The following is a 57,671-nucleotide window of genomic DNA, read 5'->3' on the forward strand; positions in this document are numbered from 1 at the left end:
GCCCCAATTGAAAAGGCTTCAGCCACTCCAACCGAACCTACCGGCGCCAGCCGGTAGTCGTTCAGATCAAAATCTTGCTGGGTAGCTGGCTGTTATCGAATAACAGCCAGCTAACAGCCAGCTAACAGCCAGGTATCAGCCAGCATATCAGCCAGGAACAGCCAGCATAACAGCCAGCTGTGTCGGCTGAAAATCGTCCAACAAATCCAACGATGAGAAACAGCGCGGCGCGGGTGATGGATACCCGGGCCCGGCTGGACCTTGCCATGATGCGCGGGCCGGGTTGAATCGACAGTGCGAAACCTCAGGCGGAAGGCCAGCCGCACGCGGTCTTCCACAATTCCACCACGCCCTGCGTCCGTAACCCGCAGTCGTTCGTTTCAGCCCGCAGGAAATATCTTGCGAGGATGTCATGAAGAAGAACCTGCTGGTCGCGCTCTGCACTTTATCCGCCCTGCCGCTCGGCGCCTGTGCCGATGGTTACGGCTATGGCGGCGTCAGCGCCGGGATCCCCTATGCCTATAATGGCTATTACGACGATTTTTACGGCCCGGTCTATGACGGCTATTGGGGCGATGATGGTGGTTTCTATTATCGCAGCACTGCCCATGACAGGCGCTACCGCCGTGGCGACTCGGCGCATTTCAGCCATGGCGCACGGCCCGATGGCCATTTCCATGAGATGCGGGGCTCGATGACGCCGGAACGCGGCATGCGCACACCGCATTTCTCCCGTGGCGGGACGCCGGGTGAGCATCACCGGCATTGAGCGCGATGCCGGTCGTTACGCGCCGGCATGTTGTGAATGGCGAGGAAGACAGAGTGCGGTCCTTGGGTTGAGCAACCCCGCGCGGAACAGCCTGATGAAAGGTCTTGCCCGCCGAAATCGGCAGGGCACTGGTGAAGGTCGTTGGCGTCTTCCGGCGCCCCTGTATTTCATGACGTTGAACAGGGTCGTAAAAATAAAAAAAGGTTATGGATGCACTCCGGCTCGCCCCATTCCTAGCTGCCGATCGGCGGCGCCAGGGTCCCGAGCCATGCGACGAGCGCGAGGATCATCAACCCGAGCCCGGCTTCGATCGTGACGCTGCGCAGCAAGGCTGCCCGCGCGCTTCGCTCTTCGCCGCGAGCGATCACGGCGTCCAGGGCGGGGGTCAGGCGGAAGCGGTTGCGGGCGGCCATGACGAGCATGATCGCGAAAAGAGCGAGCTTGGCGATGAGGAGCTGTCCGTAGCGGCCGGTTGCGACCTGCCGGAGATGATCGGGACCGATCATGAACCAGGCGTTCAACATTCCGGTGATCACGATAGCCCCAACGAGCAGGGTGCCGACGAGCGCAAATCCGGCGAGCGCACGATGGGTCGCCCGCAGGTCGCTCTCGCGACTGTTCCGCCGCGCGACCAGGCACGCCAGGCCGCCCAGGGCGCCGAGCCAGGCGGCCGCCGCCAGCAGGTGGACGATGTCGGCGACAAGATGGACCATGCCTGCGATTCCTTCGCCCGCCACGGCGTGGCCGGACCAGGCGAGTGTCGCCAGCGCAATGCCGCCCAGGGCCGCGGCGGCGGCGAGGGCGGGCGCCGTGGCGCGCCGTGCGACTATTGCCAGCAGCAGCAGGGCGGCCAGCGCGGCCAGCCGGGCCAGCAGCGCTGATCCGGCCGCGGTCCGGGTGAGCAGCATCGTCCAGGTTGCCCGATCGATCTCGCCGATCGGCGTTCCGGTCATTGCCCCGGCCATGATCGCGAAGCCGGCAAGCGACAGGGCGAACCCCGCAGCGGCGAGAGCGAGGATCGCCGGGCGAAGCGGCAACAGGCGCCGCGCGTCGCTGCGCAGCGCATAGAGCGGGAAGAGCGGCAATCCGAACAGCAGCCCGAGATCGGCATAGAGCGCGAACCGGATACCGATGAGCGGCCAGCCCTCCATCGGCCTATTTGACCGTGAAGCTGAAGCTTCCCTCGACGCGGTGCGTGTCGGTCGAGACCGCATGCCATTTGACCGAGTAGCTGCCGGCGCGCAGCGCGCGGGGCAGGGCAGCGACGAGCGTCTTTCCGTCGGGCGCGAGCGATGTCTGGAAGCCGGCGACCTTCATCACCCCGTGATTGGCCATCCCGGGCATCGCCGTCATGGCCAGGTCAATTCCCGAAAGCGGCGCAAGCAGGCTTTCGTTGAAGCTCAGCCGGATCTGGCTCGGGCCGGCGACGACCGCCTTGTCCGCCGGGCTGGAGGACAGCAGCTTCGGGTGCGCGATTGCCGGCGCGGCGACGATCAGGCTGGCGACGATGGGAACGACAAGCATGTGTCGGAAGGCCATATCATTATCCTCAAGGGGGTTCGGATTGAAATACGCAGCCGCATCGGCCACCCCTCATCCTGTAGCGCAAAAATGAGGGATCGACGGCGCGCGCGCGTATCGGAAGACGGAAGATCGAGGAGAATTGCGCATGACCGACATTGACGGAGCGATCGAGCGGATGCGCGTTGCGTCGGTACATCCGGCGCTCGCCGACATCGAGGGTCCGCTGCTGGCTCGGCTGCGGGCACAACAAGCGACGGGCGCCGGGCTTTCGACCCGAAGCTTCGTCGCGGCGGGGCTGGCGGCATTGAGCCTGGGCATCGCCGGCTCGCTCGTCCCGGGCGCCCCGGCACAGGCTGCCGCGTCGCCCGCGCCCTTCGGTACGACGGCGCTCGCGCCATCGACGTTGCTCGGCGGCGGATGATGGGCTGGCGCAGACTCCTCATCATCGCCGCAATCGCGTTCCTCGCCGCGATGGCCGGCGTGTTCGTCGGCCGCTCGTTCGTCGCGCAGCCCAGGCCCCCCGGGGCCGAGCTCCACAGCCTTCTCCACGATCGCCTCGATCTCGACGCGCGGCAGCAGGCGGCGTTGGCCGAGCTCGAACGGCGCTTCGCGGTCCGCCGCCAGGCGCTCGAACTCGAGCTTCGCGCCGACAATGCCCGGCTTGCCGCCGCCATCGAGGCCGAGCATGGCTATGGCCCGCAAGTGCGCGAAGCGGTCGACCGGTCGCACGTGGCGATGGGCGAGCTCCAGAAGGAGACGCTCGCGCATGTCTTTGCGATGCGGCAGATTCTACGGCCCGACCAGACGGCGCGGTTCGACCAGGCGGTGGTGAAGGCGCTGACCACCGAAGCGCGGTGAGCAACGATTATGCCGAACTTTCCGACGGTGACCTTGCCGCGCTGAGCGTCGCCGGACGCCAGATCGCCTTCGCCGAGATCGTTCGCCGCCACCGCGAGCCGCTTTACCGGATCATCGTCGCCAACGTCGCCGACGCCGATGAGGCGCTCGACCTTGTCCAGGAGACCTTCGTCGCCGCCTATCGCGCGCTCCGTCGCTACGATGCCGTGCGACCGATGCGCGGCTGGCTGATCACGATCGCACTCAACAAATGCCGCGACTGGGCGCGGCGGCGCAAGGTCCGCCGGATCCTCTCCTTCGCGCTTCCCCTCGACGGCGCGGCCGAGGCAGTCGCCGAAGACCGGCCGCTTCACGATATCGAAGCGGCGGACCGTGAGGAACTCGTCCGGACGCGGCGCGCGATCGCCGCACTCCCGGCCACGCTGCGCGAGGTGCTTGTGCTGCGCGCGATCGACGGCCAGAGCCAGGCCGAGGCCGCCGCGACACTGGGCGTCACCGAAAAGGCGATCGAGACCAGGCTGCGTCGCGCGCGCGCCAAACTCGCCGAGCAGCTCGATCGCGATCCGCGCTGAAGACCCCTTGACCCTGACATGGTGTCAAACTCCATGTCGCGATTGCGGAATCATTCCGGGAGGGGTGTTTTCTTGAAATGCGTATCCAGATCGACGGCGATCGGGATTGCCGCGGAGGACCAGCGAATGAACTGTATCGACCGCCGCCAGCTGCTCCGCGGAGGAGCGACCGCCGCGGGCGGCATTGCGCTCTCGGCGTGGATGCCCGCCTGGGCGCAGCCGGTGTCGTCCGGCATCACCACCCCGATTCCCGTACTTTCGGGCGAGGACATCACGCTCAAGGTCGCGCACCAGATGGTGACGGTCGACGGCCGCGAGGCGCATGCGATCGGGATCAACGGCACGGTGCCGGCACCGTTGCTGCGGCTGAGAGAGGGACAGAACGTCCGGCTTCATGTCGTCAACGACCTCGACGAAGAGACCTCGCTCCACTGGCACGGTCTGATCGTCCCCTCGCAGATGGACGGCGTACCGGGCGTTTCCTTTCCCGGCATCAAGCCCAGATCGAGCTTCACCTACGCGTTCCCGGTCGTCCAGTCGGGCACTTACTGGTATCACAGCCATTCGGGGATGCAGGAGCAGATGGGGCAATATGGCCCCATCATCATCGACCCCGCCGGCGAGGACCCGGTGAAGGCCGATCGCGAGCATCTGATCGTGCTCTCCGACCATAGCCCGATCCATCCGCACGCGCTCTTCATGAAGCTGAAGCAGCAGGCGGGCTATTTCAATCGCCAGCAGCAGACGCTCGTCGGGCTGATCAAGGGCGAGGACCAGCCCCTCGCCGAGCGGCTGCGTTGGGGCGGGATGCGGATGGACCCGACCGACATCTCCGACGTGACCGGCTCGGTCTATACCTATGTCGTCAACGGCCATGGGCCCGCGGATAACTGGACCGCGTTGTTCAGGCCCGGCGAGCGCGTAAGGCTGCGCTTCGTCAACGCGGCCGGCATGACGATCTTCAACGTCCGCATCCCGGGGCTCAGGATGACGATGGTCCAGGCCGACGGGCAGAATATCCGTCCGGTCGAGGTCGACGAGTTCCAGATCAGCGTCGCCGAGACCTATGACGTGATCGTCACGCCCACCGACGACCGCGCCTATACGATCGTCGGCGAGGCCGTTGACCGTTCCGGCCTTGCGCGCGCCACCCTCGCGCCGCGCCCCGGCATGGTTGCCGACGTCCCGCCGCTGCGCAAACGGCCAGTCGCGACGATGAAGGACATGGGCATGGGCGACATGAACATGGCGAAGGGCGGGGCGTCCGGCGAGGCGGTGATCGATCTGAGCAAGCCCGAAAGCGCTGATCCGATGGCGGGCATGGATCATGGCGCCGGCGCGTCGCCGATGGTGAGCATGGGGATGCGCGACCCACGCAACGCACCCGGTCTGCCGCTCGGCCCCGGCGTCCAGACGATCGCGCCGATGCCGATGGATCGCACCGGCGAGCCCGGCCAGGGCCTCGACGATGTGGGGCACAAGGTGCTGGTCTATCGCGATCTCGTGGCGCTCGACCCAAATCCCGATCTGCGGGCGCCCGATCGCGAAATCCACGTCCACCTGACCGGCAATATGGAGCGTTACATGTGGTCGCTCGACGGCAAGACGCTGTCCGAGGCGAAGGAGCCCATCCCGATGCGCGCGGGCGAGCGGGTTCGCGTCACGCTGATCAACGACACGATGATGTCGCATCCGATCCATCTGCACGGCCATCTGTTCGAGCTGGTGACCGGGCACGGCGCCCATAGTCCGCGCAAGCATACGGTCAATGTCGCGCCCGGCGGCAAGGTGAGCTGGGATGTGACGGCGATCCCCGGCGACTGGGCATTCCACTGCCATATGTTCTTCCACATGCACGCCGGAATGATGCGCATCGTCCAGGTTCGGCCCGCCGCGGGAGAAGCGGCATGAAGGCCCTGCTGCTGATCGGCCTGGCGCCGCTGGTGCTGGCAACACCCGCCGCCGCGCAATCCCACCAGGACATGCCCGGCATGGCGATGCCCGAAAAGCCGACGCCGGCCGTCAAGCCCAAGGCCGGGCAGAAGGCCGCGACGCGGGCCGCGCCGCGCAGCACTGTCCGCCGGTCGCCATCGGCAGCGCGCGCCGAACCCCAGACCAGGCAGGACATGCCGGGGATGGCGATGCCGGCGCCCGCTCAATCGCCCGAAGCCAGCCGCGGCGAGGCGCCGCCGGCCATCCCGCCCGTGCCGGCCATGCCGGGCATGGACATGTCGGGCCCTCCGCAGGATTCGCATGCCGGCCACGCCATGGCCGATATGCCGGACATGCCCGGAGACACGCCGAAAAGCGGCACCGATCTTCCGCCCGGCAATGCACCGGCGCCGCCGATCCAGCGCAATCGCGCCGCCGACATTTTCTTCGGCAAGCAGGCGATGGACGAGGCCCAGGCCCGGCTGCTCGGCGAACATGGCGGGATGACCTACCACCAGCTGTTGTTCAACCTCGCCGAATATCAGGTCCGTGACGGCCATGACGGCTATCGCTGGGACGGCGCGTTCTGGATCGGCGGCGACATCAACCGGCTGACGCTGAAGAGCGAGGGCGAAGGGACGTTCCGCGAAGGCGTCGAGAGCGCCGAGATCCAGGCCCTCTACAGCCGTGCCGTTGGACCCTATTTCAACCTGCAGGCGGGTGTGCGCCACGACGTCCAGCCGTCTCCGACCCGGACCTATGCGACGATCGGGTTCGAGGGGCTCGCGCCCTATATGTTCGAGGTCGGGGGCGCCCTGTTCCTGTCGGACAAGGGCGATCTGCTCGGCCGGCTCGAAGGCTATTACGATCAGCGCATTACCCAGCGGATCATCCTCCAGCCGCGGGTCGAGCTGAACCTTTCCGCGCAGGATGTCCCCGAGACGCGCACCGGGTCGGGCCTGTCGACAGCCGAGCTCGGACTCAGGCTGCGCTATGAGGTCACGCGCCAGTTCGCGCCCTATGTCGGCCTGTCCTGGGACCGCAAGCTCGGCGACACCGCCCGCTATGCCCGGCTCGACGGCCATGACGTCGCAGCGACCAGTTTCGTCGGTGGCGTCCGATTCTGGTTCTGAGCGATCGCGCATGAGGGCGGGCCAGCTATCGGTGGCGAGGCCGGACGGAGCCCTCGTCGGCGGGGAGGCGATCAGCGCGGGGGGAAAGTGCCACCGCCTGGCTGCGGCATAACGGCAGATATTGCGGCTGCGCCGGGAAAAACGACATACGCCGCCGACCGGCCCGACTAGGATAAGCGATCCGCGGACCGGGATCCATCAATGATCGAAGGCAATACAGCCCGTAGAATTGTCGTGAAGGCCCATCGGTGGATCGGCCTGACGCTCGGGCTGCTCTGGGTGCTTCAGGGCCTGACGGGCGGATTTCTGGTATTCTATCGCGACCTCGACCGGCTCGCGGTCCCGGCGCCCAAAGCCGGACCGATGGCCTCGCTCGACGCGATTGTCCGCAGCGCCAAGGTCGCGACCGGCGATGCAGTGTTGACTCGCCTGTCCCTCACGGACAGCCATCGCGACCTGATCGAGGTGCTCTACAACGCCCCGGCGGGAGAGCAGCGCGCACTGGTCGTCGACGCATCGAGCGCGCGGGTGCTTCGCGCGACCGACGCGGCGCCGCGGACGCCCTTCAACGGCCAGGCCTGGCGCTGGATCTATGCTTTTCACCAGGGGCTGAATGCCGGCCGCCGAGGCGAGATATTGATCGGCCTGTCGGGCCTGATGCTGTTCGCGACCGTGCTCGGCGGACTCTGGCTCGGCTGGCCGCGGCGTCGGGCCTGGAAAGCGGCCTTTGCCGTCCGGCGCTGGCGCAAGCTCGAGCACCGGCTGTTTGGCTGGCACCGGGCGATCGGTCTCGCCGCCGGCTCGGCGCTGCTCGTGAGCGCTGTCACCGGCATCTACATGACATTTCCCGACCAGAGTCGCGCGCTGGCGGCCACCATCGTGCCCATGGGCGATGGATCGGCGAGGGGCGACGCTGGCCGATCGGCGATCAACGGCATCGGGAAAGCCGTCTCGCCTCAACAGGCGCTGAACCGCGCGCTCGAGACTTTTCCGCGGGCCCAATTCGTGCGGATCATGCTGCCCGGGCCGACGTCGCCCGATTATGTCGTTCGCCTTCGCCAGCCCGGGGAGACGCCTCCCTGGCTCGGGACGACCAGCGTTTCAGTCGATGCGGCGAGCGGGCGCATCCTCCGCGTCCATGATCCGCGCACGGCACCGCTGATCGAGCGAATTTTCGACGCCACGCTGTCGGTTCACAATGGAGAAGTCGCCGGACTTCCCGGCCGTATCCTGGTCATGCTGAGCGGGCTCGCGCTGGCAACGCTGTACGTGCTCGGTGTCCGGGCGTGGTGGGACGGGAAAAAGCGCAAAGCCGAACGCAACGCCAGGCGCGCGCAGCGATCGCCCTCGAGCGCTGCCTCGTCGGTGTAGACCCCGAAGAGACGATGCGGGTTCGGTCGCATCGTTCGATCCTCTTCCTCGCCGGCACCGGTTTATCGCGCCCCGGCTGCCCGCGGGCCATCAGGCAATGGCCGGCCCCGGCACCTCGCTTTTCGTGGGGATCGCGCGTCGCCGCAACACCATTCCGCAGAGCGCGGGCAGGATGAACAGCGTCAGGACCGTCGCGGTGACCAGGCCGCCGATCACCACGGTCGCCAGCGGCTTCTGGACCTCGGCGCCGGTGCCCGTCGCGATTGCCATCGGCACGAAGCCGAGCGAGGCGACGAGCGCGGTCATCAGCACGGGCCTGACGCGTTCCATCGCTCCTTCGATCACCGCGCGGTCGCTTTCCATCCCGTCCTCGATCCGCTTGCGGATCGCCGAGATCAGCACGAGTCCGTTCAGGACCGCGACGCCCGAGACCGCAATGAAACCGACCGCCGCCGAGATCGAGAAGGGAATGCCGCGCAGCGCCAGCGCGAACACGCCGCCGGCGAGCGCGAGCGGCACCGCGGTCAGAACGGTCGCGGTCAGCGTCGCGCTGCCGATCGCCATGTAGAGCGCGGCGGCGATCAGGATGAAACAGATCGGCACGATGACCGCCAGGCGCCTGGTCGCGGCCTGAAGATTCTGATACTGGCCGCCCCATTCGATATAGGAGCCGGGCGCGAGCTTCACCTGCCTGTCGATGCGGCCCCTGGCGTCGTCGACGAAGCTGCCGAGATCGCGGCCGACGACATTGGCTTCGACATAGATCCGGCGCTTGCCATTGTCGCGGCTGACCTCGTTCAGGCCCTGGGTGAAACGGAACTGGACCAGCTGACGCAGCGGCACCGACTGGCGTGCGCCCTCGGTGCCCGGCAGCATCACTGGCAGCGCGCCGAGTGTGTCGAGATTGTCGCGTTCGACCGCGGGAAGCCGCACGACGATGTCGAACCGCCGGTCGCCCTCAAAGATTTGTCCCGCCGTCCTGCCGCCGAGCGCGGCGGAGACGGTGTCAGCGACATCCTTCACGGTCAGGCCATAACGGGCGATCGCGGCACGATCGAAGGCGATGTCGAACGTCGGAAAGCCGCCGGTCTGGGCGACACGGACGTCGGAGGCACCGGGCACCTTGCGCAGCACTGCAGCAATGTCCCGGGCGCTGCCCGCCAGCTTGTCGAGATCCTCGCCATAGACCTTGACCGCGACGTCGCTGCGCACCCCGCCGATCAGCTCGTTGAAGCGCATCTCGATCGGCTGGGTGACATCATAGTTGTTGCCGACCAGCGGCGCCGTCTTCTCGCGGATGCGCTCGATCACCTGCGTCTTGGTGGTGACGCCCGCCGGCCACTCCTTTTTCGGCTTGAGGATGATGTAATTGTCCGACGCGTTTGGCGGCATCGGGTCGGCGGCAAGGCTTGCCGTGCCCGCCTTGGAATAGACCATCTTCACTTCGGGCAGGGTCATGACCGCGCGCTCGAGCGGCAGGTCGATCGCGACCGACTGGTCGATCGTGGTCGAAGGAATGCGGACCGAGGACAGGTTAAGATTCTGCTCGTCAAGCGTCGGCATGAATTCGCGACCGACAAAGGTGAAGGCGACGGATGCGAGCAGCAGCACGCCGAGGCCGGCACCGATGAAAGGCATCGGCCGCGCAACCGCGCGGCGCAGCCAGGGTTCGTAGCGATTCTTGGCCGCGACGACCAGCCGGACCTCCTTTTCGGAGACGTGCCTGGTCAGCAGCACCGCAATCATCGCGGGTATGAAGGTCAGCGACAGCACGAACGCAGAGGCCAACGCCAGCATGAGGGTGATGACCATCGGCGAGAACATCTTGCCCTCGACCCCCTGGAAGGTGAGGCAGGGGAGGAACACCAGGAAGATGACGGCCTGGCCGTAGATGGTCGGCCGCAGCATCTCCCTGGAGGAATCGATCACCTCTTCAAGGCGATCGCGCAAGGGGAGGGTGCTGCCCTGGCGGTGCTGCCGTTCCGCGAGCCTTCTCAGCGTATTCTCGACGATGATGACGGCGCCGTCGATGATCAGGCCGAAGTCGAGCGCGCCAAGGCTCATCAGATTGCCCGAAATGCCGAGCAGGTTCATGCCGATCGCGCTCATCAGCAGCGACAACGGAATGACCAGCGCGGCGATCAGGGCCGCCCGCCAGTTGCCGAGCAGGAAGAACAGGATCGCGACGACCAGAAGCGCGCCCTCGATCAGGTTCCTGGCGACCGTGTGGATCGTCGCCAGCACGAGTTGCGATCGATCGAGCGTGGGAACGATGGCAATTCCGGCGGGAAGCGTCTTCCGGATCTCGGCCAGCTTGTCGCCGACCCCTTGCGCGACAGTCCGGCTGTTCGCGCCGACCAGCATCAGCGCGCTGCCGACCACGGTCTCATAGCCGTCGCGGCTGGCCGCGCCCCGGCGCAATTCGCCGCCGATCTCCACTGTCGCAACCTGGCCGACCGTCACGGGTACGCCTTGCCGGGTGGCGATCACGGCGCGCGCGATCTCGTCGGCGGTGTGGATTCGCGCATCGGCGCGGACGAGATAGGCCTCGCCGGAGCGGCGGATATAGTCGGCGCCGACCGATAGGTTGGCGTCTTCGAGCGCCGTCGCGAGATCCGAATAGGAAATACCGTAGGCGGCGAGTTTCGCCGTGTCGGGCTGGACGACATATTCCTTCACATAGCCGCCGAGCGAATCGACATCGGCGACGCCGGGGACGGTGCGCAGCTGCGGGCGGACGATCCAGTCCTGCACGGTGCGCAGATAGGCGAGCTTGGCGACCTTGGTGGTGAGCAGGGCGCCTTCATCGGTCAGGAAGCTGCCGTCGCGCTGCCAGCCCGGCTTTCCGTCGCTGCGCGGCGCGCCCTTGCCGTCGGGAAAGCGATATTCGACGCTGTAGTGGAAGATCTCGCCCAGACCGGTCGAGACGGGACCCATCTGGGGCTGGACGCCATCGGGGAGGCTTGCGCGCGCCTGGTTCAGCCGCTCGGTGACCTGTTGACGCATGAAATACAGGTCGGCGCTCTCCTTGAAGACTGCGGTGACCTGGCTGAAGCCGTTGCGCGAGAAGGAACGCGTGCTCTCGACTCCGGCAAGGCCCGACAGCGCGGTCTCGATCGGATAGGTGACGCGCTTTTCGACCTCGAGCGGGCTCAAGGTCGGCACGATCGTATTGATCTGCACCTGCTTGTTGGTGATGTCGGGCGTCACGTCGATCGGCAGCAGATTGAGCTGCCATGCCCCGACGCCCGCAATGATGGCGGTCAGGAGCAGGATGAGCCAGCGCGACCGGACGGCACCGTCGAGGAGGCCGCCGATCATTCTTCTTCCTCGCCGGCGCTCTTGATCATGTCGGCCTTGACGAGAAAGGCATTGCGCGTCGCGACCCGCTCGCCGGCACGGATGCCCGAGACGATCTGCGCGATGCCCCCGCTCCGGGTGCCGACCAGCACCGGTCGCGCGACAAATCCGGTCGCGGTACGGACGAACAGCACGTCGCGGCCGTCGATATTCTGTACCGCATCCTCGGGAACGGTAAGGCTTACAGCGCTGCCGTCGCCGCGCACGCGGATCCTGACCTGGACGCCTTCACCGGCGATGAACTGACCGGCGCCCGTTGTCGGGATGAGGATGACGGTCGCTGCCTGGGTCGCGCCCGCGACGGTCGGCGTAACCGACCGGACCGTGGCATCGATCGGCGCTCCGCGGCCGCTGATGATCGTCGCCGTGTCGCCGGGCATGATGCGGCGTGCGTCGGCGGCGGGCACCGCCGCCTCGACCTGCACGGCGCCGGCATCGGCAATGCGGAACAGCTCCGCCTGAGGCTGGACGAACGCGCCGAGCATGGCGGCTCCAGCGGTGATTCTGCCTGAGATGGGCGCGACCACCACGACCGAGCGACCATTGCCGGCGACGCCGGCAGCGCGGGCAATGGCCGATGCGCGCTGCGCCTCTGCGTTGGCGACGGCAAGCGCTGACTGCGCTGCCTCCATGTCCTGCCGCGGTGTTACGCCCTGGCGATACAGTCCGGACTCGCGGGCATAAGTCTTGCGCGCAAGGTCGGCCTTCGCGGCGGCGACGCTGCGGTCGGCGGACATCGAGGCCGCGTCGAGGCTGTCGACCAGGGCCAGCACCTCGCCGGCGCGCACCGGATCGCCGAGCCGGTGATTGACGCGGGTGATGGTACCGGATGCCCTTGCCACTACCACCGCCTCGCCGGTCGGCGTGGACGTGACCGTCGCTGGCGCGGCGATCTCGGCGCTCGGCCCACCCGATCCGACAGGCTCGACGGCAATTCCGGCCGAAGCAAGATACGCGGCCGGTATCCTGACCTCCACCGGCCCGGTCTTGTCGGGGGCGGTGGCCGGTGCCGGGGCCGGCTTCGTGCCTGTGCCTACCACATAGGACGCGCCGAAACCGGCGAGCCCGGCTACGGCCGCGATTCCGATCATCATCGGCCAGTTGTTCGGCCGGGGGCTGTCGTCCATTCTCTCAGTCTCCAAACGCGATTTGACCGTCGGCCTGTGCAAGCGCGGCAAGCGCCCGAACCCGTCCGAGACGGGCATCGATCGTCAGTGCGCGCGCCTCGGTCAGCGCCCGGCGGATGGTCAGCAGCTCGAGCAGCGGAATCTTGCCCGCGTCATAGCCGATGCGACCGAGGCGATAGGCTTCCTCGGCTGCGGCCTCGCCCTGATTGGCGGCATCGAGCCGGCCGGTCGCCGCCGCGACCCGTGCGGCGGCAACGCGTCGGGCGGCGCCGGCTTCCAGCCGGGCAGCGGCGAGTCGCGCATCGGCTGCGTTCGCGCGCTCGCGGGCCGCGGCAATATTGCCCCGGTTGCGGTCGAACAGCGGGATGGTCGCCGAGACGCCGACGACAAGCGCGCTGTCGCCATTGCCCTGGAACCGGCGCAGACCGGCACTGAGGCCGATATCGGGGATAGACCGCTTCTGCTCGATCCGGACCTGAGCTGCGAGCGCATTGCGCTCGGCCACGGCTGTCGCCACCGCAGGCGGATCGTCGAGCGTCGGGCCGACTGCCACCCGCTTCGGCGCCGCGACCGCAAGCAATGACCGGTCGATGCAGGTATAGGGTGTCGCAGCACCCGCCATGGCGGACAGGCGCTCGAGCGCCTCGAAAGTGTCGGCGGCAGCGGCCTCCTCGGCGGCGATCGCCGCGGCGACGCTTGCGTTCGCCTGGGTGATCCTGAGATCGGCTTCCTTGCCGGCCGTGACCAGCGCGCGCGCAGCGCGAAGATCCTCCCTGGCGCGGCCGAGATCGTCCGCCGCCAGCTTCTGGCGGTCCTGCATCGCCTCGGCAGTTGCATAGGCGATCGCCAGATCCGCCGCGAAGGCGATTCGCGCCTGGCGATCGCGCGCCTGGGCTGTGGTCAGATTGCCTTCCCCGGCGGCAATGCGCGCCGACCGCTTGCCGCCGATCTCGAGGGGCTGGGTGATGGTGAAGGTCGTCTGCCGTTCGGCGCCGCTGCCGGCCGTCTGGGGAATCGCCAGATTCTCGGCGACCGCCTCGACCATGGGATTCGGCATGGCGCGAGATTGCCGCGCCTCAGCTTGAGCTGCCCTGACATTGGCTGCCTGCTCGGCAATGGCCGGCGCGTTCGCCAGTGCCTGGCGCAGAAGCTGCGCATATGAGGGCGCCGGGTCGGCCAGCGCCGGACTGGTGCAGGAGGCAAGCAACGCTGCCGCCACGGCACGGCGCATGAAGCGATGAGTGGGAATGATCTGGGCCCCTGCAGACGCGATGATGTCGAACAGCGCCGACTGTCATGCTACGCGGCCAGTCGCGGCTCCCCCTCGGGACCAGGCGAATTTTTCCGATCTATTGTTCGAGCAACAGCGAAAGCTTGCGGCGCGCGCGGCCGACCCGGCCTTCGACGGCCTTGTCGGTGATGCCGAGCGCAATCGCGGCTTCGGCCTGGGTCAGTCCCACGATCGCGGTCAGCACGATCGCTTCGCGCAGGTCTCCATCCAGTTTCCGGAGCAGGGCCGTGGTTCTGGCCAGATCGCCTCGCGCCATCGCGTGTCGCTCCGGATCGGGCATCCCGTCGCTCAGATGGTGGGGATCGGCGTCATCCAGCCCGATCGCGCCGAAGAGAAAGCGGCGGACGCGGCGATGCCGCTGCAGATCGCGTATCTTGTTGATGGCGATCCGGAACAGCCATGCCCGAAAAGGGCGGGCGGTGTCGTAGTCGCCAAGCGCGCGCCATGCCGCCACGAAACTCTCCTGCACGGCGTCGTCGACATCGGTCTCGGGCAGGCCGAAGCTGCGCGCGGTCTGCGCCAGGGCAGACCCATGGCGGCGCATCAGAAGACCGAATGCGCGCCGATCGCCTTCACGGGAGCGCCTGGCGAGCGTGCTGTCGTTTTCGCCCTCACTCACCGGGAGCCGCGTCGAAGGGCGGCGACGAGCACTCGATCATAGGCGGCGCGATGCTCCGGCTTCAGGCCTGCCCGCATCTCGAAGACATGGACCAAAGTCGCGCGCTGAAGATCACCTGCGGCCTGTTCGACCTGTTGCGTGGCGGCTTCGACCTCCGGTGACCAGCGGGGATCGGCGGCGATGGCGTCCGCGAGGCGGCCATTGGCCGCGCGCATGCGGGTCTCGATCTCGGTGCGGCGCGCGATGAAGGCGCTCTCCCTGGCGTCGAGGACCGTGCGTTCCTGAGCGTCGAGAGGGACGGCCTGGTGGAGCATGTCGTGCAAATCGGTCTGGGGGTGGTGCAGCATATGCCAGCCGAAGGCGAGCGAGCCCGCGACGATGATGCCGAGAAGGCCGCCGACAACCGCCGAAGACAGGGGAAAACGTCCGGAACGGCCGGGCATCACCGGCCAACCAGCAAGCCGAACGGGGAAGACGGCGATGGTGCCGCGACCCATGTCGCCCGAGGCTGCGCGAACGCCTCGCTCGCGATGGTGCCGCTTCCGGCGAAGCCGACAAGCGCGGCGATGGCGGCGGTGACCATCGCCCGCCGGCCATCGCGGCGCGACACGAACGATGCCGGGTCGGCCTCGGACCCAATGCGCCGGTCCAGCGCTTCGACCGCCGACGTCGAAAGCGGCGCCGCGGTGCGCGCAGCTGCCGTGCCCAGCCAGGCGTCGATATCGTCCATTGATGATCTCCTTGCTCTTCCCTCTACTACGTCGCAGCGGGCCATGTCCCCTCGGGAAAGGTCCTTCGCGGCGGGAGAGCAAGTTCATTCCCGGTCGGGGAGCGCTCAATCGGGCGAGCATATTGTCGCTGTCGGCATCGGTTCAATAGCCCGCCGCCCGATCGACGAGGCCCGGCAGCGACTTCCCCTCGCGATGCCGGAGGATCGCGTCAGCGACGAAATGTGCCGCTGTCGCCGGATCCGTGCTGCTCGCCACATGCGGCGTGAGCAGGACGCGCGGATGGCACCAGAAGGGATGATCCGCCGGCAAAGGCTCGGGATCGGTAACGTCGAGAATGGCGGCCGAGAGATGCTCGCTGTCGAGTGCGGCGAGCAGGTCGGCCGCTACCAGGTGGCCTCCGCGACCTGCATTGATGACCGCGGCGCCGCGCGGCAATTGCCGGAAGACGGGCCCGGCGAGAATGTCGCGCGTTTCCGGCGTGAGCGGCAGCAGGCAAATCAGGATATCGAGCTCGGCCAGGAAAGCGGGCAGCTCTTCCGTGCCGGCGTGGCAACGCACGCCTGGCATGTCCTTGGGGGATCGGCTCCAGCCGGACAGGGCGAAACCGAAGCAGGCAAGGCGTTCCAGCACAGCACTGCCGAGCATGCCCGTTCCCATCACCCCGATGCGCCGCTCGGCGGCGGCGATGCGTCGGCGCGGACTCCAGTGCGCGGCTGCCTGTTCCGCAAGATAATGCGGCATATCGCGGTGGAGCATCAGAACCGCCATGGTGACATATTCGATCATGCCGTCGGCGATCGCGTTCTCGGCCATGCGCAGTAGCGGCACCGCCACCGGAATAGCCCCGATGTCGAGCTGGTCGACACCGGCCCCGATCGACAGGGCGAAGCCGAGATCGGGCAGGTCTGTCATCAGGCCCGGCGGGATGGTCCAGGCGGCGAGATAGCGGATCTCGCGCGGATCGCCCAGGTCCGGCCATTGCCTGACCCTGAGACCCGGCACGAGCGCGGGAAGCATGTCGGCCCATAGCCTGCCCCGGACCTCATCGCCGATATGAAGGAGCGTCTCAGCTTCCGACGGGGTGCTTGATGAGATCTTCGAGTCCTTCGGCAAGGGACAGGAGTGCGGACTCATGTCCTGTTCGTGCCATGAGGGCCGGTCCGACGGGGTGGCCGGCCGGTGCGCCGCAGGAAATGCCGATGGCGCAATCGGCGATCGCAACGCACCGGCGGCGCGGCGGATTTCACTCGCGCCCGCGGCCCGCTCCGCCGGCGCGGCACAGGGTTTCCTGAAGATCGTTCCGCCTTGAACGAGGATCGCGCCAGGCCGGGCACTCGCGATACGCCGCAAAACGCAGCCCGGGAAAAGGGTGCCGCCCTCCCGGAGGAGGACGGCGCCCCGTCGATCAGAATTTGTAGCGCAAGCGCGCCGTGAATGTCCGCGGCGCGCCGGGTTGGACCCACAAGGCCGCATAGCTGTTCGCGTACCAGGTCTTGTCGAACAGGTTGTTCACCTCGCCGCTCAGCTCGAGACGGTCCGTGAGGTGGGTCGAGGCGAGTATGCGGACCAGCGCGTAGGAAGGCAGGGTGAATTTCGTACCGGTCTCGCCGAGCCTTTTGTCTACATAATTGACCCCGACGCCGAGGCTGGAAGCCTTGCCCACGATGGAGAAGTCTTTGAATAGAATGACGTTCCCGCTATAGGCGGGGATGTTGATCAGCGGGTCGCCGATGGCCACGACCTTTCCGAAATCGGGATCGAGCACTGACGAAGTCGAATAGGCGTCGACATAGGCGAAATTGCCCATCAGGCGGAAATCATAGGGCAGCTTGGCAGTGAGGTCGAACTCGACACCCTTGCTCTCCGCCGTGCCGATCGCGATCACATAGCCTGAATGCACGGGATCGGCAGTGATGATGTTGTCCTTCTTCATCTTGAACAAGGCGACGGATGCGGTGACCCGGTGGTCGGGCGTAACATATTTGGCGCCGACCTCGTAGGATTCGGTCTTCTCCGGGGCAAAGGGCGTTCCGCCGAAATCGACACCGGTATTGGCGCGGAAGCCCTTGCCATAGCTGAAATAGACCGAGAGCGTTTTTGTCGGCTCGTACACGATGCCGACTTGCGGGCTGAACGCATCGGGGTGCTGAGGGGTCGTTGCGCCACTCACCCGATTCAGGATGGACTGGGTGAAATTGTCGTAGCGGCCGCCGAGGCGGATCTTGATCTGCTCGGTGACGTCGATCTGGTCCTGAAGATAGACACCCCAGGTCTTGTCGACCTCATACTGGTTGAAGACGAGGCTGTTCGGCACCGGCAGCGCGGCGGCGGTCGCATAGACAGGATTATAGATGTCGATCGCATTCTGCTGGGCGAAAGTCGGATTCGACGAGAGTGCGGGCGGGCGATATCGCGTTTGATAGTTGTTGAACTTGAATTCGTCATAGTCCGCGCCGATCAGGACATGATGGGTGAGGCCGAAAGTATCGAACTCGCCGTTGATCTCACCGCGCAGGACAAGATCCTTGGTATTGTACTTGGTGTAGCGGCGCTGCCGGGCGAGCGTCCGTCCATCGGTGAAGAAAGGCTGGCGCGACGCGACGAGTTCCGGCGTCTCGCCAAAGCCTTCCAGGTCGGTCGTGCGGTAGCCGGCACCGAGCAGGATGCCCCATTTATCGCTGAAATCATGCTGAAATTGCAACTGATGGCCATAATCATTGGTCTTGGTCGGCCCGTCGCCCGGCTCACCGAGAAAGCGTGACACAGGAACGATTCCGAGCTTGCCGCCGAACGCAACGACACCGCGGTCGAACGGGATTTCCTGATGGGTATAGGAGAATTGATAGGAGAGGCTCGTATGGTCTGCGATGTTCCATAGAGCGGACGGCGAGACGGTATATTTCCTGGTGTGGACCGTATCGCGGAAACTGTCCGCATCCTCGAACGCGCCATTGAGGCGGACCGCCAGCCCGCCCGTGAGCGGCGTGGTATAGTCGGCTTCCGCGCGGAAATTATTGTAGCTACCGCCCTGGAACATCACACTGCCCGCGGGATCGAACTGCGGCTTCTTGGTGATGATATTGATGGTGCCACCCGGCTCGCCGCGGCCGAACAGAGCGGAGGTCGGGCCCTTCAGCACGTCCATCCGTTCCACGCCGGAGACGTCGCGCGGGCCGCCAAAGCCGCGGCCATAGTTGAAGCCGTTGACGAGGAAGCCGCTCGGCACGTTGATGTCGCCGGCAAAGCCGCGAACCGCAAAGCCATCCCACAGCCCGCCATAGCTGTTTTGCCGTGCGACGCCGCTGACGAGATCCAGCGCATCCGACAAGCGGGTGATTCCGGCGGCCTCAAGCGTCGCACCGCTCAGCGTCACGATGTTCTGCGGGACGTCCTTGGCGGGTACGGTGCCGACATATTGCTGCCGCTGCGCGACGACCCTGACGTCGCCGCTTTCGTCGGACGCCGCGGGGGCAGGAGCGGGGTCCGTCTGGGCAAAGGCGGGGGCGGCGGCGCACACGGCCAGAGCGGCGGTGCAGAGCAGGCTGGTTCGTGTTTTCATGATGGAGAAAGGCATTTATGTAATCCCCCTTTAGGTGAATGCTTGGCCGTCCTCCGCGGTCGTCGATTTGCAGCATTTGTTCGGCGCCCGCTGCAATCCGGGTGTCGATCTTGCCGCTTCCTCTAAAGAACCGTTCCGGCAGCGTCAGTATGAGCGCGGGAAATGGAATTTTATTGCGAACTGACACGCCACGCTTGCCTAGCCGGTTGAAAAAGCGGCTACCGGACGCATTAAATGCCGGATCGGGGATTCCGGCGTTTCGTCAGAATGCCGGCAATTCCTGCCGGGCCAGCGCGACGAAGCATCCTATCCCGAGGCTGATGACATCATCGTTGAAGTCGTAGCGCGGATGGTGAAGCGGTGCCGATTTATCCGGCGCGCCCTGTCCGAGCCAGATATAGGCACCAGGCCGAGCCTGGAGCATGAAGGAGAAATCCTCCGACGTGAAGGCGGGATCCGGTGCGATGGCGACATCCTCGCAAACGGTCGCGGCCGCCGCGAGTGCCGCCGCGGCGGACGCGGCGTCGTTGATCGTCGCCGGATAGTAGCGATCATAGTCGACCGAAATCTCAGTTTCCGTCGAGAGCGAGACGCCTTGCGCCATCGTCCGGATCGACGCTTCGATCCGGTCCTGGACCAGCGGATTGAACGTGCGGACGGTTCCCATCAGCCTGACGGTCGCCGGGATGACGTTATGGGCGTGGCCGCCCGCGATCTGGGTGACCGAGAGCACGGCGGCCTCTGTCGCCGGAACCCGGCGCGATACGATCGAGTTCAACTGCAGCACGAGGTCGCTGGCGGCGAGGATCGCATCAGGCGTCTGGTGGGGCAGCGCTGCGTGCCCGCCCTTGCCGGTGATGCAAATCTCGAACCTGTCTGCCGAGGCCATGATCGGCCCGGCGCGTGTGCGGATACTGCCGGCGGGTAAATCAGGCCAGTTATGCAGGGCGAAGACCCGCTCGCAGGGGAAGCGATCGAACAGGCCGTCGCGGATCATCTCGCGCGCGCCGCCCTGTCCTTCCTCGGCCGGCTGGAAAATGAAGTTGATCGTGCCGGAAAAGCCGCCTTCCGCAGCGAGGTGCCGCGCCGCGCCAAGCAGCATGGCAACATGACCGTCATGGCCGCAGCCGTGAAAGGCGCCTTTGTACCGACTGGCATAGGGCAGCCCCGTCTCTTCCTCGAACGGCAGCGCGTCCATGTCGGCGCGCAATCCGAGCGAACGATCCGACATGCCCTTTTTGAGAACGCCCACCACCCCGGTGCCCCCGATTCCGGTGGTCACATCGAGCCCGATTCGCCTCAGCTCGTCCGCGATCAGGCCTGCGGTGCGGTGCTCCCGAAAACCCAGTTCGGGATGGGCGTGAATGTCACGCCGGAAGGCCGCGAGGTCGGGCACCAGCGCTTCGATCGGCGCGAGGTCGAGGCGCATGGCTATTCCCTTGTTTCCTGGCGACAGCTCAGTGGAGCTTGTCCTCGAACAATGTCTCGATCGGATCGTAGCGTTTGATGATCGGCGATTTGATCACGATGAAGCTGAAATATTTCTCGATGCCGAAGCCGCCTTCGAGGATTTCCTCGATGACGCCTTGATAATGCGCGACATCGCGGGTCATGAACTTCAGCAGATAATCATAGCCGCCGCTGACGAGATGGCATTCGATGATCTCGTCGACGTTGCGCGCGCGCTGCTCGAACTTCGAGAAGTCCTGAGTGCGATGGTCCTTCAGCGTGACCTGCGTGAAAACGGTGAGCGTCGACCCGAGTTTCGCCAGTTCGATATGCGCGCCATAGCCGGTGATATAGCCGGCCTTTTCCAGCCGCTTCACCCGAGAGAGGCATGGGCTGGGCGACAGGCCGACGGCATCGGCCAGGTCGACATTCGTGATCCGGCCGTTGCGCTGAAGCTGCGCGAGGATCTTGAAATCCAGCCGGTCGAGTTTCGGACCAAGGGTCATGACAGAATCTTCTGCTGCATCGTTCCTATGTGCAAGGCATTAAGCAAGGACCTGCCGCACCTCAGGCTGATCGACGACCTCGTCAAGCGTCTGGCGCAGCCGAGTCAGGAGGATATCCATCTCCGCCTCGGTACAGCTGAGCGCGGGCGCGAGCCCGATGGTGCCGTCCGCGAAGGCGCGGAAGATGATGCCGTTGCGGTAACCGGCGGTCGTCAGGCGATCCGAAATCTGAGTCGCCGGATCGAAACGGGTCTTGCCTGCCTTGTCGCGGACCAGTTCGAGCCCCGCCAGCATGCCCGCAGCGCGGATATCGCCGACCAGCGGATGATCGCCGAGTGCCTGCAGGCCGGCGAGCAGCTGCGGCGCGCGCGCCTGGCCATTGGCGAGGATGCCGCCCTGAAGATACAGGCTCAGTACTTCGAGCGCGACCGCGGCGCTGACCGGGTGGCCCGAATAGGTGAAGCCGTGGCCGATCGGCAAGTGATTGTCGGGGCCATCGGCGATCCCGGCATAGACATCCTCGCTCATCAGCACCGCGCCCATCGGTGCGTAGCCGGCGGTCAGGCCCTTCGCGATCGTCATCAGGTCGGGCGAAACACCTTCGGTCTCGCACGCGAACAGCGGCCCGGTACGCCCGAAGCCGGTGATGACCTCGTCGACGACGAAGAGGATATCGAGCTCCCGGCATGTCTCCCGGATCGCTTTCAGCCAGCCGCGCGGCGGCACGATCACGCCGGCCGATCCCTGCACCGGTTCAGCGAAAAAGGCAGCGACATTCTCGGCCCCGATTTCCTCCACCTTGGCGCGGAGCTGGGCGACCGAAAGATCGATCACCGCCCGCGGATCGTCGCCGACCGGGCTGCGATAGGGATAGGGCGCCGGAATATGGTGCTGCCAGAAACGCGGCAGGTCGAACTGGCGGTGGAAGGCCGGGAGGCCCGTGATTCCGGCGCCATTGCTCGAAGAGCCGTGATAGCCCTTGTCGAGCGCGATCATGTGCTTCTTGGTCGGCCGTCCGGTGGCGTTGAAATAATGGGTGATGAAGCGGATCGCCGAATCCACCGCATCCGACCCGCCAAGCGTGAAATAGACCCTGTTCAGGCCGGGCGGCGACAGTTCCGCCAGCCGCTCGGCGAGCCGGATCGTGGGCTCGCTGGCAAAGGAGAAATAGCCGGTCGCATAGGGTAGCTGGCGCATCTGCTCGGCGGCTGCGGCCACCACGCTCTCCTGGCCATAGCCGATATTGACGCACCACAGGCCGGCAAAGGCGTCCAGCAAACGGTGCCCTTCACTGTCGGTGAGGTACATGCCGTCACCGCGCGTGAGGATGGTCGCGCCGCGTTTTTCATGCGCCCGATAGGCGCTCACCGGATGGATGAGATGGTTGCGATCGCTTTCGATAAGGGAGTTCGACTGCATGGGCCCGCCTTGAAATTGTTGGACCCATCATAGCGGTCGCCACCAACGGCAGAGGCCGATCGACCCGTCGGCGACAGCCACCTCTGCCGTAGTCGCGAGGAGCACGGCATAATCTGCCGAGAGCTTCCGGGTCAGCCGATCGTGTCGGCGATCGCCTTGCCGCACTCGGCGGTCGAGGCCGAGCCGGCCAGATCCCGGGTCCGGCCGGCGGCGTCGACCAGCACCTTCTCGATTCCGCGCACGATCGCGGCAGCGGCCTCACCTTCGCCCAGATGCTCCAGCATCATCGCGGCCGACCAGATCTGGCCAACGGGATTGGCGATTCCCTGGCCGGCGATGTCGGGGGCCGAACCATGGACCGGTTCGAACAGCGAGGGCACCGAGCGGTCGGGATTGATGTTGCCGCAGGGTGCGATGCCGATCGTGCCCGTGCAGGCCGGCCCCAGATCCGACAGGATGTCGCCGAACAGGTTGGACGCGACGACCACATCGAACCGGTCGGGGTTCATCACGAACTGTGCAGCGAGGATGTCGATATGATATTTATCGGTGCGGACGTCCGGATAGGCCTTTGCCATCTCCTCGACCCGCCCGTCCCACCACGGCATGGTGATGGCGATGCCGTTCGACTTGGTGGCTGAAGTGAGGTGCCGCTTCGGCCGCTGCTGCGCGAGATCGAACGCGTAGCGCAGGATCCGGTCGGTGCCGTGACGGGTCATCACCGTCTCCTGCATGACGATCTCCCGGGATGTGCCCGGGAAGGCGATGCCCCCGATCGCCGAATATTCACCCTCGGTATTCTCGCGCACGACCATGAAATCGATGTCGCCCGGCTTGCGGCCGGCAAGCGGGCAGGGGACCCCCGGCATCAACCGGACCGGGCGCAGATTCACATATTGATCATATTCGCGACGGAACTGGATCAGCGAACCCCATAGGGAGACGTGATCCGGCACGGTGTCAGGCCAGCCGACCGCGCCGAAGAAAATCGCGTCGACGTCACCGATCCGGGCCTTCCAGTCCTCCGGCATCATCATGCCGTGGCGGGCATAATAGTCGCAGCAGGCAAAGTCGTGCCATTGCTGCTCAACCGTGAAGCCGCCCGCTTTCGCGGCCGCCTCGAGCGCACGGATGCCCTCGGGCATTACCTCGTTGCCGATGCCGTCGCCGGGGATGACGGCGATGCGATAGTGGCGCTTGCCCGTCATGCCTGCTCTCTCTCACGATTGTTGAGCTTGAGGCCGCCCCAGTGGAACGCCTTGAGCTCCAGATATTCCTCGATGCCCTCGCGGCCGCCCTCGCGCCCGAGCCCGGACGCCTTGATCCCGCCGAACGGGGCCATCTCCATGGCGATCGCCCCGGTATTGAGGGCAACCATGCCGAACTCAAGCGCCTCGCCGACCCGCCAGGCACGGTGGAGGTCGTCAGTATAGAAATAGCTCGCCAGCCCGAACGGTGTGGCGTTGGCGAGCATCACCGCTTCCTCTTCGTCGCGAAAGCGGAAGACGGGCGCGACCGGGCCGAAGGTTTCCTCGCTGGCGAGCCGCATATCGGGCGTGGCGCCGGTCAGGAGCACCGGGGAGGAGAAGCATGCGCCCCGTGCCGCGTCGGCCGGAGTGGCGACGATCGTCGCCCCTCTGGCCAACGCATCGTCGACATGGGCAGCGACCTTGGCGGTCGCGGCCTCGTTGATCAACGGACCGATCGTGGTGCCGTTCCATCGGCCGTCCCCGACCTTCAGCGCACGAACAGCCTCACCGAGTCGAGTGACGAAGCGATCATGGATGCCGTCCTGGACCAGGATGCGATTGGCGCAGACGCAGGTCTGCCCGGCATTGCGGAACTTGCTGATCATTGCGCCGGCCACCGCCAGCTCGATATCGGCATCGTCGAACACGATGAAAGGTGCGTTGCCGCCGAGCTCCAGGCTGAGCCGCTTCAGCGTGTCCGAGGATTGGCGCATCAGCAGCGCGCCGACACGGGTTGAGCCGGTGAAGGACAATTTGCGGACCGCGGGGCTGGCGGTCAGCACGCCTCCGACGCCTTCCGGGAGGCCGGTGATGATATTGACCACGCCCGCCGGCACGCCCGCGCGTTCGGCAAGGGCGACAAGCGCCAAGGCTGAAAAAGGGGTGAGTTCGGAAGGCTTCACCACCACCGTACAGCCTGCCGCGAGCGCGGGCGCGATCTTGCGGGTGATCATCGCGGCGGGGAAGTTCCAGGGCGTGATGATCGCACAGACCCCGACCGGCTCCTTGGTCACCAGGATACGGCGGTCCGGCGTCGGCGCAGGAATATCGTGGCCCGAAACGCGCCGTCCTTCGGCCGCGAACCATTTTACGAACGAGGCGGCATAGCGAATCTCGCCTTCCGCCTCGGCGAGCGGCTTACCCTGCTCGGCGGTCATGATCCGCGCAAGATCAGGGGCGGCGGCGAGCATGAGATCGTGCCAGCGTTCGAGGATGGTCGCCCGCTCGTCCGCGGTGCGCCGTTTCCAGCCCGCCAGCGCGGCGGAAGCTGCGTCGATGGCGGCCCCAGCATCCGCGGCATCGCAACTCGGCACGGTGCCGATAACGAGGCCGGTCGCCGGATCGGCGACATCCAGCGTGGCACCGGAGGCAGCCGCTTGCCAGCGACCGCCGATCAGCACGGATTCGACGAAGAGCGCCGAGTCCTCGATCTCCGGGATGCGGGGCATCAGCACAGCGCCTGGCTGGCGATCGCAAAGGAGCGCAGGTTTCCGGTCGGAACCGGTGCGCGCCCGCGCACCATCGTGACGACGCGGCCGACGCGGATGATGCCGAGATTCTCCAGCCATTCACCGAGCTTGGTGCCGCCGACGATATCAAGGCGGGTGAACTCGCCGCTGCGCATGCCGAGCCATTGGGCGATGAGCGCCTTGGCCCGCTCGAGGTCCGGCGCCACGACCGGGCCGATCACATAACCGCGCCCGAATCGCCTGAACAGCGCAAACCCGGTGAGCTCGCCCTCGCGATCGAGCACCAGGCCGTGCCCCTTCACCAGCAGGGCTGCGATCGCTTCGGGGCGATGCAGGCCGGTCGCCGCCTCGACCAGCGCATCGACTCGTTCGTCGTCGCTCGCGCCGAGCGGCCTGATGCGTTCACCTGCCTCGAGCGGCACCAGCGGCGCCGAGAAGGATGCGCCCTGATGCTGGAGGATCTCGGAGATGCCGTTAAAGCCCAGCTTGCGATAGAGCGGCAGGCCGTCCTCGGTTGCGTTGAGGATCACGCTGCGGTCGCCGATCCGCTCCAGCGCCGCCTCCATGATGATGCGCCCCAGCCCGGCGCCGCGATGGGTACGCGCGACGATGACGATGCCGAGCGACGTCATGTCCTCGCCGCAGGGCCACCACATGGTGGTCGCGACGATCTTTCCGCCCATCTCGGCGACCAGTCCGGAGCCAAGCGCCAGCATGCTCGAGAGATCCTCGCTGCGATGCGGCCATTGCTCGGCTTTGGATAGAGCATGCACCGCGGCCACGTCGTGGTCCGACATGGGCCGCAGCTGAAGCCGGTTGTCCGGCAGACTGGCCATCCGAGAATCTCCTTCAGGTGCTTGCACGATCATGCTGTCCTTGTTCGTCATGACAATGCTCTAGACGCTGGCGCCAAGCATTCGCTGCTGCGGACCGCCACCTCGGCATGGTATTCCATCGGAAAGCCGGCACGATCCGCAACTTCCTGCCGATATTTATGCTCTAGCTTCTCGAGACAGGTTTCCACGCGGCAAGGAATGGGCGGAGTTGGCACGGGTCATCGTCATCGGCGCAGGTGTGGTCGGCCTCTCGGCAGCGCGCGCGGCGGCCAGGGGTGGCCATGAGGTGGTGCTGATCGAGCGCGGCCCGATCCCGAATCCGCATCAGGCCTCCTGGGATTCGCACCGGATGATCCGCTATCATTATGGCGCGGCGGCCGGATACACCCGCATGGTAACCGAAGCCTTCGCCGCGTGGGACCGGCTCTGGGTGGAAATCGGCGCGACTCATTTCGTCGACACCGGCGCCATCGCCATCGCCGAGACGGAAGGGGACTATGTCCACCGCACGCTCGCTGCGTTCCGTGAGGTCGGGCTGCCGCACCGGGTGCTCGATCGCGCCGAGACCGCGAAGCTCTGCCCCCAATACAAGCTCCTGCCGCAGTCCTTCGGGGTCATGGCCGGGCCCGGCGGCCCGCTGTTCGCCGATCGCATCGTCAGGGATCTGGCGCGCCTGGTCGAAACCCTGGGTGTCACGATGATGCCGGAAGCCGAGGTGGTCGCGATCGATCCGGGCACGGCCGCGGCGACTCTTGCCGACGGCACCCATATCCGTGGCGACTCAATGATCGTCTCGACCGGCGCCTGGTGCGGCGGGTTGTGGCCGTCCTTTGCCGGTCTTCCCGTGATCCGACAGGCATTATGCTATGTCGAACCGCCCGCGACTTATGCCGGGGCCTGGAACGAGGGACCCGCGCTCGTCGCGTTCGGGGACAATGGCGGCTACACACTTCCCGGGGTCGAGGGCACGCAGCTCAAATTCGGCTATGGCGCGCACCGTCGCCCGGGCCGGCCGGACGAGGAGGGCTGGGCGGGCAAGCCGGGCGAGGAGAAGGATATCCTCGCAGGCTTTGGCCGCTTCGTGCACGATATCGACCAGTACCGGCCGCTGCGCCTTCAGATCGGCTATTATACCATGGACGCGACCCGTGAATTCCATGTCGAAACCGAGGGGCGGACCATCGCCGTTGGCAATTGCGATGGTCAGATGTTCAAGTTCGGCCCGCTGATGGGCGAAAAGCTGATCGCCTCCGTCGAGGGACGGCTCAGCGCTACCGACCTGAAGAACTGGGCCGCGGGCCGGTGAGCGGTTGGGACGGCAATCCCTGCCGTTTGCCGCGCGAGATTGGCACGACGCGCCTTGCCCGAAGCCGCTTCGAGGGGGACAATGCCGACCGGCGGGCCGACAACATCCCGATATCGGTTTTGCCGGGGCAGCGAATTTCTTGACGACGCTCGAATCCTATTGGCTGGAGACCGCCCCCCGCTTCGCCGGTGGGGCCGCCGATCCGTTGCCGGCGCGCGCCGACTGCGTCGTCATCGGCGGCGGATTCACCGGACTGGCCGCCGCGCGCGCGCTGGCGATGGCGGGGGCCAATGTCGTGCTGCTGGAGGCAGGGCAGATTGCGTGCGAAGCCTCGGGGCGCAATGGTGGCCAGTGCAACAACGGGCTGGCGGGCGATCTCGGCGCGCTGGCGGCCCGGCTCGGCATGGAGCGCGCATCAGCCCTTTATCGTGCCTTTGACGAGGCGGTGGATCGGGTCGAGGCGATCGTCGCCGAGGAAGGCATTGCCTGCGATTTCGTCCGCAACGGCAAGCTCAAGCTGGCGGACAAGCCGGAACATGGCGCCAAGCTGGCGCGCGCCGCTGAAGTGCTGGCGCGCGAGGTGGAGCCGGATCTTCGCCTCCTCTCGCGGGCTGAGCTGGCCTCGGAGATCGGATCGGATGCCTTTTACGGCGGTATCGTCTTTCCGCGCAGCGCCTCGCTTCACATGGGGCGCTTCGCTGCCGGTCTCGCCGCCGCCGCCGCCCGTCACGGTGCACGGCTTTTTGAGCAGGCCGGCGTCACGGCGCTCGATCGCCTCGGCGGCCGGTACCGGATCACCTGCGCGCGCGGCGTGATCGAGGCTGATCAGCTATTGCTCGCCACCGGCGCGTCGATGCGCGGACCCTTCGGCTGGCTGCGCCGCCGGATAGTTCCGATCGGCAGCTTTATCATCGCCACGGCGCCGCTCGGGCGCGAAGCGGCGGCGCGGGCGATGCCGGGCCGCCGCAACTGCACGACCACGCGCAATGTCGGCAATTTCTTCCGCCTCACCGCTGACGATCGGCTCATCTTCGGCGGCCGCGCTCGCTTCGCGCTGTCGAGCCCGAGCAGCGATCTCAAGAGCGGGGAAATCCTGCGCGCCGGTCTGGAGCGCGTCTTTCCGGCGCTGCGCGATACGCCGATCGATTATACCTGGGGCGGTATCGTCGACATGACCATGGACCGGCTGCCGCGGGCGGGCGAGCGTAACGGCCTGTATTTCGCCGCCGGCTTCAGCGGCCACGGCACCCAGATGTCGGTGCTGATGGGTGAACGCATGGCCCGCGTGATGGGCGGCGACGCGTCAGCAAATCCCTTGGCCGGGCTCGACTGGCCTGCCATCCCCGGTCATGTCGGGCCGCCCTGGTTCCTGCCCATCGTCGGTGCCTATTATCGCTACCAGGACTGGCGGCATTGAGCCGCGAGCCGGCCTCTGGTCCCGACCGGCGGGATTTCCTGCGCCTGGCGACGACGGCCGCGCTGGCGGGGGTGACGGGCGCCTGCAGCTTCCCCAAGGCGCGGCCGCCGGTGAAGGGCGGGCGGCTACGGGTCGCGACCGCCGCGAGTTCGACCGCCGACACGCTCGACCCGGCCAAGCAAGCGGTGGTCATGGACTATTGCCGCGGCAACATGTTCTATGATGGCCTGACGAGGCTCGACGAGCATCAGCGGGCGGTGCCTGCACTTGCCGAGGCGATCGACACCAGGGACGCCAGGACCTGGACGCTCAAGCTCCGCCGCAATGTCCATTTCCATGATGGTAGGCCGCTCACCCCGGCCGATGTGGTCTTCTCGCTCCGGCGTCACCACGATCCGGCCCTCGGTTCCAAGGCCCGGGTCTTCGCCGAGCAAATTGCGGCGGTCGAGGCATTCGGCTCCGATGCAGTCCGGATCACGTTGACCGGCCCCAATGCGGACCTGCCGGTGATCCTCGGCATCTCCCAGCTCCAGATCGTGCGCGCCGGCACCACGGATTTCAGGATCGCCAACGGCACGGGCCCATTCCGTTGCGCCGAATTCAACCCCGGCGTTCGTTCGATCGCGGCCCGCAACGAGGAATATTGGCGCGGGCCGGTTCGGCTCGGCGAGGTCGAGCTTTTCTCGATCGCCGACGACAGCGCCCGGATCAACGCGTTGCTCTCGGGCGATGTCGATCTCATCAACGAGATGAATCCCCGTATCGCGAAGCGGATCATGGGGCAGGGGTTCGGCGTGCTCGAGACCCGGTCGGGCGGCTATACCGACCTCGTCATGCGTCTCGACCAGGTGCCGGGCCGCAGTCGGGATTTCGTCGCCGGCATGAAGGCGTTGATGGATCGCGAGACGATGCGCAACGCCATCTTTCGCGGCTATGCCGCCATCGCCAACGATCACCCGATACCGCAGACCAGCCCGTATTTCGCCTCGGACCTGCCGCAGCGGCCGTTCGACCCGGAACGGGCTCGCTTCCATTTCAAGCGCGCGGGGCTGGCAGGCGCGACGATCCCGATCGTTACCTCGACAGCGGCGATGAAGTCGGACGACATGGCGGTGCTGATGCAGGACGCGGCCCGTGCCGCCGGCATCGCGCTCGACATCCGGCGCGTTCCCGCCGACGGCTATTGGACGCAGAGCTGGATGAAGGTGCCGGTGGGCTTCGGCAATGTGAACCCGCGCCCCACCGCTGATATCATCTTCACCCAGTTCTTCTCCTCCACCGCACCGTGGAACGAATCCGGCTGGTTCAACCCGCGTTTCGACAAGCTGCTGCTGGAAGCGCGCGGCGACACGGACGAGGCGCGACGCCGCGCCATCTATGGCGAGATGCAACGGATGGTCCACGACCAGGCCGGGATCGGCATTCCGCTCTTCATCAGCACGCTCGATGCCTACAGCCCGAGACTGAAGGGGCTGAAAGCAATGCCTCAGGGCGGCATGATGGGCTTCGATTTCGCGGCCCATGTCTGGCTGGACGACGCCTGATGGCTGGCAGGAAGCTCTGGCGCCTGATCGCGCGGCGCATCTTCTCGGCAGTGGGCACATTGCTGCTTGTCTCGCTCGCAGTCTTCGGCCTGTCGCTTCTGATGGGGGGCGATGCCGCCGAGGCGATCCTGGGGCAGAGCGCCACGCCCGAGGCGCTCGCCGGCCTCCGTATCGCCATGCATCTCGATCAGCCGGCCCCTGTCCGCTACCTTTCCTGGCTTGGCGGGCTGCTGACCGGCAACCCGGGCGAGTCCCTGGTGACCGGGCTCCCCGTCGCAGAGATGATCGGACCCCGGCTGGCGAGCTCGATGCTGCTCGCGGGTCTGACCGCTCTGGTATCGGTTCCCGTCGCGCTGTTCCTCGGCATCGCCGCCGCCGTGAAGCGGGGGTCGCTGCTCGACCGGATCGTCAGCCTCGTCACGATCGGCATCGTGTCGGTACCGGAATTCCTGATCGCGACGCTGGCGGTAATGCTGTTCGCGGTGACATTGCACTGGCTGCCGGCACTTTCCTCGACGCGGGATGTGGATTCGGTCTGGGCGTTGACGCGGGTGTTCGCCATGCCGGTGATCAGCCTCGCCTGCGTCGTGATCGCGCAGATGGTGCGCATGACCCGCGCCGCGGTGATCGACGCGCTCGACAGCTCCTATGCCGAGGCGGCGCGCCTCAAGGGCGTGTCGCCGATCCGCCTCGTACTCCGCCATGCGCTGCCCAACGCGATCGGCGCCATCGCCAATGCAGTGGCGCTCAGCCTGTCGGTACTGCTCGGCGGCGTGATCGTCGTCGAGATCATCTTCAACTATCCCGGCGTCGCCCGCCTGATGGTCGATGCGGTCGCGACCCGCGACATGCCGCTCGTCCAGACGGTGGCGATGATCTTCAGCGCCTTCTATCTCGTCCTCGTCACGTCAGCCGACATCGTCGCCATCCTATCCAATCCGAGGCTGCGGCACCGATGAGCGGCAGTGAAAGCTCCAAGCCATCACATCGTCGGCTGGCGATCAGCGGGCTCGTCGGACTGGCCCTTGTCGCCTTCTGGGTTCTGATCGCGGCGATCGGGCCGATGCTGGCGCCGCATGATGTCGGCGCAGTTGTCGATCTCGACGTGTTCAGTCCCGCCAGCACCAGCTTTCCGCTGGGTACCGACTATCTCGGCCGCGACATGCTGAGCCGCGTGCTCTCGGCCGCGCGCTACACGGTCGCGATATCCTTCATCGCAACCGTGATCGCCGCCGCCACGGGCGTGCTGCTCGGGCTTGCCGCAGCCAGCGGCGGGTGGATCGATGCAGTGCTCAGTCGCCTGTTCGACACGGTGATCGCGATTCCGAGCCTGATGTTCGGGCTCGTCGTCATCACCTCGCTTGGTGCCTCCGTGCCGGTGCTGATCGGCACGTTGGCGGTGATCTACATGCCCGGAGCCTTCAGAACGGCGCGGGCGCTGGCGCTCAACGTGGCCATGCTCGATTTCGTGACGGTTGCGCGCGCGCGCGGCGAGCGCCTTCCCTATATCGTCGTGCGCGAGATCCTGCCCAACGTCACCGGGCCGCTCGCTGCCGATTTCGGGCTGCGTTTCGTCTATGTCGCCCTGCTTCTCAGTGGCCTCAGCTTCCTCGGCCTCGGCCTGCAGCCGCCCAATGCCGACCTTGGCGCGCTGGTGCGCGAGAATATCGCGGGCCTTGCCTTCGGAGCGCCCGCTGTCCTGTTTCCGGCGGTCGCGATCGCCTCGCTCACGATCGGGGTGAACATGCTGATCGATGCGCTGCCCGGCCGCCGCCGGCAAGGAGCGCGGTGATGGCCCCGCTCGCCCGCATCGACGGACTGACCGTCATCGCGCGCGCTGAGGACGGTCGCGACGTGCCGATCGTCAGCGACGTGAGCCTGTCCGTGGCCCCCGGCGAAGTACTGGCGTTGATTGGTGAATCCGGCTCCGGCAAGACCACGATTGCGCTCGCGCTGCTTGGCTATACCCGGGGCGGTTGCCGGATATCGAGCGGTGAGATCGAGGTCGCCGGCCACCGGCTGGATCAGCTGGATGAACCAGCGCTGCGGGCGATCCGCGGCCGCACTGTCTCCTATGTGGCGCAAAGCGCAGCGGCCGCTTTCAATCCGATGCTGCCGATCATGCGCCAGGTGATCGAACCCGCCCTGATTCATGGCTGCATGGGTCGCGCTGCCGCCGAAACCAAGGCGAAGCATCTGTTCCGCGCGCTGGCGCTGCCCGACCCGGAAGGCGTAGGCGATCGCTATCCGCACCAGGTCTCCGGCGGCCAGCTTCAGCGCCTGATGGCGGCGATGGCGTTGATTACCGACCCCCAGTTGGTGGTTTTCGACGAGCCCACCACCGCCCTCGACGTGACCACCCAGATCGAAGTGCTGAAGGCATTCAAGAAGGTCGTCCGCGAGCTCGGCACCACCGCCGTCTATGTGAGCCATGATCTCGCGGTCGTCGCGCAGATCGCCGACCGGATCGTCGTGCTGCGCGACGGCGCGATCCAGGAGATGGGCAGCACCGGCGACATCCTGTTCAGGCCCGGCCATGCCTATAGCCGCCAACTGGTCGCGGCCGCCGCACCCCGGGCTTCCGCCGTATCAGTCCAACGCGCCGCGCGTGGCGCCGGCGATGCGCCGCTGCTCGAGGTGCGGAATATTGTCGCGGGCTATGGTGGCGTCGATCGAGAGGGGCAGCCGCGCATGCGTATCCTGAGCGACATCAGCCTGACCATCGCACGGGGACAGGTCCTCGGCGTCATCGGCGAATCCGGGAGCGGAAAGAGCACGCTGGCGCGCGTCGTCGCGGGCCTGCATGCGCCGGCGTCGGGACAGGTGATCCTGTCGGGCGTGCCGCTCGCAGGCGGCATCGCGCATCGACGGCGCGAGGAACTACGGCGCATCCAGCTCGTCTTCCAGAACGCCGACACCGCGCTGAACCCGGCAACGTCGGTGGCGCGCACGCTGGGGCGCCCGCTCACCTTCTTTCACGGCCTGCGGGGAAAGGAACTCAAGGCGGAAGTTTCGCGGCTGCTCGATCTGGTCCGCCTTCCGGCGCAGCTTGCCGATCGACTGCCAGGCGAGCTTTCGGGCGGCCAGAAGCAGCGCGTCAACCTCGCCCGCGCACTTGCTGCACGGCCCGATCTGCTGCTTTGCGACGAGGTCACATCGGCGCTCGATCCGGTAGTGGCGGAGGCGGTGCTCGACCTGTTGATCGAGCTTCGCCGCGAACTCGGCCTTGCCTATATGTTCATCAGCCATGACCTGGGAACCGTTCGCGCGATTGCCGACGAAACGCTGATTCTCTATGGCGGCGCGACGATGGAAATGGCCGATCGCGAGAGCCTCGCGTCCAAGCCGCACCACCCCTATGCCCGGTTGCTCATGGCTTCCGTGCCGAAGCTTCAGCAAGGCTGGCTGGAGGAGGTCGGCGACCTGTTCGGGGCAGGCCGCGCAGTGCCCGGGCCGGTTGGCGCCGGATGCCGCTTCTTCTCGCGCTGCGCGTTGGCGCGCGCTGGCCAATGCGACCTCGATGCCCCGCCGCCACAGGTCCATGAGGGCAGGGTGATTGCCTGTCATCGCAGCATTGACGAACTGATCGCGACTCAGGGCTGAGGGCAAGCTGATCGCTGGGCCATACCCAGCCGTCGACCTGAAACGGCAGTTTATCCCGGGCGAAACCCCTGATTCGTCACGATCAGGTTTCACGAGCCTCCAAAACGGGGCCAAGCTGCGTCCGGAAGCCGGTTAAACTCTGCATTCGAGAAACGCGGGCAGCATGTCCGTTCGGCACGGGAGGGCAGCATCATGGCGAGCTTGGCCAGGGACGATCAGGTCGCGATAGCGCCGGGGGCCGCCGACGGGGCGGTTCCGCGGTCGACGACACGCCTGATGAGCATCGACGCGCTGCGTGGTCTCGTCATGGTGATCATGCTGCTAGACCATGTGCGCGAAACCTGGTTCCTGCACCTTCAAGTCAGCGATCCGATGGATGCGCGGACGATCATGCCGGCACTGTTCTTCACCCGCCTGACCAGCACGGTCTGCGCGCCGGTGTTCGTCGCGCTGACCGGTCTTTCAGCCTATCTCTATGGCCGCAAGCATACGAAAGCCGAGACATCCGAGTTCCTGCTCAGCCGGGGCCTGTTCCTGATGTTCCTCGAGCTGACCTTTGTCGGCTTTGCCTGGTCCGCCAAATTCCCGCCGCAGACCCTATGGCTCCAGGTGATCTGGGCCATCGGTGTCAGCATGATTGCGCTCGCAGCGCTCCTCCATCTGCCGCGCAAGGCGCTGATCACGGTCGGCCTTGTCATCGTGTGCGGCCACAACCTGCTCGACGGCATCGTGCTGGCGCCTGGTGATGCTTACTATGTGCCTTGGGCGATGCTCCACCAGCGCGGGGTGTTCGAGGTTGCGGGCATCACCGTAAAGACCACCTATCCGGTGATCCCCTGGATCGGCGTGATCGCGCTGGGCTATGGGCTGGGGCCGTGGTTTTCGAGCCTCGCTCCGGCGGAGCGGCAGCGCCGATTGCTGCGGCTCGGCTTCGGCATGATCGCCGCCTTCTTCGTGCTGCGCGCGCTCAACATCTATGGCGACAAGCCCTGGTTCGTCGTGCCGGGCGAGCCGCTGCGGACCGTGATGAGCTTCCTCGCGCTGACCAAATACCCGCCGTCGCTTTTGTTCCTGCTGCCGACCCTGGGTCTGGGTGCGGTTGCGCTCAGCCAGTTCGAGCGGCTGGAGGGCGGCAATCTTTCACGCTGGCTGTCGATCCTCGGCGGCGCCCCGATGTTCTTCTATCTGTTGCATCTCTATGTGCTCAAGGCCTGCTATCTGGTCGCTCTCGGCATCTGGGGGCCGAACAAGGGCGCCGTGTTCGGCGTCGATCATCTCTACGTCGTGTGGCTGTGGTACGCCGCGCTGATCGTGCCGCTCTATTTCCCGACGCGGTGGTTCTCGAACCTGAAGAAGAGGCGCAAGGATATCTGGTGGCTGAAATATCTGTGAGCACGGGCCGCTTCCGTCGCGTCGCCGAGACGGCGCGCCGGCCGATCATGATCGAGGTCGATGGCGCGCCGGTCGCCGCGCTGGAGGGTGACAGCCTGCTCGTTGCCGTTCTGGCCACTGGGCGGACTCTGCGCTCGTCGGAATTCGGCGACGGCGAGCGTGCAGGGTTCTGCCTGATGGGAGCCTGCCAGGATTGCTGGATGTGGACGGCCGATGGCGCACGCCTGCGCGCCTGCACCACGCCGGCTGCCGATGGCATTCGGGTCGTCACCAAGCCTGTCGGGGAGGCACTGTGGCCGATCCCCGCCTGATCATTGTCGGTGCCGGTCCAGCCGGCGTTCGCGCCGCCGAGACGTTGGTCGCGGCGGGCCTAAGGCCGGTTGTCATCGATGAGAGTGGCGCTGCCGGCGGTCAGATCTATCGCCGCCAGCCCGCCGGTTTCTCCAGGACGTATGAAGTCCTTTACGGTTCGGACGCGCCCAAGGCGAGGGCGCTCCACGCCGGCTTCGACGTCCTTCGCGACCGGGTCGACTATCGGCCCGACAGCCTTGCCTGGAACCTGCGCGACAAGCTGCTGCATGTGGCGCGTGCGGGCGTGTCGACGGCATTGCCGTTCGACGCCCTGATCCTCGCGACCGGCGCCACCGACCGGCTTCTGCCGATCCGGGGCTGGAACCTGCCCGGCTGCTACAGCCTTGGCGGAGCCCAGATCGCGCTCAAGGCGCAGGCCTGCAGCATTGGCGCGCGGCCAGTCTTTGTCGGCACCGGGCCGCTCCTCTATCTGGTGGCTTCTCAATATCTGAAGGCCGGGGTCGCGGTCGCCGGCATCCTCGACACCGCACCCGTGGCTGCGTCGATCAGGGCGATCCCCGACCTCGCCGTCCGCCCCGGCCTGATGGCGCGCGGCATTCTCCTTCAGGCGAAGCTCCGCATGGCGGGCGTGCCGATCGAGCACGGGGTTCATCCCCTTGCGATCGAAGGAAAGGACGAGGCCATGGCGGTCCTGTACCGCACCACGTCCGGTGCGGAACGCCGGATTGCGTGCGATGCGGTGGGCATCGGCTTCCACCTGCGGTCCGAGACCCAGCTCGCCGATCTTGCCGGCTGCGACTTTCTGTTCGACCGATCCACCGGCCATTGGGCGCCGCGGACTGATGGCGAATGCCGCACGTCGCAAGCAGGCATCTATACGGCGGGTGACGGCGCGCGCATCCTGGGGGGGGATGCCGCAGAAGCATCGGGGCGGCTCGCGGCGATGGCGGCCCTTGCCGATCTCGGCTGGCCGGTCGACCGGGCGGCGATGGCGACGCTGAAGCGCGACCTGAGGCGTTTCGACCGCTTCCGGCGCGGCCTCGCCACCGCCTTCCCCTGGCCGGCGGACCTCGCGCGACAGGTCGAGGACGATATCATCGTCTGTCGCTGCGAGGCGGTGACGGCAGGGCAGCTTCGTGAGGCTGCGGGCGCGAAGAACGCGCCCGAGCTCAACCGCGCCAAGGCGCTTTCCCGGGTCGGCATGGGCCGGTGTCAGGGACGCTACTGCAGCTCGGCAGCGGCGGAGATACTCGCCGCTGCGCGCGCCGCCGATCTTGCCGATGTCGGCAGGCTGCGCGGGCAGGCGCCCGTCAAGCCGCTGTCGTTGGCGACCGTCGTGGAGGCCGAAGCGTGAGCGGTACCGCGGATGTGATCATCGTCGGCGGCGGGATCATGGGAGCATCGGCTGCCTTCTTCCTCCGCCGGCACGGCAAGTCGGTCATCCTGCTGGAGCGCGATCTTGTCGGACAGGCGGCGAGCGGCACCAATTTCGGCAATGTGCGCCGACAGGGTCGCTATCTGCATCAGCTTTCGCTTTCGAACCGGGCACTCGACATCTGGACGCGCCTGCCGGGGCTGATCGGGGAGGATTGCGAATTCGTGCAACGCGGCCATCTGCGCGTCTGCTATACCGATGAGCAGGCCGGGAAGCTCGAAACCTATGCCCGTGATGCGCGGGACTATGGCCTCGACCTGGAGATGATGTCCGGCAACGCGCTACGCGCCCGCTTTCCCTATCTCGGCCGCGAACTCGTCGCGGGGTGCTTCGATCCCCAGGGCGGTCACGCGAACCCGCGCCTGACGGCCCCCGCCATCGCGCGCGCCGCGATGCGCGCCGGCGCACAGGTCGAGGAAGGTGCCGAAGTCGTCGGCATTGCCAGGGGGAGCGAGGATTTCGTCGTTGAAGTGCGCAATCGAGCGATCTTTCGCGCCCCTGTCCTGCTGGTGACGGCGGGCGCCTGGGGCGGAAAGCTGTCAGCGCAATTTGGCGAGCCCGTCCCGATCCAGATCCACGGACCGCAAATGGCGGTCACCGAGCCGTTGCCCTACCGGATGGGGCCGTCCTTCGGCGTCTCGACGTCGCATGTGTTCGAGACCGTCTATTTCCGCCAGGTCGAGCGCGGCAACGTCGTTATCGGCGGCGGCACGCGCGGCCCTGCCTCCAATGACACCAACCGCGCTGCCGTTCTGCCCGAGAATATTCTCGGCCAGATGGAACAGCTACGCCGTGTCATACCGGGTATCGCCGCCGCGAGCATCATCCGCGTCTGGAGCGGCGTCGAAAGCTATTTCCCGGACGATATACCGGTGATGGGGCCCAGCGCCACGACGCCAGGCCTGTATTACGCCTTCGGCTTCTGCGGGGCCGGATTCCAGATTGGTCCGGGCGTCGGCGACGTGATGGCGGAACTGATTGCCACCGGCGCCACGACGACGCCGATCGCGCCCTATTCGATCTCTCGCTTCGCCGTCACACGGGGGCCCAGCGCGGCACAGATATCCAAAAGGCGATGATTCATGACGGCCGACAAGACGACACAATTCTATATTGACGGTCAGTGGCGGGACGGTTCCGTCGCGGCGACGATAGCGACCATCGATCCCAGCTCGGAAGAAATTACCGGCCATATCGCGGCGGGCGGATCCACGGACGTCGATCTCGCCGTAGCGGCGGCCCGGCGCGCGTTCGAGGCCTTCTCGCGCACGTCCGTGGAGGAACGGCTGGCCTTGCTGGGCCGCATTCTGGAGCTGATTGAGCAGCGAGCCGAAGAATTTGCCGAGGCGCTGGTCATGGAAATGGGCGCAGCGATCAGCTTTGCCCGCGCGTCGCAGGTCCCGTTCGCGGCAGCGCATGTGCGGGTGCAGATGGAGGTGCTGCGGCGCTACCAGTTCCTGACGCTCGATGGCACCACCGCCACGGCAAAGGAGCCGATCGGCGTCTGCGCGCTCATCACGCCGTGGAACTGGCCGCTTTACCAGATCACGGCAAAGGTCGCGCCGGCGATTGCAGCGGGCTGCACCGTCGTGCTCAAACCAAGCGAGCTTTCCCCCTATAGCGCACTGCTGTTCGCGCAGGTCATGCATGACGCTGGCGTGCCGCCTGGCGTGTTCAACCTGATCAACGGTACGGGCGAAGCGGTGGGCGCCGTGCTCGCTGCCCATCCCGATGTCGACATGATCTCAATCACGGGGTCGACGCGTGCCGGTGTGCTGGTGGCGCAGGCGGCGGCCGCGACCGTGAAGCGGGTGGTGCAGGAACTCGGCGGAAAGTCGCCCAATCTGTTCCTGGACGATGCGGATTTCGAGCAGGCTGTCGCCAAGGGTGTGTTGACGGGCATGCGCAACGTGGGTCAGTCGTGCAGCGCGCCGACCCGGATGCTGGTACCGGCGGCGCGACTCGCCGAAGTCGAGGCGCTGGCGGCCGAAGCGGCAGCCGGCATTCGTGTCGGAGACCCCCGGGACGTCGACACGATGATGGGTCCGATCGCCAACGCCGCGCAGTTCGAGCGGGTACAGGCGATGATCAAGGCCGGCATCGATGATGGCGCGAAGCTGGTCTGCGGGGGGCTCGGACGGCCGGAAGGCCTTGATCGCGGCTTCTTCGTGCGCCCGACGATCTTCTCCGAGGTGACCTCCGACATGCGGATCGCGCGCGAAGAGATTTTCGGCCCGGTGCTCTCGATCATGCCCTATCGCGACGAGGAGGAAGCGATCGCGATCGCCAACGATACCATCTATGGCCTCGGATCGCATCTCCAGTCCCGCGACACCGAACGGGCGCGGCGGGTCGCGGCGCAGATCCGCGCAGGCCAGGTGCATATCAACTATCCGGCATGGGACGGCGAAGCGGCGTTCGGCGGCTACAAGCGCTCGGGTAACGGGCGCGAATATGGCGTCCACGGCCTGGAGGAGTATCTCGAGACCAAGGCGATCATCGGCTATTAGGTAACTGGCGTGTCGCGGCGCTGGATTCAGCGACTGACGCAGCAAGGCAAGGAAGGATCAGGTCGTGAGCGACGCAATGGCACTCGAAAGAACGTCGGCGGGGGCGGCCGCGCCGACGCTGCGCGATCTCGAAACGCCGTGCCTCGTGCTCGACGCCGATCGCATGGACCGGAATATCGCGCGACTGCGCGGCCGTCTTGCCGGTTTCGAGGTGTCGCTACGTCCCCATCTCAAGACAGCCAAGTCGATCGAGGTTGCCAGGCGCGTAATGGCGTCCCCGGCGGGGCCCGCGACGGTCTCCACGCTCAAGGAAGCGGCCCAGTTCGCGGCGGCCGGCGTGCGCGACATGGTATATGCGGTCGGCATTGCGCCCGCGAAGCTCGCCCGCGTCCTCGACTTGCGGGCAAAGGGAGTGGACCTCGCCGTTGTGCTGGATACGGTCGAACAGGCCGAGGTTGTCGCCGCCGTGTCGCGCGACGCCAGCGCTGCTATTCCGGCGCTGATCGAGATCGACTGTGACGGCCATCGCTCGGGCGTGCTGTCGACGGATGCCGAGCGACTGGTGGCGATCGGCCGCGCGCTCGGGCAGGGCGCTGAACTGCGCGGCGTGCTGACACATGCCGGCGGAAGTTACGGCGCCCGGGGGGAATCAGCGTTGCGGCAATGTGCCGAGGCGGAGCGACGCGCGGTCGTCGATGCCGCCGCCGTCCTGCGCGGGGCTGGGCTGGCATGTCCCGTGGTGAGCCTGGGTTCCACCCCGACAGCCCATCATGCCACCGATCTTGCCGGCGTCACCGAAGTGCGGGCCGGGGTCTTCGTCTTCTTCGACCTCGTGATGGCGGGCATCGGGATCTGTGGCGTCGAGGATATCGCGCTATCGGTGCTGGCGACCGTGATCGGCCATCAGCGTGAAAAGGGCTGGATCCTGATCGACGCCGGATGGATGGCGATGTCGCAGGATCGCGGTACCGCGAAGCAGGCGGTCAACCAGGGTTATGGGGTGGTTTGCGACATGGCAGGTGACGCCTATCCCGATCTGATCGTCGCCGATGCCAATCAGGAGCATGGCATCATCACGGTGCGGCCGGGATCTGGCGCCTCCTTGCCGGATTTTGCAATCGGCGATCGCGTCCGGATCCTGCCGAACCACGCTTGCTCGACCGGCGCGCAGCATCGCAGCTACCATGTCGTTCGCGGTGTCTCCGACGTCGTCGAGGCCGAGTGGCCACGGTTCGGGGGTTGGTGATGGCGCATACTGACAGTATCACCACGCTTCTCACCGACGGCGCGCCGAAGCCGGCCGGCCATTATTCGCAAGCGACCGTCGCCGCCGGGCATGTCTATGTCTCAGGGCAGTTGCCGATCCGGCCCGATGGTGTGGCATTGCCGGACGAGGGCTTCGAGGCCCAGGCGCGACAGGCCATCGAGAACATGCTTGCCATCCTCGCTGCCGCCGGCAGCGGACCGCAGCATCTGGTGCGCGTGACCGCCTATATTGTCGGCGTCGCCCACTGGCCCAATTTTAACGCGGTCTACGCCGCCATGCTCCCCGACGCGCGTCCTGCCCGCACAGTCGTGCCGGTACCTGAGCTCCATCATGGATTCCTGGTGGAGATCGATGCCATCGCGCTCGTCGCGAACGGCGACTGATTTCATCACCTGCCCCGCGGCAGTCTGAGCTGCGATCAGGCGGGTCGGTAGATGGCGTAGACCTTCTTCACATGGGTCTCGCTCAGCCATGAGCATTCCGCACCCTGCTCGACCAGGAAGATATCACCTTCGTGGAAGGTCCCGATCCGGCCGGCGCCATCCTCGAAGGTCACCGCGCCGTCGAGCAGGTGCATCAGCTCGTAATGACGATAGGGCATGGCGCGGCGATGATAGGGCGTCGAATCCCAGGTGCCACAGACGAACTCGCCATTGTCGGATCGATAGTCGGTGTGATTTCGGCAGGAAGGCGTCGGCCCGACCAGCAGCGCTGCGAGCGGCGCACCCGAAGGTTCAAGTAGCGCGGCCTCGTCAATCGGCAGGAGCTGGAGAGCACCCGGCGCTCCCGTACAGCGCATCACGATGGCACGGGTGCCCATTGCCGCCGACCAGGTGAACGAAAGGCCACTCGGCAGCACCACGCTCCGGCCAGCCGCCGCCGTGAGCCGTGCGCCCTCGCTCTCGAAACTGACCGTTCCTTCCAGCACGATCACGAACTCGTCGGCTGCCAGGCGCTCGATGCGCCCTTCGCCGGTCAGCGCCAGTGCTGCGACCTGGACCGGACCTGCCGGCAATTCGAGCTCGGCCCGGGCCGAAAGCCAGGCGTCGGCGCCGTCGTCGGACGGAATGGATGCCGCGGTAGCGAATGCGCGCAGATCGACAAAACTGCGCACCTTGCCGGACGCGACGATATCCAGCGTGGTCACAGGCCGAGCAGTCCGGGCAGGCCGGCGATGCTCGGAATATCGTGGACCTGATAATAGGCGTTCAGCGGCTCGTGCCCGCGATTGACGAACGCCTTCATCGTGATCCCGAGATCATAGGCGGTCATCAGGTCATAGCGGAAGCTCGATGAGCAATGCAGCACGTCCTCCGGCCCGCAGCCCAGCATGTCGAACATATATTCGAACGGCCGCATCCGCGGCTTGTACGCCTGGGCTTCCTCGGCGGTGTAGGCCGCGTGAAAAGGCGCCTCGAGCCGGGCGACGCTGTAGGGGATCAGGTCCGTCATCGAATTGGACAGGATGACGAGCGGAAACTCCTCGGCCACCCGCTTGAGCGGGGCGACGACGTCGGGATGCGGATCCCAGGTCGGCACGGCCGCATAGATGGTCTCGGTGTCGCTATCGCGATACGCGATGTTCCACTTCTTGCAGGTCCGTCGCAGCGAGCCCTCGACCACATCCTTGTAGGGCTTCCAGGCACCGAGCACCTCATCGAGGCGATAGGCCGAAAAGTCCTGGCAGAAAGCATCCATCGCGGCGGCCTCGATCCGGTCAGCGTAAAGCACGCGGGCTATTGGGGCCATCTGGAAGTAGATCAGGGTACCGTAACAATCGAAAGTAATGAACTTCGGCCGAAGATTTGCCATGTGTCGCTCCTGTCGGGTGCTGATGAGGTCGTGCGAGTTTTCAGCTCGCGTTCGGCTGGATGAGCTTCCGGTAGAAGCCGCTGATCCTGAGCGTGATGGTCACCGGCGCTTCGCCCTGGTTGCGCCAGTACCAGCCATGGATTCCCGGAAAGGGGGCCATGAAGCTGCCCTGCGCATCGGTCATCCCTTTCTGTTTCCAGTAAGTCGAGAAATCCTCGGATGTAAGCGAGCGCTCCCCATGCATATCCATCTTCACCGGTCCGGTGGCCTTCCAGCTGAAGACGAACTGATCGCCGGTCTGCATCTCCGCCTTGATCTCAATGCCGGCGTGGGGTGCCAGCGTCAGCGTTCGCTCGTCGCTGCGATAGGGGGTCGCCCGAATGATGGAGTCGCGTGTCTGCGGCGGGACAAGGACCGGCGCGACCGGCGCGGCCGCGCCGGGTGCGGATATTGTCGCGATATCGGCATCCTCTGCCTTGGCGTTGAGGGCGGTGAGGCCCAGCAGATGGCCGGCGCCGGTCGGATCGATGCCATATTCCGCCGGCAGCACGAACAGCATCAGGATAGCGGTGCCGGCCACGAGGGCGGCGATCGACGCCTGCGCCAGGCTCCTGCCGCTGGCGCGATAGGGGATGGGGACGGGGGCGTCGATGGCAGTGGCGGCGTTCATGCGGCGTGCTCCATGGCGAATCCGGTGAGCTGGTAACCGACAAGCACGACGCCGGCGGTCATCAGCAGGGCGTTGGCCACGAGCACGCTGCGGTTGAAGCTGCGGCTGCGGCGCCAGAGGGTCATCAGGATGAGGATGATGCTGAGTGCGATGAACTGGCCGATCTCGACGCCGACGTTGAAGCTGACCAGATTGGCGAACAACCCGCCACGCGAAACGACAAGATCCTGGAGCTTGGTGGCGAGGCCGAAGCCATGGAAGAAGCCGAAGATCAGCACTGCCGCTTTCGGGTTCGGCTCGAAGCCAAGTACCGTCTTGAATGCACCAAGGTTGTCGAGGGCCTTGTAGACCACTGACAGGCCGATGATCGCATCGACCACGAAAGCGTCGGCGCGGATGTTGGTAAGTACGCCCAGCAGCAGCGTGGTACTATGGCCGATGGCGAAGAGCGTGACGTATTTGCCGACGTCCTTCAGCCGGTAGAGGAAGAAGATTACCCCGAACAGGAAGAGGAGGTGATCGTAACCGGTAACCATGTGCTTGGCGCCGAGATAGATATAGGGGATGATGTTGATGCCCGGGTGGGTCTGTATATAGGCCTTGTCGCTCTCCGCGACGCCGTGCGCGAAGGCCGGATCGGCGAGACACGCGATGGCAAGCAGTGCGATCGCACAGGGCCCCGCGCGTAGCGGCCATCGCCGCAGGATTCCTCGCACTCCGTCCATGCACACCCCCTTTTCTTGCTGGACGCTGCCCCGGCTCGTTGCCGCCGGAGCCGCATTCCTCATTTGATGGTGAAGGTGGTTCCCAGGTGAGCCTGGCTCTTTTTGTCGATCACGAGCACGGCGATCTTGGTGCCCGCCGGCGCCTTGATGGCGGGGCCGTCAAAACGGTTTCCGGATGCCGGTTTCAGCATGATGTTCTGCAATTTGCCGCCGATGTTCACCGTAAGCTTGGCCGTCATCCCGGAGGCGACAACCGGATCATCGTCATCGATGACATAAAGCTCGAGCGTCTTGGGTTTCATGACGAGTTCGAACAGCGTCTCCCCGCTCATCGAGACGATGCCGCCATGCCTGGGCTGGGTTAAGCCGTGCGCCAGGATGGGCTGCGCCATCAGGGCAATCGTCACGGCCAGGGCGGCGGTCAGGATTTTCTTCATAGTGTATCTCCGAGGGCTCGGGCGATCATTCGGGTGCGTGCGCGAGCACAAAGGCAAGCGTCGCTGTATTCTCGATATGGTCATAGCGTTTCGGGTCGTCGGTCGGCCCGTTGAACACGGCCTGGACGACGTTCAGGCCCTGGTTGCGGACGACCAGGGTGACGGTGCCGTCTGCGGCGGTTTCGACCGGCTTCGCATCGGGATCGTTGACGAGATCGTTGATTACCTTGGCGCCGGCTGCCGGCTTGCCGTGGTACAGCACCTTGTAGGTCAGCTTCTCGCCGAGCATGGTGGGGATGGTTCCGACCGGCACGATCTGCAGGGCCTGATCGGCAAGGGCGGGGATCGGCTTGTCGAGCGGCCCCATGATGGCGACCGAATATTTGTAGTTCTTTTCCGACAGGGTGGCTTCCGGCATCTCGTCGCGGCCCTTCTTTTCGAACTCACCGGTGCCGACGCGCGACCAGATGCCGTTGAAGAAGACGACCGACAACACGGTCGGCTGCTGCTCGGTGTCGACCAGTACGATCGGCCCGGCGATTCGCGGCGTTGCCTTGATCGGCTGATAATTTGCATCATAGCCCGTCATCTTCTCGATCAGGGCGAAGCGCTTGACGGCATCGAGATCGTCCGCGCCGACACCATAGATCAGAGCGGTCTGCTTGGCGCGCTGTGCGAACCAGACGGCGTGCGCGTTGAGCGGCGCCGTAATGATTCCCGAGAGTACCGTAGCGGCGACGAGAAGCTTCAAGCTGCGCATGACATGTCCCTTTTGCTTTCGCGCCCGGACGGCGCCTTCCAAAGGAGCTTAACGGTCCCGAACAGGAAGAATGGGTTTTTTGCCCCCCGGCGCTGGCAGGATCGCTGTCCGCGAGCGACACGCGCAGCATAATCCGCCGCCTTGCATTCCGTCGCACGACCCTTTCAGGTTTTCATGCCGTGAGACGCCCTGGTCGTTGCCTGCACCATTGGCGACGGATTTGAAGATCCGGCTCACCGCCGACTCCCGCCATTTCCGGTGCGACCGCGCAGATAGGGCGCCACGCTGCCTCGACCGATCGCTCAGCGGCTTTCGCAGGCGGGTTTTGAGTTGGGCGAAGACCTGTCTGATGGAGCTGATTCAGACCATTCACAGTACGTCCTAATAGGAGAGGCTGAATGTCGCATCACAGTACGTCCTAATAGGAGAGGCTGAATGTCGCACGGACGGTACGGCCGAACTCCGGGCGGGCCAGGAAATAACTGGTGCCCATGCCGCCGGCATCGAATGACCCCGCTCGTGGATTGCCCTCCGTCAGGCCGAGCGCGTTGGTGAGGTTGGTGACATGGAGCGCGATCGCCAGGCGATCGGCGATCTTCGCGTTCACATCCATGTTGATCAGCGCATAAGGCGGTAACCGCTGCGTGTTCGCGATGTCGGCAAATCGGTCGGAATAGCGCACGAATTCCGTGTCGATGCGCAGCCTGCCGGCGAAGAGGCTCAGGCTCGGGGTCACCCGGAGGGACAGCTTGGGTACGCGGATCAGCTGATTGCCGGTGACGTCGCGCGTGACGGGCAGGCCGCCCGCCAGCTCGATATAGCTGAAATTGCGATAGCGCGGATCCTGAAGCGTTGCCTGCACGTCGAGCTTCAGCGGGCCGGCCAGGTCGGCATGTCCCGCCAGCTCGAGCCCGATGGTCGAGGTATCCGCGATCGATGTCCGTTCGACATAGGTGTTCGACGCCGTATCGAAGCGATAATCCGTGAACGGCAATCGCGCGAAATGAGTCCCGAAGGCGACAGCGGAAAGGGTCCAGCGCCGATGTCGCACGGTGAGGCCGGCTTCCGCCATCGTGATCGGGGTGACGGCTTCGTCGGTACGGTTCGGATAGGCGTTGAACTCGCTTGCGCTCGGCAGCCGGGCGATCCGGGTCAGCCGCAGGAACAGCCCGGTGCTCGGGGCGGGGCGGAAATTGACCCCCGCCGTCCAGTTGAATCCGGAAAAATGGCGGCGGATCGGTTCGATGACGCCGTCGCCGGTAAGCACGGCATCGTCGGCGAGCGTCGCGGCGTCGCCGAGATTGACGGGGGTGCTGCCTTCGACGCCGCCGCCGATCCGGATCTTTTCCCAACGGCCGCCCAGATCGATGCGCCATCGGGGCGCAAGTTTCCACTCGTCGGCCCAATAGAGTGCAAGGTTTGACGATCGCAGCGAGACAGCGTCGAACAACGACCCATAGCGCACGAATCCATTGTCGGTCAGCGCGCCGATCTCCCGGCCGTTCCGATCGACCGCCGCGACGTCGAGACGCCGGGCCTGGCCGAGCACATCGAGCAGGACGGTTCCCATTGTCCGGTCGAAATCCAGCCTGGCACTGTCATAGGTCAGGCCGAGCGCGATATCGTGATGGCCCCATCGGTCGAAGCGGCGCGTCAGCCTTGCATCGGCAATGAATTCCGTCATCGGCATCCAGACCGACAGCAGATTGGCGCCGACGACCAGGCCGTTGCCGTTGCTGTCCGGCAGAAACGGCGTGCCGGTGTCGGCGTAGCGGATCGTCGCGGCGGCTGTACCCGGAAAGGCTGCCTTGAGCTGCGGCATCACGCTCGCGAGATAGTCGCTGCCCGTCATCGGCCGGCCGATCGGAAACAGCCCGTTGCGCAGCGTGCTTCCGGTGCGCAGCCTCGCGGTGATGTCCACCGCGCTCCGGTCATCCAGCGCGAGCCGACCGCTCATCGTGTAAAAGGTGATGCGGCTGCGGGTTCCCTGGGACAGGTCGAAATCCCTGGGGCCTGTCGCCGTCTTGAAGGGGACATGCACCTCGTCCGGTCCGGCCAGCGTATCCGTCAACGGATCGAATCCCGGAACGGCGCGGACATTGCCGCTGCCGTCGAACTGAAGCGGGACGGGCAGATAGAGGATGACGCGATCATCGAGTCGCTTGACGTTGAACGACAGGCGCGCGCGACCATCGTCATAGTCGATCCCGGCGCGAATTTGTCCGCCCCGGTCGGCCGGATAGCCGGAATGGCGCAGACCGTCGGCCTGACGATAAAAGCCACCGAGCGAGACGCCGAGGTTCGGTGCAATCCGCGCGCCGGCGAAGCCGTCGACCCGCTCGTATCCGAAGCTGCCGGCGGTCGCCGACAGCGTGTAGCCCGGGTCGCGCAGCCCGGTGCGCGTGACGAAATTGATGCTGCCGCCCGGGGCGTTCGGCATGAAGATCGCGGAAGGGCCGCCGCGCACCGCTTCCACCCGGCTGATGGTCGAATCGATCCGGTAGATCTGGTCGGTGTTCAGATAGCCGAGACCGCCGTCATATTGGACCGGTAGGCCATCCTCGAGCAGCGCTACCGAAGTATAGCCGTCGGTCGGGATACCGCGCGACCGGATGTTGTTGCTGGCCTCGCCGCCGGTCGATTCGACCCAGAACCCTGGAACCTGCTTGAACAGGTCAGCGGTCGACAGGGGACCCTTGCGCGCCAGCGCGGGGCCGTCGATCCGGGTTATCGCATAGCTCAGTTCGGTTTCGTCGAGGGGGGCTTGGCTCGCGCGCCCGGTCACCACGATATCGGCCTGCGGCGGAATCGGCGGTCTTGTCGATGAGGGTGCGGGGGCCGGCCTTGGCGGGGCAGGGCGCGTGATCGTCCGGGCTGGCGGCGCGGCGCCCGCCGCGCGCAGGATGACCAGGCGATCGGTGATGCGAACGATCTCGAGGCCGCTCCGGCGCAGCAACCGGTCGAGCGCCATGCGAATCGGCACCCGGTCGCGCAGCGCCGTGCTGCGCCGTCCCGCGGCGACCCCGTAGGGGTAGAGGATCTGGACCCCGGCCTGGCGTCCGAGCTGATCGAGCGCGGCCGCGAGGTCCTGCGCGGGGATATCGAATTGAACGGATCGCTCGGCTGGCGCGGCCTGGGCCGGCATGAGGGGGATCGCGCCCGCTCCGGACAGGATGGCGCCAGCCAGGCAGGCAGCACGCCGGCCCGGTGGCCCGATCATGGGGAGGAAGCCGCGAAGCCGATTCATGATTCCTCAGTGGCGTCGGCGCGCGACAGCTTTGTGTCACCCTGGCCATTTCGCCTGGCGCGTGTCGGTCAGGTGCGTCTGCGGAACAGCAGGATCCGGTCGCCCTGCCGGCGATGGTCGATGTCGAAACCCTCGCGGAGCGCCAGCAGGAAATTGTCGGGGTCGTCGATCCGGAATTCGCCGCCGAGCCGGGTCGTGGCGAGATCGGGCTGCTGCAGCACGATCTTGTCGGGAAGGTATCGGTTGAATTCGGCGATCGCCCGATCGAGCGGCATGCCGTTGAAGACGATCCGCCCGCTCTGCCAGGCGGTCGCCGCGGCAATCATGTCGGAAGACAGGGCGTCCAGGCGTGCGCTGCCGCCGCTGATCGTCAGCGCGCTCCCGGCATGGATCGTTTCAGCGAGCGTACCGCGATAGGCGGCTGCGGCCCGGCCGGCCAGAACCATCAACTGGCCGCCGGTCGGCTCCAGCCGGAGGCTGAACCTGCCTTCGCTCAGACGCGCGTCTATCGGGTCGCTATAGACGCGAAATGGTTGCTCGGCCGCTTGGACGAGCAGGGCCGCTTCCCCGCGCTCGAGCCAGAATTCGCGCCCCTCGTCAAATCGCCAGGCAATGCGCGTATCGGTGTTGAGCATCGCGTGGCTGCCGTCGGGCAGGCGAACGGTCCGCCGCTCGCCGACCGCCGTCTCGGCGAAGGCACGGCGGGGCCATGCCAGAAACGCGCCGCCCCCGCCCAGACCCAACAGGGCGGCAATCGCACCCCCGGTGACGGCACGGCGCGATACGGTTCTTTGCGGGACGGGATCAGACTCGGATACGATCGGCTGACGCGTGTCGGGAGGTTGATCCAGCAGGGCGGAAAGGCGCGGATCAGCCGTGCGCCGCCATGCGGCGGCGGCCTGGGCAAAGGCTGCCGCGTGCCGAGGATCCGCATTGCGCCAGGCGTCGAACGCCTGCTCGTCGACGGTGCCGCAATCGAGCGCCACCAGCCAGTCGATTGCCTGCTCCCTCAGCCCCGCTCCAGCCTTTCCTTCGTCTCCCATGCAGATTCTTGCTCCGTCCTCGCCCGCGCTTCCTGTTGATCCAACCGCTGCACTAACAGGCGAAGAGCCTTGACCAGATGTGTCTCTACCGTGGAGACGGAGATATTCATTCTTTCCGCTACTTCGGCCGGCGGCAAGCCCTCAATTCGCCGAAGATACAAGGCCTCGCGCATGCGGGGCGGCATTTCCTGCATGGCCTTGACCACGCGATTCAGCTCGGACCGGTCCATCGCCACCACATCAGCGGTCGGTTCCTGATCCGCGATCTCCAGCGTGTGCAGGATCGCGCCCTGGTCGAGGCGAACCACCTCGGCACGGCGGAATCGTTCGATCGCGAGGTTGCGGACGACCCTGATGGTGAAAGCGTGCGGGTTGGCGATCGACGCCCAATCCTCGAGAGCGAACAACCGCGCATAGGCCTCCTGCACCAGTTCCTCGGCCTCGTCCGGCTGCCTGACAAGGCTGACCGCGTAGCGCAGGGTCTGCCGGTGACAGGGGAAGACATGGTCGGCAAACCAGATGTCGATGTCGCGCAGCCAGGCCATGGTATCGGCGCCCCCCATCGGAATCGGTGATGGGCTTCGCCTAGAGCGCTGCTGTTACAGATGGTTGACAGTTCGGCGACACTGATAGCGCCGAAAAAAAATTCGGGCGGCAGTAGCGGAAATCGCCGCCCGCCCCGTCTCCCCGACGAAGCCCGATCGAAAGCACTTCACCGACGCGCGGCCGCGCGCCGGAACGACCGGTCGCGACCCTCGCGCTCCGGGAAGACCATGAGCAAACCGACCAAAGGGGAATATGATGAAGCCGTTGCTGATGACGTCGTCGCTGCTTGCCATCCTGTGCGCCGGAACGACGCCCGCCTGGGCGCAGGACGCTCAATCCCAGCCGAAGGCGGCCAATGCACCGGAGACACAGGGCGGCGCGCCTGAGGACATCATCGTCACCGGCCGCGCTGGCACCGGTGACCGAACCAAGGCCGAGATGAGCTATTCGGTCACCCGCATCGGCGAGGAGACGCTGCGTCTGCAGGCGCCGACCAGCGTCACCGAAGCGCTGAAGTCGGTTCCCGGCTTCTGGGTCGAAGCCTCGGGCGGCGAGGCGAGCGGCAATGTCCGCGCACGGGGCGTGCCGGTCGACGGCTTCGGCTCGATCCAGCTGCTCGAGGATGGCATTCCGGTCCAGCACGATCCGGCGCTCGGCTATCTGAACGGCGACCAGGTGTTTCGCCTCGACGAGACGATCGAGCGGATCGAAGTGGTGCGCGGCGGCCCGGCCTCGCTCTTCTATTCGAACGCGCCGGCGGGCGCGGTCAATTTCATTCCCCGCCGGGTGGGCGACCAGGCGGAAGGCCTCGTCAAGGCCACGCTTGGTGCCGACAGCCAGTACCGCATGGACTTCTGGGTGGGTGCGCCGGTCGGCGAGTGGAAGCTCGCAGTGGGCGGCTTCTACCGTTCCGAAGGCGGCGTCCGCGATCCCGGCTTCACCGCCAATCGCGGCGGCCAGATCCGCGCCACCGTGTCGCGCGAATGGGAGCGCGCCAAGTTCAGCCTCGACGTCAAGCGGATGGACGATATCGTCGGCTTCTACACCGGCATCCCGATGCGCACCTATCCCGACGGCAAGATCCGCGCGGTGCCGGGCTTCGACGGCCATTACGGCACGGTCGCCGGGCCCGAGACCGAGCGCGTCCGCATGATCGAGGGCGATGGCAGCATCTATAATTTCGACAACAGCGTCGGCACCCAGGTGAAGCGCACCCAGATCACCGGCAAGTTCGAGTTCGAGCCCTGGGACGGCTGGAAGATCGCCAACACCACCCGCTACAACGATACGACGACGCAGCGTAACGGGGTGTTTCCCAACACGCTGCAGAGCGCGGCCAGCCTGTTGCAATCGCAATCGGCCCTGCTCGGCCAGGCGCCGGGCGCGACCGCGCTTCAGTTCCGCTACGCGACCTCGCCCGGCCAGGTCTTCGACACCGCCAACCAGAATGGCAACGGCCTGGTCATCGTCGGCGGCCTGCGAGGCCTGACGATGCCGGTGAAGGAGGTCATGAGCGATACGCGCTTCTCGTACCGCTTCGAGATGGGTTCGATGACCCACGACATCACCTTCGGCTATTATTTCGCGCATATCGACGAGGATTTCAGCCGCTATTCCTCAACCGCGCTGCTCGACGTGCAGGACAATGCCCGGCTGCTCGATCTCGTCGCGGTCGATGCCGCCGGCAACGTCGTCAGGACCTTCACCGACCATGGCATCTACAAATATGGCTATGAATGGGAAGATGCGCATGGCGAGCAGACGACCAACGCGCTCTATTTGTCCGACGAATGGCAGATCACGCCCAGGCTGCGCGTCGACGGCGGGGTGCGTTGGGAGACGATGCGCGCACGCGGCACGGTTGCGCTGAAGAAGACGGTCAATCTGGGTACGCCGGCGACGTCGTCGATCATCACCGGCAGCGGCGTCTATGCCAATTACGACAATGATTTCAGCCATGCGACCTGGACGCTTGGCCTTGACTATCAGTTCAGCGGACATGCCGGCCTGTTCGCCCGCTACACCTCGGCCAACCGGCTGCCGAGCCTGGGCAATTACGTCACCAGCCCGACGGCGAAGCCGATCGTCCAGACGATGGATCTCGGCGAAGTCGGCCTCAAATATGCCAGTCCGCTGCTCGATCTCTACGCGACCGGTTTCTGGACGAAATACAACAACGTCTCCTTCACCAATTATCGCTTCGATCTGAACACCGGCGCCTCCGTCAGTGAGGCGCTCTATGCCAACACACAGACGTTCGGCGTCGAGCTGGAAGGTACGCTGCGCCCGGTTCGGTGGTTCGATCTGTCGGGCACAGCGACGCTCGAGGAGCCAAAATATAAGGGCCTCACTTATGTGGACGCCACCGGCAAGTCGTTCGACTATGACGGCAATCGGCTGATCCGCGTGCCGACCGTCAGCCTCCGTCTCGTACCGGGCCTGAACTTGCTCGACGGGCGCTTCCGGTTGCAGGCGTCATGGGAATATGAAGGCGCGCGTTATGTCGACACCGCCAATTCGGTACGGTTGCCCGCCTATGCCACGATCAACCTGAGCACGCGTTTCGATATCTCGAAAGGGCTGTCGGTCTATGGCTATATCGACAACGTCAACAACTCGCTGGGTCTGACCGAAGGCAACCCGCGCGCCGGCGAGGTGCAGAATGGCGATGCCGGCGCCAACACCTTCATCGCGCGGCCGCTGATCGGGCGGAATTTCCGCGCGGCGCTGATGTACCGCTTCTGACCATGACCATGCGTCTCGCGTCAGCCCTTTTCGCCGCCCTCGTCCTGCTCGTACCTGCCGTCGCGCGGGCCGGCGAGGCGAGGGCCCCAACCGACCGGGCTGACGCGCGCATGCCGTGGCGCGTGCTCAAGGGCGAACGCACGCGCGCCAGCTACGAACATTATACCGAGCTGCCGTTTGATCTGCCGGCGGGAGTCACGCGGCTGACCATCCGCTTCACCTATGGGGGCAAGGAGCAGCGCTCCGTCATCGACCTTGGGCTTCGCGATCCGGCGCGCTTCCGCGGCTGGAGCGGCGGCACCCGCGATCATATGACGCTCAGCACCGAGGACGCGACGCCCGGCTATCTCCCCGGACCATTGCCCGCCGGGCGCTGGAATCTGGTCCTCGGCGCCCCCAATATCCGCGAGGGCGCGCGTGCTCCCTATGAGGCGCAGATTTTCATCGAGCGTGCGGCGACCGTAACCGAGTTTGCCGATGCACCGATCCTGGCGAAACCCGGCTGGTATCGCGGCGACCTCCACATGCACAGCGGCGACAGTGACGGAAGATGCAAGGCACAGTCCGGCGCGAGCGTACCTTGTCCCGTCTATCGCACCGTCGAGGCGGCAGCAGCCCGCGGCCTCGATTTCATCGCACTCAGCGATCACAATACGACCGCACACTTCAACGCGTTGCGCGAGCTTCAGGGCGCGTTCGACCGGATGCTGCTCGTGCCCGGCCGCGAGATCACTACCTTCTGGGGCCATAGCAACGTCTTCGGACCCACCGACTTCCTCGATTTTCGCATGACCGGCCCGCACTGGGACCAGGCCCGCAAATGGATGGAGGCAGTGCATCGCGAAGGCGGGATCGTATCGATCAACCATGCCGGTGCTCCCTCCGGCGAATTGTGCATGGGCTGCGGCTGGCGCGTCGACGATTTGCCGGACGGCGCGGTGGATTCGGTCGAGGTCGTGAACGGCGGTACGATGCGGGAAACGCGAACGGCCGACAACGCGCTCCAGGGAATGGGCTATTGGACGAAGCTGCTGAACATGGGCCGCCATGTCACCGGCATCGGCGGCAGCGACAGCCACGAGGCGGATCGACCGGCCAGCGAGGCCGGCGCCGTCGGGAGCCCCACCACCATTGTCTATATGAGCGAATTATCGGTGCACGGCTTTCTGGCCGGCATCAGTTCGGGCCGAGTGTTCATCGACGTCGAGGGCACGCGGGACCGGTTCCTCGACCTGTCGGCATCCGCAGGCCATCAACATGCGATGATGGGGCAGACGCTACGGCTGCACCCTGGCGAGCCGGTCCAGTTCGCGGCCGAACTCAAGGGCGTGCCGAGCGGCACCATGCAGCTGGTGATCGACGGTCAAGCCGAGACGGCGCATCGCGCACTATTCGACGCAGGCCACCCCCTATCGATCGCGCCATGGCGGAGCGATGGTCGCGCCCATTGGATCCGGGCGGATATTCGTGACGACCAGGGGCGCCTGCTGTTGATCGGCAACCCGATCTATATCGCGCCGGTGAGATAGGATTGCGCTGCGGTTTTCCGAGGCGAAAAAGCGCTCGCCCGCGGTGGGTGTCCGCCGAGTAGCAGACGCGGATCGGCATGTGACGCGCCGTGACACGCTTATTTTACCTGAGGAAATGGTGGACGCACTTGGGCTCGAACCAAGGACCCGCTGATTAAGAGTCAGCTGCTCTACCAACTGAGCTATGCGTCCATACCGGGCAGCAACAAGGGCGCGTTGGAGGCGCCGCCGCTTCGGGGAGGGCGCCGGTTAGCACCCGTTGCCCGGCTTGCAAACAGTTTTTTTGCCTGTCCGCGCGATCTTCCTACCAGCGCACCGCCTGACGGTTCTGGCGGTCGATCGACATCAGGATGCCGATGCACAGCAACACCGACATCTGCGCCGAGCCACCGAAGCTGATGAGGGGCAAGGGCACGCCGACGACGGGGGCAAGGCCCATCACCATCGCCATGTTGATCGCGACATAATAGAAGATCGTCGATGCGAGGCCAGCCGCGGCGAGGCGGGCGAAGCGGGTCTGTGCGCGGAGACCCACCGAGATTCCCCATTGGATGATCACCATGAAGGCGAGGATCAGCCCGATTCCGCCGATCAGGCCCCATTCCTCCATCATCGTCGCCAGCGCGAAATCGGTATGGCCCTCGGGGAGGTAATCAAGATGACTCTGAGTCCCGTTGAGGAAACCCTTGCCGAGGATGCCGCCTGAGCCGATCGCGATCTTCGACTGGCTGATATGATAGCCGATGCCGAGCGGATCGCTCTCCGGGTTGAGGAAGACCATGATCCGGTTGCGCTGATAGCCGTGCAGCACGAAATTGACCGCGAGCGGCACCGCGGCGCCGACCGCGAGCGCACCGCCGAGGAACAGGCGGATCGGCACGCCGGCGAGGAACATCATGGTGATGCCGCCGATCGTGATCATCAAGGCGGTGCCGAGATCGGGCTGCTTCATGACGAAGGCGGCCGGGACCAGGATCAGCAGAGCCGCCGGCCAGATCGCACCGAAGCGCCGCGTCTCGTTGGGGGGCAGCGCATCGTAGAATTTGGCGAGCGCGAGGATGATGAACACCTTCATCAACTCGGAGGGCTGAAGCCGGAAGAAGCCGAGATCGAGCCAGCGCTGCCCGCCGCCGCGCACCGCGCCGACCAGCTCGACCAGCAGGAGCATCACCACCAGGCCGCCATAGACCGGCAGCGCGATCATGCTCCAGGTCGATTCCCGCACCCGGGAAAGCCCGATCGCGCAGGCCAGGAAGACGAAGAAGCGAACGCCCTGCGACAGCGCCCAGGGCCTGATCGAGCCGCCGGCCGCTGAATAGAGCACCAGCAGATCGAAACAGCCGATCAGCAGCACCAGCAGGATGATCTTCCAGGGCAGCTGAGCGAGCGGGGCGGGGACGAAGTTCAGGCCGCTCACCGTTCGTCCTCCGTCGAGCCGGTCTGGGCGACGCCGTCGCCATGCGCGGTCGCGTTGGCGAGCGCCTCGGCGGTGGCGTCGGCCGCGTTGGTCGCGTTGGAGACCGCCGGGGCATCGGTCGGGGCGTCCGCATCAGTCTCGGTCTGCGCCGCAGCGATTGGGGGCGGGGCGTTTGCGGCGGCGCGATAGGCGGCAGACTCGGCCGCCATCCGCGTCTTGATGTCGCCGCCCCAGGTCGGCTCCACCTCGGCGAGCGATTTGAGCGCTCGCTCGCGATCGAGCAGATAGGTCATGATGTCGCGGCCGATCCCCGGGGTATCGAGGTTGCGGACGGTATGGCCGTTATGCTCCAGCACCACGGCGGCGGCATAGCGCGGCTTGTCCGAGGGCGCGAAGCAGATGAACAGGGCATGGTCGCGCATCTTGAAGGGCAGTGCCGCGTTCTTGATGACGCCGGTCGCGCGCTCGGCCATGGTGATGCGGCGCACCTGGGCTGTGCCGGTCTTGGCGGAGATCGTCATGCCGGGAATTTCGAGCCGCGCCGCGCCGCCGGTGCCGCCGTCATTGACCACGGCGAACATCGCGTCGCGCACGATGGCGAGATGGGCGGGGTCCATCGGGAGCGGATCGGCCGGATGAATCTGGTTCATCAATATGCTCGGCTTGAGCGACCGGCCCGAGGCGAGGCGCGACGCCATCACCGCGAGCTGCAAGGGGTTGGCGAGGACATAGCCCTGGCCGATCGAAGCGTTCAACGAGTCAGCGACCGTCCAGTCGGCCTTGTAGCGCTTTTCCTTCCACGCCGCATCGGGGACGGTGCCGTAGCGCTGGCTGTTGAAGGGGAGCTCGAATTTCTGGCCGAGGCCGAGCCGGCGGGCGATCGGCGCGATCCGATCATAGCCGACATCGCGCGCCATCTGGTAGAAATAGATGTCGCAGCTCTGCGCGACGCCGCGCCGCATGTCGACCGGTCCGTGGCCGCCCCGCTTCCAGCAATGGAAGGTGCCGTTGCCCACCTTGAGGGCGCCGGTGCAATGGACGACCTGGTTGGGCTGGACGCCGGCTTCGAGCAACGCCAGCGCGTTCATCGGCTTGACGGTCGAACCCGGCGGATAAAGGCCCTGGAGCACCTTGTTCATCAAGGGCACATGATCATTGTCCGAGAGCATCTTCCATTCGAGATGGCTGATCCCGTCGGAGAAGCTGTTCGGATCATAGGCCGGCATCGAGACCATCGCGAGCATCTCGCCGGTCGCGACATCGATCACCACCGCCGAGCCCGAATTGGTGCCGAGCCGGCGCGCGGCATATTCCTGAAGGCTGGCGTCGATCGTCAGCCGGGCATTCTGGCCGGGCACGTCGGGCCGGGTTTCGAGCTCCTTGACCAGCTTGCCGCGTGCCGTCACCTCGACGCGCTTGGCGCCGGGCCTGCCGCGGAGCTGCTGCTCGAGCGTCTTCTCAAGCCCGTCCTTGCCCAGCTTGAAGCCGGGGGTGACCATCAGCGGGTCCTTGGTCGCCTTGTACTGCTCGACCGACGCAGCGCCGACATAGCCGGTGAGGTGCGCGACAGCGGCGCCCGCCGGGTAGCTGCGGGCAAAGCCGCGCGAAGGGGCGACGCCGGGCAGTTCGGGCAGCCGCACGCTGACCGCGGCGAAACGCTCGAGATCGAGATTCTCGATGACCTGGACCGGCTGGAAGCCTTGCGCGTGCTTCAGATCAGTCATGATCCGATCGACCTCCTCGGGCGGGAGGCCGAGGATCTCGCGGAGGAGGCCGAGCGTGTGCTCCTTGTTCTCGAGGCGGTCGGGAATGAGATCGACGCGGAAATCGGTTCGGTTGTTGGCGATCGGCACGCCGTGGCGGTCGACGATCCAGCCCCGGCGCGGCGGCACCAGGGTCATGTTCACGCGGTTGCTCTCGGAGAGCAGGCTGTAATGCTCGTTCTCGGCGACCGCGATCCAGGTCATGCGCCCGGCGAGCAGCAGGCCGATCACCGCCTGGCCGCCGCCGAGCACGAGGGCGCGGCGCGAGAAGCTGTAGGTCTGCTGCGCTTCGGTGATCATCCGGTCCGGGCGGCCCATACGGACTTCGCGGTTCATGTGCGCCGGCCCTTCACGCGCCCTGGCGCTTGCGGTCGAGCCAGACGCAGAACCGCGCGACGAAGGGAAAGAGGAGCGAT

At 66.0% G+C, this 57,671-nt stretch carries 50 protein-coding genes and 1 tRNA gene (1 of these 51 running past the window's edge); 22 read left to right on the forward strand and 29 right to left on the reverse strand.

Going from position 1 to position 57,671, the window contains the following annotated elements; genetic code table 11:
- Window positions 1–412: 412 nt before the first annotated feature.
- Complete coding sequence (locus ABD050_RS27645) at window positions 413–769, forward strand: hypothetical protein (RefSeq protein WP_343892802.1); 357 nt, start codon at window positions 413–415, stop codon at window positions 767–769.
- A gap of 233 nt (window positions 770–1,002) precedes the next feature.
- Here the strand turns inward: ABD050_RS27645 and copD are convergent, their stop codons facing one another.
- Window positions 1,003–1,920 carry a copper homeostasis membrane protein CopD gene (gene copD, locus ABD050_RS27650; RefSeq protein WP_343892803.1) on the reverse strand — a complete coding sequence of 306 codons (918 nt, stop codon included), beginning with the start codon at window positions 1,918–1,920 and terminating at the stop codon, window positions 1,003–1,005.
- A 4-nt stretch (window positions 1,921–1,924) separates the two neighbouring features.
- Entirely contained in the window at window positions 1,925–2,308 is a 384-nt protein-coding gene (gene copC / locus ABD050_RS27655; RefSeq protein ID WP_343892804.1) for a copper homeostasis periplasmic binding protein CopC, read from the reverse strand.
- A gap of 130 nt (window positions 2,309–2,438) precedes the next feature.
- Here copC and ABD050_RS27660 point away from each other — a divergent pair, with 130 nt between their 5' ends.
- From ABD050_RS27660 to ABD050_RS27685, 6 genes are all read left to right on the forward strand, one after another.
- The gene (locus ABD050_RS27660; protein WP_343892805.1) at window positions 2,439–2,714 is read left to right on the forward strand and encodes a hypothetical protein; all 276 of its coding nucleotides are present in this window, start codon (window positions 2,439–2,441) and stop codon (window positions 2,712–2,714) included.
- Window positions 2,711–3,151, forward strand: coding sequence for a periplasmic heavy metal sensor (locus ABD050_RS27665; RefSeq protein WP_343892806.1), 441 nt, complete (start codon window positions 2,711–2,713; stop codon window positions 3,149–3,151). The genes ABD050_RS27660 and ABD050_RS27665 overlap by 4 nt, the downstream gene beginning before the upstream one ends.
- Window positions 3,148–3,723, forward strand: a complete 576-nt coding sequence (locus ABD050_RS27670; RefSeq protein WP_343892807.1) for an RNA polymerase sigma factor — start codon at window positions 3,148–3,150, stop codon at window positions 3,721–3,723. Before ABD050_RS27665 ends, ABD050_RS27670 begins: the two co-directional genes overlap by 4 nt.
- Before the next feature lie 126 nt (window positions 3,724–3,849).
- Window positions 3,850–5,634, forward strand: coding sequence for a copper resistance system multicopper oxidase (locus ABD050_RS27675; RefSeq protein ID WP_343892808.1), 1,785 nt, complete (start codon window positions 3,850–3,852; stop codon window positions 5,632–5,634).
- Window positions 5,631–6,788, forward strand: coding sequence for a copper resistance protein B (locus ABD050_RS27680; protein ID WP_343892809.1), 1,158 nt, complete (start codon window positions 5,631–5,633; stop codon window positions 6,786–6,788). The genes ABD050_RS27675 and ABD050_RS27680 overlap by 4 nt, the downstream gene beginning before the upstream one ends.
- Window positions 6,789–6,989: 201 nt before the next feature.
- On the forward strand, window positions 6,990–8,159 hold the full coding sequence (locus tag ABD050_RS27685; RefSeq protein ID WP_343892810.1) for a PepSY-associated TM helix domain-containing protein: 1,170 nt from the start codon (window positions 6,990–6,992) through the stop codon (window positions 8,157–8,159).
- A 90-nt stretch (window positions 8,160–8,249) separates the two neighbouring features.
- On the opposite strand, the gene ABD050_RS27690 is transcribed toward ABD050_RS27685, so the two are convergent.
- The 14 genes from ABD050_RS27690 to ABD050_RS27755 all read right to left on the reverse strand — a co-directional run bounded on the left by ABD050_RS27690 (window position 8,250) and on the right by ABD050_RS27755 (window position 25,775).
- On the reverse strand, window positions 8,250–11,480 hold the full coding sequence (locus ABD050_RS27690; protein ID WP_343892811.1) for a CusA/CzcA family heavy metal efflux RND transporter: 3,231 nt from the start codon (window positions 11,478–11,480) through the stop codon (window positions 8,250–8,252).
- Window positions 11,477–12,646, reverse strand: coding sequence for an efflux RND transporter periplasmic adaptor subunit (locus ABD050_RS27695; protein ID WP_343892812.1), 1,170 nt, complete (start codon window positions 12,644–12,646; stop codon window positions 11,477–11,479). Before ABD050_RS27695 ends, ABD050_RS27690 begins: the two co-directional genes overlap by 4 nt.
- Before the next feature lie 4 nt (window positions 12,647–12,650).
- Window positions 12,651–13,877 (reverse strand): TolC family protein, encoded by a 1,227-nt coding sequence (locus ABD050_RS27700; RefSeq protein WP_343892813.1) that lies wholly within the window; start codon window positions 13,875–13,877, stop codon window positions 12,651–12,653.
- A 118-nt stretch (window positions 13,878–13,995) separates the two neighbouring features.
- Window positions 13,996–14,556, reverse strand: coding sequence for an RNA polymerase sigma factor (locus ABD050_RS27705; protein WP_343892814.1), 561 nt, complete (start codon window positions 14,554–14,556; stop codon window positions 13,996–13,998).
- Window positions 14,553–14,999 (reverse strand): periplasmic heavy metal sensor, encoded by a 447-nt coding sequence (locus tag ABD050_RS27710; RefSeq protein WP_343892815.1) that lies wholly within the window; start codon window positions 14,997–14,999, stop codon window positions 14,553–14,555. The genes ABD050_RS27705 and ABD050_RS27710 overlap by 4 nt, the downstream gene beginning before the upstream one ends.
- Window positions 14,999–15,286, reverse strand: a complete 288-nt coding sequence (locus ABD050_RS27715; protein ID WP_343892816.1) for a CnrY/NccY family anti-sigma factor — start codon at window positions 15,284–15,286, stop codon at window positions 14,999–15,001. Before ABD050_RS27715 ends, ABD050_RS27710 begins: the two co-directional genes overlap by 1 nt.
- A gap of 142 nt (window positions 15,287–15,428) precedes the next feature.
- Window positions 15,429–16,304 carry a 2-hydroxyacid dehydrogenase gene (locus ABD050_RS27720; protein WP_343892817.1) on the reverse strand — a complete coding sequence of 292 codons (876 nt, stop codon included), beginning with the start codon at window positions 16,302–16,304 and terminating at the stop codon, window positions 15,429–15,431.
- Between the two features lie 388 nt (window positions 16,305–16,692).
- Window positions 16,693–18,846, reverse strand: a complete 2,154-nt coding sequence (locus ABD050_RS27725) for a TonB-dependent siderophore receptor (RefSeq protein WP_343892818.1) — start codon at window positions 18,844–18,846, stop codon at window positions 16,693–16,695.
- 262 nt (window positions 18,847–19,108) lie between these two features.
- Window positions 19,109–20,275, reverse strand: a complete 1,167-nt coding sequence (locus tag ABD050_RS27730; protein ID WP_343892819.1) for a M20 aminoacylase family protein — start codon at window positions 20,273–20,275, stop codon at window positions 19,109–19,111.
- A gap of 28 nt (window positions 20,276–20,303) precedes the next feature.
- Window positions 20,304–20,801: an Lrp/AsnC family transcriptional regulator gene (locus ABD050_RS27735; protein ID WP_343892820.1), complete on the reverse strand. Its 498-nt coding sequence runs from the start codon at window positions 20,799–20,801 to the stop codon at window positions 20,304–20,306.
- Window positions 20,802–20,840: 39 nt separating this feature from the next.
- Window positions 20,841–22,220: an aminotransferase class III-fold pyridoxal phosphate-dependent enzyme gene (locus tag ABD050_RS27740; RefSeq protein ID WP_343892822.1), complete on the reverse strand. Its 1,380-nt coding sequence runs from the start codon at window positions 22,218–22,220 to the stop codon at window positions 20,841–20,843.
- 131 nt (window positions 22,221–22,351) lie between these two features.
- Window positions 22,352–23,428, reverse strand: coding sequence for a tartrate dehydrogenase (locus tag ABD050_RS27745; RefSeq protein ID WP_343892823.1), 1,077 nt, complete (start codon window positions 23,426–23,428; stop codon window positions 22,352–22,354).
- Window positions 23,425–24,918, reverse strand: a complete 1,494-nt coding sequence (locus ABD050_RS27750) for an NAD-dependent succinate-semialdehyde dehydrogenase (RefSeq protein ID WP_343892824.1) — start codon at window positions 24,916–24,918, stop codon at window positions 23,425–23,427. Before ABD050_RS27750 ends, ABD050_RS27745 begins: the two co-directional genes overlap by 4 nt.
- Window positions 24,918–25,775 carry a GNAT family N-acetyltransferase gene (locus ABD050_RS27755; protein ID WP_343892825.1) on the reverse strand — a complete coding sequence of 286 codons (858 nt, stop codon included), beginning with the start codon at window positions 25,773–25,775 and terminating at the stop codon, window positions 24,918–24,920. Before ABD050_RS27755 ends, ABD050_RS27750 begins: the two co-directional genes overlap by 1 nt.
- 208 nt (window positions 25,776–25,983) lie before the next feature.
- Between ABD050_RS27755 and ABD050_RS27760 the strand changes: the two genes are divergently transcribed.
- From ABD050_RS27760 to ABD050_RS27820, 13 genes are all read left to right on the forward strand, one after another.
- Window positions 25,984–27,081 carry an NAD(P)/FAD-dependent oxidoreductase gene (locus tag ABD050_RS27760; RefSeq protein WP_343892826.1) on the forward strand — a complete coding sequence of 366 codons (1,098 nt, stop codon included), beginning with the start codon at window positions 25,984–25,986 and terminating at the stop codon, window positions 27,079–27,081.
- A 139-nt stretch (window positions 27,082–27,220) separates the two neighbouring features.
- Window positions 27,221–28,498: an NAD(P)/FAD-dependent oxidoreductase gene (locus ABD050_RS27765; RefSeq protein WP_343892827.1), complete on the forward strand. Its 1,278-nt coding sequence runs from the start codon at window positions 27,221–27,223 to the stop codon at window positions 28,496–28,498.
- Window positions 28,495–30,042, forward strand: a complete 1,548-nt coding sequence (locus ABD050_RS27770) for an ABC transporter substrate-binding protein (RefSeq protein WP_343892828.1) — start codon at window positions 28,495–28,497, stop codon at window positions 30,040–30,042. Before ABD050_RS27765 ends, ABD050_RS27770 begins: the two co-directional genes overlap by 4 nt.
- Complete coding sequence (locus tag ABD050_RS27775) at window positions 30,042–31,001, forward strand: ABC transporter permease (RefSeq protein WP_343892829.1); 960 nt, start codon at window positions 30,042–30,044, stop codon at window positions 30,999–31,001. The genes ABD050_RS27770 and ABD050_RS27775 overlap by 1 nt, the downstream gene beginning before the upstream one ends.
- Window positions 30,998–31,834, forward strand: a complete 837-nt coding sequence (locus tag ABD050_RS27780) for an ABC transporter permease (protein ID WP_343892830.1) — start codon at window positions 30,998–31,000, stop codon at window positions 31,832–31,834. Before ABD050_RS27775 ends, ABD050_RS27780 begins: the two co-directional genes overlap by 4 nt.
- Window positions 31,834–33,645: an ABC transporter ATP-binding protein gene (locus ABD050_RS27785; RefSeq protein WP_343892832.1), complete on the forward strand. Its 1,812-nt coding sequence runs from the start codon at window positions 31,834–31,836 to the stop codon at window positions 33,643–33,645. Before ABD050_RS27780 ends, ABD050_RS27785 begins: the two co-directional genes overlap by 1 nt.
- A 192-nt stretch (window positions 33,646–33,837) precedes the next feature.
- Window positions 33,838–35,037: an acetyltransferase domain-containing protein gene (locus ABD050_RS27790; RefSeq protein WP_343892833.1), complete on the forward strand. Its 1,200-nt coding sequence runs from the start codon at window positions 33,838–33,840 to the stop codon at window positions 35,035–35,037.
- Window positions 35,019–35,348, forward strand: coding sequence for a (2Fe-2S)-binding protein (locus ABD050_RS27795; protein WP_343892834.1), 330 nt, complete (start codon window positions 35,019–35,021; stop codon window positions 35,346–35,348). Before ABD050_RS27790 ends, ABD050_RS27795 begins: the two co-directional genes overlap by 19 nt.
- Window positions 35,330–36,703 carry an FAD/NAD(P)-dependent oxidoreductase gene (locus ABD050_RS27800; RefSeq protein WP_343892836.1) on the forward strand — a complete coding sequence of 458 codons (1,374 nt, stop codon included), beginning with the start codon at window positions 35,330–35,332 and terminating at the stop codon, window positions 36,701–36,703. The genes ABD050_RS27795 and ABD050_RS27800 overlap by 19 nt, the downstream gene beginning before the upstream one ends.
- Window positions 36,700–37,863 (forward strand): NAD(P)/FAD-dependent oxidoreductase, encoded by a 1,164-nt coding sequence (locus ABD050_RS27805; RefSeq protein ID WP_343892837.1) that lies wholly within the window; start codon window positions 36,700–36,702, stop codon window positions 37,861–37,863. The genes ABD050_RS27800 and ABD050_RS27805 overlap by 4 nt, the downstream gene beginning before the upstream one ends.
- Window positions 37,864–37,866: 3 nt before the next feature.
- On the forward strand, window positions 37,867–39,294 hold the full coding sequence (locus ABD050_RS27810) for an aldehyde dehydrogenase family protein (protein WP_343892838.1): 1,428 nt from the start codon (window positions 37,867–37,869) through the stop codon (window positions 39,292–39,294).
- 76 nt (window positions 39,295–39,370) lie between these two features.
- Entirely contained in the window at window positions 39,371–40,540 is a 1,170-nt protein-coding gene (locus ABD050_RS27815) for a DSD1 family PLP-dependent enzyme (RefSeq protein ID WP_343892924.1), read from the forward strand.
- The gene (locus ABD050_RS27820; protein ID WP_343892839.1) at window positions 40,540–40,944 is read left to right on the forward strand and encodes a RidA family protein; all 405 of its coding nucleotides are present in this window, start codon (window positions 40,540–40,542) and stop codon (window positions 40,942–40,944) included. The genes ABD050_RS27815 and ABD050_RS27820 overlap by 1 nt, the downstream gene beginning before the upstream one ends.
- A 35-nt stretch (window positions 40,945–40,979) precedes the next feature.
- Here ABD050_RS27820 and ABD050_RS27825 read toward each other — a convergent pair whose 3' ends face one another.
- From ABD050_RS27825 to ABD050_RS27865, 9 genes are all read right to left on the reverse strand, one after another.
- Window positions 40,980–41,708 (reverse strand): cupin domain-containing protein, encoded by a 729-nt coding sequence (locus tag ABD050_RS27825; RefSeq protein ID WP_343892840.1) that lies wholly within the window; start codon window positions 41,706–41,708, stop codon window positions 40,980–40,982.
- Window positions 41,705–42,373, reverse strand: coding sequence for a haloacid dehalogenase type II (locus ABD050_RS27830; RefSeq protein WP_343892841.1), 669 nt, complete (start codon window positions 42,371–42,373; stop codon window positions 41,705–41,707). The genes ABD050_RS27825 and ABD050_RS27830 overlap by 4 nt, the downstream gene beginning before the upstream one ends.
- A gap of 40 nt (window positions 42,374–42,413) precedes the next feature.
- A complete protein-coding gene (locus ABD050_RS27835; protein ID WP_343892842.1) occupies window positions 42,414–43,043 on the reverse strand; it encodes a hypothetical protein in 630 nt (209 codons plus the stop codon).
- On the reverse strand, window positions 43,040–43,768 hold the full coding sequence (locus tag ABD050_RS27840) for a HupE/UreJ family protein (RefSeq protein WP_343892843.1): 729 nt from the start codon (window positions 43,766–43,768) through the stop codon (window positions 43,040–43,042). Before ABD050_RS27840 ends, ABD050_RS27835 begins: the two co-directional genes overlap by 4 nt.
- Window positions 43,769–43,827: 59 nt before the next feature.
- On the reverse strand, window positions 43,828–44,205 hold the full coding sequence (locus tag ABD050_RS27845; RefSeq protein ID WP_343892844.1) for a hypothetical protein: 378 nt from the start codon (window positions 44,203–44,205) through the stop codon (window positions 43,828–43,830).
- Window positions 44,206–44,230: 25 nt separating this feature from the next.
- Complete coding sequence (locus ABD050_RS27850; RefSeq protein ID WP_343892845.1) at window positions 44,231–44,965, reverse strand: DUF4198 domain-containing protein; 735 nt, start codon at window positions 44,963–44,965, stop codon at window positions 44,231–44,233.
- Window positions 44,966–45,383: 418 nt separating this feature from the next.
- A complete protein-coding gene (locus ABD050_RS27855; protein ID WP_343892846.1) occupies window positions 45,384–48,212 on the reverse strand; it encodes a TonB-dependent receptor in 2,829 nt (942 codons plus the stop codon).
- Between the two features lie 68 nt (window positions 48,213–48,280).
- Window positions 48,281–49,255 carry a FecR family protein gene (locus ABD050_RS27860; protein WP_343892847.1) on the reverse strand — a complete coding sequence of 325 codons (975 nt, stop codon included), beginning with the start codon at window positions 49,253–49,255 and terminating at the stop codon, window positions 48,281–48,283.
- Window positions 49,222–49,800 (reverse strand): RNA polymerase sigma factor, encoded by a 579-nt coding sequence (locus ABD050_RS27865; RefSeq protein ID WP_343892848.1) that lies wholly within the window; start codon window positions 49,798–49,800, stop codon window positions 49,222–49,224. The genes ABD050_RS27860 and ABD050_RS27865 overlap by 34 nt, the downstream gene beginning before the upstream one ends.
- Before the next feature lie 256 nt (window positions 49,801–50,056).
- On the opposite strand from ABD050_RS27865, the gene ABD050_RS27870 reads away from it, so the two are divergent.
- Together ABD050_RS27870 and ABD050_RS27875 are read left to right on the forward strand one after the other, a co-directional pair.
- Window positions 50,057–52,546, forward strand: a complete 2,490-nt coding sequence (locus tag ABD050_RS27870) for a TonB-dependent receptor (protein ID WP_343892849.1) — start codon at window positions 50,057–50,059, stop codon at window positions 52,544–52,546.
- Window positions 52,547–52,548: 2 nt separating this feature from the next.
- Entirely contained in the window at window positions 52,549–54,075 is a 1,527-nt protein-coding gene (locus ABD050_RS27875; RefSeq protein WP_343892850.1) for a CehA/McbA family metallohydrolase, read from the forward strand.
- 116 nt (window positions 54,076–54,191) lie between these two features.
- Here ABD050_RS27875 and ABD050_RS27880 read toward each other — a convergent pair.
- The 4 genes from ABD050_RS27880 to mreD form a co-directional block, all read right to left on the reverse strand.
- Window positions 54,192–54,267: transfer RNA gene (locus tag ABD050_RS27880), tRNA-Lys, on the reverse strand.
- A 112-nt stretch (window positions 54,268–54,379) separates the two neighbouring features.
- Window positions 54,380–55,492 carry a rod shape-determining protein RodA gene (gene rodA, locus ABD050_RS27885; protein WP_343892851.1) on the reverse strand — a complete coding sequence of 371 codons (1,113 nt, stop codon included), beginning with the start codon at window positions 55,490–55,492 and terminating at the stop codon, window positions 54,380–54,382.
- Window positions 55,489–57,591: a penicillin-binding protein 2 gene (mrdA, locus tag ABD050_RS27890; protein ID WP_343892852.1), complete on the reverse strand. Its 2,103-nt coding sequence runs from the start codon at window positions 57,589–57,591 to the stop codon at window positions 55,489–55,491. The genes rodA and mrdA overlap by 4 nt, the downstream gene beginning before the upstream one ends.
- A gap of 13 nt (window positions 57,592–57,604) precedes the next feature.
- Window positions 57,605–57,671: the final stretch of a rod shape-determining protein MreD gene (gene mreD / locus ABD050_RS27895; RefSeq protein WP_343892853.1), read on the reverse strand. Its footprint extends 389 nt past the window's final position; the window shows 67 of its 456 coding nt (coding positions 390–456); the start codon falls outside the window, past its right edge; its stop codon occupies window positions 57,605–57,607.

Source organism: Sphingomonas oligophenolica (assembly GCF_039522915.1).
Taxonomy (GTDB): Bacteria; Pseudomonadota; Alphaproteobacteria; order Sphingomonadales; family Sphingomonadaceae; genus Sphingomonas; species Sphingomonas oligophenolica.

Coding starts and splice junctions, on each gene's coding strand:
- ABD050_RS27665 (WP_343892806.1), top strand. CDS start 2,711: ATGATGGGCTGGCGCAGACTCCTCATCATCGCCGCAATCGCGTTCCTC.
- ABD050_RS27870 (WP_343892849.1), top strand. CDS start 50,057: ATGAAGCCGTTGCTGATGACGTCGTCGCTGCTTGCCATCCTGTGCGCC.
- ABD050_RS27755 (WP_343892825.1), bottom strand. CDS start 25,775: ATGGCCAGTCTGCCGGACAACCGGCTTCAGCTGCGGCCCATGTCGGAC.
- ABD050_RS27690 (WP_343892811.1), bottom strand. CDS start 11,480: ATGATCGGCGGCCTCCTCGACGGTGCCGTCCGGTCGCGCTGGCTCATC.
- ABD050_RS27740 (WP_343892822.1), bottom strand. CDS start 22,220: ATGCAGTCGAACTCCCTTATCGAAAGCGATCGCAACCATCTCATCCAT.
- ABD050_RS27855 (WP_343892846.1), bottom strand. CDS start 48,212: ATGAATCGGCTTCGCGGCTTCCTCCCCATGATCGGGCCACCGGGCCGG.
- ABD050_RS27820 (WP_343892839.1), top strand. CDS start 40,540: ATGGCGCATACTGACAGTATCACCACGCTTCTCACCGACGGCGCGCCG.
- copC (WP_343892804.1), bottom strand. CDS start 2,308: ATGGCCTTCCGACACATGCTTGTCGTTCCCATCGTCGCCAGCCTGATC.
- ABD050_RS27810 (WP_343892838.1), top strand. CDS start 37,867: ATGACGGCCGACAAGACGACACAATTCTATATTGACGGTCAGTGGCGG.
- ABD050_RS27750 (WP_343892824.1), bottom strand. CDS start 24,918: ATGCCCCGCATCCCGGAGATCGAGGACTCGGCGCTCTTCGTCGAATCC.
- ABD050_RS27865 (WP_343892848.1), bottom strand. CDS start 49,800: ATGGCCTGGCTGCGCGACATCGACATCTGGTTTGCCGACCATGTCTTC.
- ABD050_RS27840 (WP_343892843.1), bottom strand. CDS start 43,768: ATGGACGGAGTGCGAGGAATCCTGCGGCGATGGCCGCTACGCGCGGGG.
- ABD050_RS27725 (WP_343892818.1), bottom strand. CDS start 18,846: ATGAAAACACGAACCAGCCTGCTCTGCACCGCCGCTCTGGCCGTGTGC.
- ABD050_RS27700 (WP_343892813.1), bottom strand. CDS start 13,877: ATGCGCCGTGCCGTGGCGGCAGCGTTGCTTGCCTCCTGCACCAGTCCG.
- ABD050_RS27715 (WP_343892816.1), bottom strand. CDS start 15,286: ATGGACGATATCGACGCCTGGCTGGGCACGGCAGCTGCGCGCACCGCG.
- ABD050_RS27845 (WP_343892844.1), bottom strand. CDS start 44,205: ATGAAGAAAATCCTGACCGCCGCCCTGGCCGTGACGATTGCCCTGATG.
- ABD050_RS27835 (WP_343892842.1), bottom strand. CDS start 43,043: ATGAACGCCGCCACTGCCATCGACGCCCCCGTCCCCATCCCCTATCGC.
- ABD050_RS27730 (WP_343892819.1), bottom strand. CDS start 20,275: ATGCGCCTCGACCTCGCGCCGATCGAAGCGCTGGTGCCCGACCTCGCG.
- ABD050_RS27850 (WP_343892845.1), bottom strand. CDS start 44,965: ATGCGCAGCTTGAAGCTTCTCGTCGCCGCTACGGTACTCTCGGGAATC.
- mrdA (WP_343892852.1), bottom strand. CDS start 57,591: ATGAACCGCGAAGTCCGTATGGGCCGCCCGGACCGGATGATCACCGAA.
- ABD050_RS27695 (WP_343892812.1), bottom strand. CDS start 12,646: ATGGACGACAGCCCCCGGCCGAACAACTGGCCGATGATGATCGGAATC.
- ABD050_RS27830 (WP_343892841.1), bottom strand. CDS start 42,373: ATGGCAAATCTTCGGCCGAAGTTCATTACTTTCGATTGTTACGGTACC.
- ABD050_RS27675 (WP_343892808.1), top strand. CDS start 3,850: ATGAACTGTATCGACCGCCGCCAGCTGCTCCGCGGAGGAGCGACCGCC.
- ABD050_RS27780 (WP_343892830.1), top strand. CDS start 30,998: ATGAGCGGCAGTGAAAGCTCCAAGCCATCACATCGTCGGCTGGCGATC.
- ABD050_RS27875 (WP_343892850.1), top strand. CDS start 52,549: ATGACCATGCGTCTCGCGTCAGCCCTTTTCGCCGCCCTCGTCCTGCTC.
- ABD050_RS27745 (WP_343892823.1), bottom strand. CDS start 23,428: ATGACGGGCAAGCGCCACTATCGCATCGCCGTCATCCCCGGCGACGGC.
- ABD050_RS27815 (WP_343892924.1), top strand. CDS start 39,371: ATGGCACTCGAAAGAACGTCGGCGGGGGCGGCCGCGCCGACGCTGCGC.
- ABD050_RS27680 (WP_343892809.1), top strand. CDS start 5,631: ATGAAGGCCCTGCTGCTGATCGGCCTGGCGCCGCTGGTGCTGGCAACA.
- copD (WP_343892803.1), bottom strand. CDS start 1,920: ATGGAGGGCTGGCCGCTCATCGGTATCCGGTTCGCGCTCTATGCCGAT.
- ABD050_RS27785 (WP_343892832.1), top strand. CDS start 31,834: ATGGCCCCGCTCGCCCGCATCGACGGACTGACCGTCATCGCGCGCGCT.
- ABD050_RS27660 (WP_343892805.1), top strand. CDS start 2,439: ATGACCGACATTGACGGAGCGATCGAGCGGATGCGCGTTGCGTCGGTA.
- ABD050_RS27790 (WP_343892833.1), top strand. CDS start 33,838: ATGGCGAGCTTGGCCAGGGACGATCAGGTCGCGATAGCGCCGGGGGCC.
- ABD050_RS27860 (WP_343892847.1), bottom strand. CDS start 49,255: ATGGGAGACGAAGGAAAGGCTGGAGCGGGGCTGAGGGAGCAGGCAATC.
- ABD050_RS27735 (WP_343892820.1), bottom strand. CDS start 20,801: ATGACCCTTGGTCCGAAACTCGACCGGCTGGATTTCAAGATCCTCGCG.
- ABD050_RS27720 (WP_343892817.1), bottom strand. CDS start 16,304: ATGCTTCCCGCGCTCGTGCCGGGTCTCAGGGTCAGGCAATGGCCGGAC.
- ABD050_RS27775 (WP_343892829.1), top strand. CDS start 30,042: ATGGCTGGCAGGAAGCTCTGGCGCCTGATCGCGCGGCGCATCTTCTCG.
- ABD050_RS27645 (WP_343892802.1), top strand. CDS start 413: ATGAAGAAGAACCTGCTGGTCGCGCTCTGCACTTTATCCGCCCTGCCG.
- ABD050_RS27710 (WP_343892815.1), bottom strand. CDS start 14,999: ATGCCCGGCCGTTCCGGACGTTTTCCCCTGTCTTCGGCGGTTGTCGGC.
- ABD050_RS27685 (WP_343892810.1), top strand. CDS start 6,990: ATGATCGAAGGCAATACAGCCCGTAGAATTGTCGTGAAGGCCCATCGG.